The 57,671-nt window shown below is 42.2% G+C and carries 45 protein-coding genes and 2 pseudogenes (1 of these 47 only partly in view); all 47 read left to right on the top strand.

From position 1 onward, the window contains the following. The first annotated feature begins 82 nt into the window (after positions 1-82). Positions 83-430 carry a TnpV protein gene (locus WKT00_RS09355; RefSeq protein ID WP_015543451.1) on the top strand — a complete coding sequence of 116 codons (348 nt, stop codon included), beginning with the start codon at positions 83-85 and terminating at the stop codon, positions 428-430. Between the two features lie 14 nt (positions 431-444). Next, on the top strand, positions 445-726 hold the full coding sequence (locus WKT00_RS09350) for a hypothetical protein (RefSeq protein ID WP_003864601.1): 282 nt from the start codon (positions 445-447) through the stop codon (positions 724-726). 258 nt (positions 727-984) lie between these two features. After that, positions 985-1,767 carry an EAL domain-containing protein gene (locus tag WKT00_RS09345; protein WP_003864600.1) on the top strand — a complete coding sequence of 261 codons (783 nt, stop codon included), beginning with the start codon at positions 985-987 and terminating at the stop codon, positions 1,765-1,767. A gap of 172 nt (positions 1,768-1,939) precedes the next feature. Next, on the top strand, positions 1,940-3,658 hold the full coding sequence (locus tag WKT00_RS09340) for a Na/Pi cotransporter family protein (protein ID WP_020944839.1): 1,719 nt from the start codon (positions 1,940-1,942) through the stop codon (positions 3,656-3,658). A 1-nt stretch (position 3,659) separates the two neighbouring features. Further along, positions 3,660-4,514 (top strand): substrate-binding domain-containing protein, encoded by an 855-nt coding sequence (locus WKT00_RS09335; protein ID WP_015543454.1) that lies wholly within the window; start codon positions 3,660-3,662, stop codon positions 4,512-4,514. 696 nt (positions 4,515-5,210) lie between these two features. Further along, on the top strand, positions 5,211-5,510 hold the full coding sequence (locus WKT00_RS09330; protein ID WP_015543455.1) for a hypothetical protein: 300 nt from the start codon (positions 5,211-5,213) through the stop codon (positions 5,508-5,510). 23 nt (positions 5,511-5,533) lie between these two features. Then, positions 5,534-5,944, top strand: coding sequence for a single-stranded DNA-binding protein (locus tag WKT00_RS09325; protein ID WP_003864594.1), 411 nt, complete (start codon positions 5,534-5,536; stop codon positions 5,942-5,944). A 146-nt stretch (positions 5,945-6,090) separates the two neighbouring features. Continuing rightward, positions 6,091-6,297: a helix-turn-helix domain-containing protein gene (locus WKT00_RS09320; RefSeq protein ID WP_003864593.1), complete on the top strand. Its 207-nt coding sequence runs from the start codon at positions 6,091-6,093 to the stop codon at positions 6,295-6,297. A gap of 346 nt (positions 6,298-6,643) precedes the next feature. After that, on the top strand, positions 6,644-7,165 hold the full coding sequence (locus WKT00_RS09315; protein ID WP_003864592.1) for a GNAT family N-acetyltransferase: 522 nt from the start codon (positions 6,644-6,646) through the stop codon (positions 7,163-7,165). Positions 7,166-7,222: 57 nt separating this feature from the next. Next, complete coding sequence (locus WKT00_RS09310) at positions 7,223-7,648, top strand: N-acetyltransferase (protein WP_003864588.1); 426 nt, start codon at positions 7,223-7,225, stop codon at positions 7,646-7,648. Between the two features lie 94 nt (positions 7,649-7,742). Then, positions 7,743-7,910: a hypothetical protein gene (locus WKT00_RS09305; protein WP_173741029.1), complete on the top strand. Its 168-nt coding sequence runs from the start codon at positions 7,743-7,745 to the stop codon at positions 7,908-7,910. Between the two features lie 180 nt (positions 7,911-8,090). Continuing rightward, entirely contained in the window at positions 8,091-8,273 is a 183-nt protein-coding gene (locus tag WKT00_RS09300; RefSeq protein ID WP_003864586.1) for a DUF6440 family protein, read from the top strand. A gap of 112 nt (positions 8,274-8,385) precedes the next feature. After that, a complete protein-coding gene (locus tag WKT00_RS09295; RefSeq protein ID WP_003864585.1) occupies positions 8,386-9,897 on the top strand; it encodes a hypothetical protein in 1,512 nt (503 codons plus the stop codon). Between the two features lie 322 nt (positions 9,898-10,219). Further along, positions 10,220-10,444, top strand: coding sequence for a DUF3791 domain-containing protein (locus WKT00_RS09290; RefSeq protein ID WP_003864584.1), 225 nt, complete (start codon positions 10,220-10,222; stop codon positions 10,442-10,444). Beyond that, positions 10,437-11,003, top strand: a complete 567-nt coding sequence (locus WKT00_RS09285; protein ID WP_020944841.1) for a DUF3990 domain-containing protein — start codon at positions 10,437-10,439, stop codon at positions 11,001-11,003. Before WKT00_RS09290 ends, WKT00_RS09285 begins: the two co-directional genes overlap by 8 nt. Next, positions 10,991-11,221, top strand: coding sequence for a hypothetical protein (locus WKT00_RS09280; RefSeq protein WP_003864582.1), 231 nt, complete (start codon positions 10,991-10,993; stop codon positions 11,219-11,221). The genes WKT00_RS09285 and WKT00_RS09280 overlap by 13 nt, the downstream gene beginning before the upstream one ends. 200 nt (positions 11,222-11,421) lie before the next feature. Beyond that, the gene (locus tag WKT00_RS09275; protein WP_015543456.1) at positions 11,422-11,787 is read left to right on the top strand and encodes a DUF3847 domain-containing protein; all 366 of its coding nucleotides are present in this window, start codon (positions 11,422-11,424) and stop codon (positions 11,785-11,787) included. Further along, complete coding sequence (gene mobQ / locus WKT00_RS09270; RefSeq protein ID WP_003864580.1) at positions 11,787-13,514, top strand: MobQ family relaxase; 1,728 nt, start codon at positions 11,787-11,789, stop codon at positions 13,512-13,514. Before WKT00_RS09275 ends, mobQ begins: the two co-directional genes overlap by 1 nt. Positions 13,515-13,552: 38 nt before the next feature. Next, positions 13,553-15,460, top strand: coding sequence for an AAA family ATPase (locus WKT00_RS09265; RefSeq protein WP_023843669.1), 1,908 nt, complete (start codon positions 13,553-13,555; stop codon positions 15,458-15,460). Between the two features lie 264 nt (positions 15,461-15,724). Further along, positions 15,725-15,841 (top strand): putative holin-like toxin, encoded by a 117-nt coding sequence (locus WKT00_RS09260; RefSeq protein WP_015543458.1) that lies wholly within the window; start codon positions 15,725-15,727, stop codon positions 15,839-15,841. Between the two features lie 303 nt (positions 15,842-16,144). Further along, entirely contained in the window at positions 16,145-16,327 is a 183-nt protein-coding gene (locus WKT00_RS09255) for a hypothetical protein (RefSeq protein WP_015521925.1), read from the top strand. A gap of 26 nt (positions 16,328-16,353) precedes the next feature. Further along, positions 16,354-18,051 carry a recombinase family protein gene (locus WKT00_RS09250; RefSeq protein WP_015521926.1) on the top strand — a complete coding sequence of 566 codons (1,698 nt, stop codon included), beginning with the start codon at positions 16,354-16,356 and terminating at the stop codon, positions 18,049-18,051. A 24-nt stretch (positions 18,052-18,075) separates the two neighbouring features. Beyond that, positions 18,076-18,207 carry a Maff2 family mobile element protein gene (locus tag WKT00_RS09245; protein ID WP_082425621.1) on the top strand — a complete coding sequence of 44 codons (132 nt, stop codon included), beginning with the start codon at positions 18,076-18,078 and terminating at the stop codon, positions 18,205-18,207. 12 nt (positions 18,208-18,219) lie between these two features. Next, positions 18,220-19,089 carry a VirB6/TrbL-like conjugal transfer protein, CD1112 family gene (locus WKT00_RS09240; protein ID WP_015524554.1) on the top strand — a complete coding sequence of 290 codons (870 nt, stop codon included), beginning with the start codon at positions 18,220-18,222 and terminating at the stop codon, positions 19,087-19,089. A 23-nt stretch (positions 19,090-19,112) separates the two neighbouring features. After that, complete coding sequence (locus tag WKT00_RS09235) at positions 19,113-19,577, top strand: PrgI family protein (RefSeq protein WP_117457256.1); 465 nt, start codon at positions 19,113-19,115, stop codon at positions 19,575-19,577. Then, positions 19,459-21,630 (top strand): annotated as a pseudogene (locus tag WKT00_RS09230) (VirB4-like conjugal transfer ATPase, CD1110 family); the annotation flags it as partial. The gene WKT00_RS09235 and the pseudogene WKT00_RS09230, both read left to right, overlap by 119 nt. Before the next feature lie 337 nt (positions 21,631-21,967). Then, a pseudogene (locus WKT00_RS09225) lies at positions 21,968-22,252 on the top strand (hypothetical protein); the annotation flags it as partial. A gap of 16 nt (positions 22,253-22,268) precedes the next feature. Further along, complete coding sequence (locus WKT00_RS09220; protein WP_008688066.1) at positions 22,269-22,379, top strand: hypothetical protein; 111 nt, start codon at positions 22,269-22,271, stop codon at positions 22,377-22,379. 18 nt (positions 22,380-22,397) lie between these two features. After that, positions 22,398-25,199 carry a CD1108 family mobile element protein gene (locus WKT00_RS09215; protein ID WP_340263463.1) on the top strand — a complete coding sequence of 934 codons (2,802 nt, stop codon included), beginning with the start codon at positions 22,398-22,400 and terminating at the stop codon, positions 25,197-25,199. 42 nt (positions 25,200-25,241) lie between these two features. Continuing rightward, a complete protein-coding gene (locus tag WKT00_RS09210; protein WP_340263241.1) occupies positions 25,242-25,544 on the top strand; it encodes a DUF4315 family protein in 303 nt (100 codons plus the stop codon). Further along, positions 25,498-26,928 carry a CD1107 family mobile element protein gene (locus WKT00_RS09205; RefSeq protein WP_412286325.1) on the top strand — a complete coding sequence of 477 codons (1,431 nt, stop codon included), beginning with the start codon at positions 25,498-25,500 and terminating at the stop codon, positions 26,926-26,928. Before WKT00_RS09210 ends, WKT00_RS09205 begins: the two co-directional genes overlap by 47 nt. Beyond that, positions 26,929-29,001 carry a DNA topoisomerase 3 gene (locus WKT00_RS09200; protein WP_340263239.1) on the top strand — a complete coding sequence of 691 codons (2,073 nt, stop codon included), beginning with the start codon at positions 26,929-26,931 and terminating at the stop codon, positions 28,999-29,001. It begins immediately after the preceding gene. A gap of 68 nt (positions 29,002-29,069) precedes the next feature. Next, complete coding sequence (locus WKT00_RS09195; protein ID WP_340263236.1) at positions 29,070-35,363, top strand: SpaA isopeptide-forming pilin-related protein; 6,294 nt, start codon at positions 29,070-29,072, stop codon at positions 35,361-35,363. 82 nt (positions 35,364-35,445) lie between these two features. Continuing rightward, entirely contained in the window at positions 35,446-35,586 is a 141-nt protein-coding gene (locus tag WKT00_RS09190; RefSeq protein WP_005344203.1) for a hypothetical protein, read from the top strand. 6 nt (positions 35,587-35,592) lie between these two features. After that, the gene (locus WKT00_RS09185; protein ID WP_340263234.1) at positions 35,593-36,681 is read left to right on the top strand and encodes a DUF5688 family protein; all 1,089 of its coding nucleotides are present in this window, start codon (positions 35,593-35,595) and stop codon (positions 36,679-36,681) included. Between the two features lie 68 nt (positions 36,682-36,749). Beyond that, a complete protein-coding gene (locus WKT00_RS09180) occupies positions 36,750-44,432 on the top strand; it encodes a DEAD/DEAH box helicase family protein (protein WP_340263232.1) in 7,683 nt (2,560 codons plus the stop codon). 80 nt (positions 44,433-44,512) lie between these two features. After that, positions 44,513-47,272 (top strand): YodL domain-containing protein, encoded by a 2,760-nt coding sequence (locus WKT00_RS09175; RefSeq protein WP_340263230.1) that lies wholly within the window; start codon positions 44,513-44,515, stop codon positions 47,270-47,272. A gap of 27 nt (positions 47,273-47,299) precedes the next feature. After that, complete coding sequence (locus WKT00_RS09170; RefSeq protein ID WP_055059678.1) at positions 47,300-47,506, top strand: PIN domain-containing protein; 207 nt, start codon at positions 47,300-47,302, stop codon at positions 47,504-47,506. 284 nt (positions 47,507-47,790) lie between these two features. After that, a complete protein-coding gene (locus WKT00_RS09165) occupies positions 47,791-48,030 on the top strand; it encodes a helix-turn-helix domain-containing protein (protein WP_055059677.1) in 240 nt (79 codons plus the stop codon). A gap of 87 nt (positions 48,031-48,117) precedes the next feature. Beyond that, on the top strand, positions 48,118-48,855 hold the full coding sequence (locus WKT00_RS09160; RefSeq protein WP_340263226.1) for a LytR/AlgR family response regulator transcription factor: 738 nt from the start codon (positions 48,118-48,120) through the stop codon (positions 48,853-48,855). Beyond that, positions 48,852-50,147, top strand: a complete 1,296-nt coding sequence (locus WKT00_RS09155; RefSeq protein ID WP_055059675.1) for a sensor histidine kinase — start codon at positions 48,852-48,854, stop codon at positions 50,145-50,147. Before WKT00_RS09160 ends, WKT00_RS09155 begins: the two co-directional genes overlap by 4 nt. Positions 50,148-50,249: 102 nt before the next feature. After that, positions 50,250-50,408 (top strand): cyclic lactone autoinducer peptide, encoded by a 159-nt coding sequence (locus WKT00_RS09150; protein ID WP_015528432.1) that lies wholly within the window; start codon positions 50,250-50,252, stop codon positions 50,406-50,408. Continuing rightward, positions 50,408-51,007 carry an accessory gene regulator ArgB-like protein gene (locus WKT00_RS09145; protein ID WP_340263220.1) on the top strand — a complete coding sequence of 200 codons (600 nt, stop codon included), beginning with the start codon at positions 50,408-50,410 and terminating at the stop codon, positions 51,005-51,007. Before WKT00_RS09150 ends, WKT00_RS09145 begins: the two co-directional genes overlap by 1 nt. Before the next feature lie 95 nt (positions 51,008-51,102). Continuing rightward, entirely contained in the window at positions 51,103-51,816 is a 714-nt protein-coding gene (locus WKT00_RS09140) for a thioesterase II family protein (protein WP_243121224.1), read from the top strand. Between the two features lie 10 nt (positions 51,817-51,826). Further along, complete coding sequence (locus tag WKT00_RS09135) at positions 51,827-52,513, top strand: 4'-phosphopantetheinyl transferase superfamily protein (protein ID WP_055059673.1); 687 nt, start codon at positions 51,827-51,829, stop codon at positions 52,511-52,513. Between the two features lies 1 nt (position 52,514). Beyond that, positions 52,515-54,104 carry a (2,3-dihydroxybenzoyl)adenylate synthase gene (locus WKT00_RS09130; RefSeq protein WP_055059672.1) on the top strand — a complete coding sequence of 530 codons (1,590 nt, stop codon included), beginning with the start codon at positions 52,515-52,517 and terminating at the stop codon, positions 54,102-54,104. A gap of 14 nt (positions 54,105-54,118) precedes the next feature. Next, positions 54,119-57,671, top strand: partial view of a non-ribosomal peptide synthetase gene (locus tag WKT00_RS09125; RefSeq protein WP_055059671.1) — the start only. Its footprint extends 4,124 nt past the window's final position; 3,553 of the gene's 7,677 nt are visible here — the first part of the coding sequence; its start codon is at positions 54,119-54,121; the stop codon falls past the right edge of the window.

Below are 57,671 nucleotides of genomic sequence, written 5' to 3'. Positions count from 1 at the left end.
TCTATGTGAAAAGATTTTAAAGAGAAAATGCACATCCTACGCAGATAACATGACAATTTCATGCAAAGCGAAAGGAGACACCATGAAAATCGAATACACAAAAGTGGGAGACTATTATTTACCGAATCTTTACTACCCGGAGGAAACCAGACCGATTGGCTTATGGGGAATGCTTCGGAAGGAATATCTGAAAGAACATAAATCTGGAACTTATACATATCTTCTTCTGACCGCCAGGCTGGACAGTTATTTGGCAGATCTGAATGAACAGGCACAGGAACGCTTTGAATTGATCGAAACTCAGATGCGAAGTGCGGAGGGAGTTTCCGAGGAACTGAAGAGACAGAATCCTATGGAATGGCTATGCCACTGTAACAATATCCGCAACCGGGCTGCTGAGATCATCAAGCAGGAACTGATTTATGTATAAGGGGGATTCTAGATATGAGAAGAGAACTGATTGAAAGTTATTATGAAGAATACCAGCGGGAGCTGGAAAGATTTCTTGAATCTGACCCGGAGATGTTCACTCTGGAAGCAGAAATTCATCATTACATAGAAATACTGGAACCGGTCCTCAGAGATGGCGGACAGGAGATGTGGCAGACACTGGACAGGATTATTTCAGCGAAAAATGCAATGGAGGGAATTGTGGCAAAAGAAATGTATATCCGGGGATTTCTGGATTATGAAAGACTGGTGTGTGAAAAAGACAGTAAGATCTGAATAATCAGAACATAGACTATATATAACGAGGCTTTTATTGTATAGACAGTAAGAGCCTCATTTAATATAGTTTTCATAATAAAAAACAGGTGGTAGTACGTATTTGCTTTGTGTTATATAAGAATTGGTCTGGCTGAACAATGGTGAAAATTTACTATGATTTTACTTAAATCTGATTGAAGGATGAAAAAGTGATGATATCATATAGTGGGTTGATAGGGTTACAGAAAATGTATTCACAGAGGCAGAGAAGAAATAATGAAAGTAAAAAATGCAGATGAATTTTATAAAATATTAGAAAGAAAGGCTATATATCCGGTATTTCAGCCGATTGTAAATTTACAGACTGGAGATGTGGCAGGATATGAAGCTCTTAGTCGTATCGACAGGCATGATACGACTCTTATGATTTCAGATTTGTTTGTGATTGCTGAACAGGTAGGCTGTGTTTGGAAATTGGAAAAATTGTGCAGAAATAAAGCATTGAAGGCAGCGGCGAATAAACCAGAACATGCAAAATTATTTCTTAATGTAGATGGTAATATCATTCAGGATAAATCGTTCATACAGGGATTTACAAACCGTAAGGCTGCGAAAGCCGGAGTACCGTCCTGTGACATTGTATTTGAAATAACGGAACGGTCGGATATAGAAAACTATCAGATTCTGCAACAGATTATGAAGCATTATGCAGATCAGGGATATGAAATAGCTTTGGATGATGTTGGAGCTGGATATTCTGGTCTGAACCGTGTAGTAAATACATCGCCAAACTACTTAAAAGTTGATATAGAACTGGTCAGAGATATTCAAAAACATAAGAAAAAGGAAATTATGATGGAATTTCTGTTGCATTACTGTAATGAGACAGGAGCAATTCTGATTGCAGAAGGGATAGAAACAGAAGCAGAGTTGGAGTGTCTGTGTAGATTAGGTGTTCATTACGGACAAGGATATTTTCTTGGAAGACCGGACAGAACGTTCAAAAATGTAAGGAATGAGGCGATGTTGGTATTACGTAGACTGAATAATAAATCGTAATGAAAACTATATGTCAGCAGGTGAAAAATGAATAAGTCAATTATAACATTATAAAGATTTCCATTGATTTTTACACCTATTTTACACAAGCACTCACATAGATTTGATTTCTGTCTTCTATAATTGTATAGGAAAATGTAGATCTTATATAATAACAGGAGAGGAAAGAGAAATGAACGAGAATGTGAAAGTGGTTTTTGGTCTGATCGGTGGCCTTGCCTTGTTCCTTTATGGAATGAACAGCATGAGTGATGCACTTCAGAAAGCCGCAGGAGAACGAATGAAAAAAATCCTTGGATTTCTTACAAGAAATCCAATTATGGGAGCACTTGCCGGAGCACTTGTAACAGCTGTATTGCAGAGCAGTTCAGCGACGACAGTTATGGTTATCGGTTTTGTCAGTGCGGGACTTATGAGTCTTCCGCAGGCAATTTCTGTTATCTTTGGTGCCAACATAGGAACCACTATGACGGCACAGCTGATGGCATTTAAAATCAGCAATTATATTTATCCAATTATCTTTGTTGGATTTATTCTGAACTTTGTTAGCAAAAAAGAAAAGGTTAAAAATATCGGTATGGTAATTTTTTCATTCGGACTTTTATTTGAAGGAATTGAAATCATGGGTGAAGTCATGAAACCTTTGGCGGGAAGTCCGGTCTTTGTTGATCTGATGGGAAAAGTTTCATCCATTCCGGTTCTTGGTGTTGTACTGGGAGCGGTCATGACATTGGTTGTGCAGAGTAGTTCAGCTACGATTGCAGTTCTGCAGAATTTTGCATCACAGGCAGGACCGGACGGAGTAAGCAGTGTAATAGGGCTTACCGGTGCGATTCCGATTCTTCTTGGAGATAATATAGGTACAACGATCACAGCACTTCTTGCATCAATTGGACAATCTAAAAATGCAAAACGTACAGCAATTGCGCATAGTATTTTTAATATCAGTGGAAGCTGCGTTTTTATTTTCCTGGTTCCGTGGTTTGCAAAATTTGTCCAGTTTATTTCACCAAAGGGAAATGAGATTGATGTGATTTCAAGACAGATTGCAAATGCACATACAACGTTTAATATCGTCTGTACACTGGTCTGGCTGCCACTGATTCCGCTGATGGTAAAAATTGTTACAACAATCATCCGTGGAAATGACAAAACAGAGAAAGCAGCTTTTGAACCCAAATATCTGGATATGAAAGTGATTGAACAGCCGGCGGCTGCTATGGTTCTGGTATCTAAGGAACTGAACCGACTTGGAGAACTGGCAGAATCTCTGTTAAGTGATTTAAAAACGGCGATTGTAGCAGATGGAGACTCAAAAACTCATGGTTCGTTTATAGAAAATCTGGAGATTGTACATCAGTTACAGGACAGTGTGACAGAATATATTACCAGATTATTCGCAAGCGGAAACCTTACAGAACAACAGTCTGAGCAGACGGCAGGGTTACTGTATGTAAACAATAGTATTCAGAGGATTGCAGACAGATGTGAAGATATTGACCAGATATGTGAAAAAGTAAATAACAATGGAAAAAGACTGACCAGTGAAGCCTCCTCAGAAATGGAAGACTGCATTGATATTATCCAGCAGCTTTTAAAGAAAGCAATGGAGGCAATCCGTAAGGGTGATGCTGTAGTGGCTGAAACAGTTTTTAAAAATAAGAAAAAAATGCATAAAGCAGAGAAAAAATACAGTAAGGCACATTTAAACCGTGTAAAAAATGAGGTTTGTGATGCGTCTATGACAAGATATTTTTCTGGGATCATGTATAATTTTGACCGTATGGCAGATAATTGTGTCAGCATTGCAGAAGAAGCCTGTGATAATGTGGCTTTTATAAACCTTGATGAAGAGACGGGAAAATCAATGATGGAAAGAGGTGCAGTATAAAATGGTAAAGAAAAAAAACATCCGAAAATCTGCACTTCTGCTGATAATGATAATGCTGGCAACGGGAATAACAGCATGTGGAACCGAGGAAGAGCCATTGCCGGATCTGTCTGCTATGGGAGCTGTCACAGCTGTATCACGAGAAGAAGGGTCAGGAACCAGAGCAGAATTTGAGAATCTTTTGAAACTGCCTGAGAGTGATACAGGAATAGTTGTTGATTCTACAGAGAAAGTTCTGAAAAAGGTGGAAGAAGATAAAAACGCAGTTGGTTATGTCGCATATAGTTCCGCAACAGATACGAATGGAAAAATACTTCAAATCAACGGAGTTCTTCCTTCTGAGAAAACAATAGACAATAACAGTTATCCTCTTTGCAGGGATTATTATCTGGCTTATAATGGAGAACTGACAGATGTGGAACAGGATTTCCTGACTTATGTAAAGAGTAAAGGACAGGATATTGTGAAACAATATTGTATTCAGGCTGACAGTACAACAACATTCCTTTCTGACAAGTCAGAAGGAAAGATTCTGATTGAAGGATCCACTTCAATGGAACCAATGGTAAAAGCACTGGCAGATGACTATCAGAAACAAAATCCAAATGCTGAAATAGAAGTAAAAGCAACAGATTCTTCAAGAGGGATTACGGCGGTGATAAGTGGAGAGTGTGATTTCGCAATGTCATCCAGAGAATTAAAGGATTATGAAGCAGAGCTTCTGGAAACAAAAGTCATTGGAAAAGATGCTATAGCTATTGTGATAAATGAAGAAAATCCACTGGAAAATCTTACAATAAAACAACTTACAGGTCTGTACAATGGAACATATAAAAACTGGGATGATCTTTCCTGAGAAAAACGAATATAATATCTTACAAGCACTGACTATAACGGTCGGTGCTTCTTTTTTGGATTTTTTCAAAATTATCTGACATTCTTCAAATTCCCACGTGTGATTAGTGGAAAAATAATTTTTTCTGCAAAAGTACCGTCCAAATGCCCTCTGAAACTTGCTATTAGTGAGGGAATATTTCATTTATGCGAAAAAAACTTGCAAAAGGGGGTTGGTAAATACCGCTTCCCAGGCTTTATAGGTAGAGGAACAATTATTTTAAAAATTTTACCCCAAAGATGTCCGCTTTTGCCTGTCTCAGTACAGAGTATGTGAAGGGACTAACAAAAGTAAAAGAAAAAATGATAAAAATGCAAAAAAATATCACGAATCTTTTGCATCTTGCGAAGTCATTTGACTCTAGTAATCAGAGGACGTTTTGGAATGTTCCTTCGATGAACCTTGACAACCGATAAGTGCACCCTGGAAGCCTAACAGGAGTTATGCCATGACCTTTCTTTTTCTGAGAGCGAGCGAAATTATAATGACACTCCCGATGATGGGCGGCTGACCGAAGCCTTATGGTCAGTGACCTGCTGATGCAGGCAGAGGCAGTCTGAGACGGCTGCAGGTGACAGGGAAACGCACGCCAGACCGCCGGACGAATGAAACTGATGACAATGTTTACAGGGCAAAATGCCCGGAAAGGAGCAGTTTATGACAGAACTGAAAATGAAAGAAATGCAGTTGATTAACTGGTTTGGATGCCCGAATCTGATTTATACAAGGGAGAGAATCCATCTGGTTGCCATGCTTACAACAGATGAAGAAATGAAAAAGAATCTTTACAGGGTATGCAGATTCCTTGCAAGAGAAGAAATCGCATATCGGTATCCGATCATGTATGAAATGATCCGGAAAATATTTTCACCGGATGATACCAATCCACCGGAAGCATGTGCAATGTTTATGCCGGACGATGAAACAGATGATGAAGAATATGCAATGGCAGCGTAGCTGCGGAAAGGACAGTAACGATTATGAATAAAGTGGTTTTAATGGGAAGACTGACAAAGAATCCGGAGATCAAATATGCCGGAAAAGATAATGATATGGCAGTAGCAAGATATACACTGGCGGTAAACAGAAGATATAAACGTGACGGTGAACAGGAAGCGGATTTTATTTCCTGTGTCACATTCGGAAAGAGTGCAGAGTTTGCACAGAAATATCTTCACAAGGGAATGAGGATTGTGATTGGCGGTCGTATCAGCACTGGCAATTATAAGGACAAGGACGGGAAAACAATTTATACTACAGATGTGATCGTGGAAGAACATGAATTTGCCCAGAACAAGGATAATGGTGTTGGAGCTGATTCATCGGAAACACCGAAAACAGATAAGGACGGATTTATGGAAGCACCGGAAGGTGAGGTTCCATTCGACTAAACCGAAGTAAATGGTTGGAGAGGTTGCCCTTTGTCGGGGCATCCTCTTTTCCATTTTACAGAAGACATCAAAAATTACAGGTATTCAACCTAACGAAATCGTGATATAATCAAAATATGTTCAGATGAAAAATATGGAGGTTGCTTATGGGCGTAAGTTATAACAGATTATGGAAAATGCTCATAGATAAAAATATGAAGCGGATAGAGATGCAGTACCTCACCGGGATCAGTGGAAATATTCTTGCCAGGATGGGAAAAAACCAGTATGTATCAATGGAGACGATTGAGAAGATCTGCAAGAAGCTGGACTGCACCGTTGATGAGATGCTGGAATTTACAGATGATGAGTAACAAGAGCAGACATGTCAAATTATTAAAACTGGAAGAATGCTTCAGAAGTCGAAAAAAGAAATTGAAAAAAGATAACACGCCGGATACGGCATAAATCTCTTAGCAACGCTAAGAGCGCACTTCTATACAGGCAATTCCATCTGCCTGTATCGTGCGACCTGCGGTGCTGTTCCCGATTTCAAGAAATCTCAAACCGGGAAATACAGCGAAATCAGAGATTTCGTACAAGGGGAAGATCCCCTTGCGGCACAGATGCCTATCCCTGATAAAGTTTGTGACTGAATATTTCAGATATAGACATATAAGGGGAAAGAAAGTGTGAAATCAAAATTTGTGGAGAGATTTTATGATTAGAAAAGCAATACTAAAAGATGTTAATTCGATTGAAGATACTTACAATGAGCATTTCCAGTATGAACTGAATCATACAGCCTTTACTGTATTTAAGAAAGGGGTTTATCCAACGAAAGATGATGCAGAACGGGCTATTTATGCTGGTGCTTTGTTTGTATATGAAGAAAACGGAACAATTGTTGGAAGTATCATTATTGATAAAGTTCAACCAATAGAATATGCAACTATTCCTTGGAAAGAAAAATTATCTGAAGATGAGGTAATGGTAATTCACCTTTTAATGGTACGTCCGAGTATGTCTGGTAAAGGAATTGCATCATCACTAATAAAATTCGCTACAGAATTAGCACAAAAAAATAGTTGCAGGGCACTACGTTTGGATACAGGAAGTCAAAATATTCCTGCGCTATCTTTGTATCAAAAAAATGGATTTGAAATAATTGCTAGTGCTTCTAAAAAAGTTGGAGATGTAATTGCACACAAAAACCATCTTTTTCTCGAAAAGATATTGTAGTTCGTAAATTCCAGTTTGAAAAATTGAGAAAATCGGAGTTTGAGGAGCATCACCGTTATGATTAGAGAATTACGGAAAGTGGATATAAATAAAGTTGCAGAAATATGGTTAGATACAAATATAAAGACACATTATTTTATCTCTGCTCAATATTGGAAAAGTAATTTTGAGTTAGTAAAAGAACTTCTATTACAGGCAACTGTCTATGTTTACGAGGATAAACAGGAAATACAGGGTTTTATAGGGTTAAGTAACGAATACATTGAAGGTATTTTTGTTTCTGCCGAAATGCAATCTCAAGGTATAGGTAAAATTTTGCTAAACTATGTAAAGGGAAAAAGAAACAAATTAATCTTAAATGTATATCAAAAAAATACACGGGCAATATCCTTTTATCAAAGAGAAGGATTTGAGATTCAGTATAGCGGTTTGGATGAAGCTACTGGAGAAAAAGACTATGTAATGGCATGGCAGCAGAAATAGAAATTCAAGTTTTAGTGTTTGGAAAATTATGACTTAGTGTGCAAGTTGGGAGAAAATATGGTAACGGAAAAAGAGAAAAAAGCATGTCGATTTATTGCCGAATGGCTATAAGATTGTGAGACAGTCTCTGGTAGATGATCTGGAGGGCGAAAAAAAGGTATGTTGGGAGACAGAAATTTTGCAGGATGATGATAGTGGATTTACTTATGAAATCAGCAGGTGTCTGTATTTCGATACCTGTAAGGAACATGGCTATGCATAGTTCTGCAAAGTATTTTGCAACCATGACTGGTATGCTTATGGAGTATTAAAGCATCATTCGAGATTTATCAGAAAATCGACGATTGCCGAAGATGGAACTGTATGTCATGATACAATCGAGAAAGTAACAGAGAAACATTTTTTATAAAACCGAAAAATTGATTATGGGAGGAAATTGAAAATGGCGAAAGAAGAGAGATTTGAAAAAATATATTCTCAGGGAGCATTAACTACTACTGAGATATGGGTGGATAAGGAAACTGGTGTGAATTATTTATATCATGCATGTGGGTATTCAGGTGGACTGACTCCATTGTTGGACAGAGATGGGAAACCAGTTATTTCTCAGGCTATAAATAGATGACCTTAGAAACAGCAACTGTTATGGTAAGTAACAGCATCGTCACAATATGTATATGGTCGATTGGTGTGTGCGGTAATATACTATATTCAGAAAAACAATTCAGGAGATTTTTATGAGAAGATCAGGTTGGACAAAATGGTTGATCGTGATTCCGGCAATGCTAGGCATTGTGTTGGTGACCTATGTGCGGTATACAACGGATATCTGGGGATTTGGTGCATTTATCTGCCAGCTGATTGCAATTTTGGAATTGGCTTATGGTCTGCGAATTGCGATGCTGGCACAGAATAGAAAGAAGTCCTATCGGTTAACACCGGAAGAACGACATGAGTATGCACGGTATTTATATGAGAAGCAATATCACCGTTACCCTGCTGTAGCGAATCAGATGCTTTTGGTTATGGCACGGATGAGTGTACTCCTTAACAATTATGAACGGGCTGCACAGGAGCTGGCAGATATTCGTATAGATAAATTCAATCCAGCACAGTTGAAGTTGTATTATTACCTGAAAGTGGTTACAGCAATGGCAGCAGGAGATGCGACAGGGATTCAAGAGAGCCAGATGTGTTACGCAGGGATTCCGGATACTAAATGCACATATCCGTCAAAAGCAGAGCTTGCTATGTGGATAGAGCAGAGAGCGGCAGCGCAGATGGCAGAGGCACTGAAGAAGGCAGTGCCGGATAAAAAAGAGCATCCGATACGGATCAGTATCATTACTTTGGTTCTTGCGTATAGTACCTTCTTCTATGGATTGTGGTATGGTATAAAACGTGATATGGGATATGAAGTGAGATATCGTTTCGCAGAAATATCGATTACTGTTATTACAATCAGTCTGGCGGTTCTTTTGATCTGGGGGATCGTGAGTTTATACAGACACAATTGCCAGGCATTATCCATACAATTCGGTAAAAACAAAGTGGCATTGATAATTGTCTATGGAGCTGCTGCGATATTTGCACTTTTGATTATTGGAATGAGTGGTCTGAGTGTAGTGTTCGGAATGGATGGAACAGAAACGGTGACTGGTTGTGACAGCAAATATACGTATATAACTGTGCAGGAAGATTATGGTGGTGAACGGAGATACAGAACCAATAATCCATTTGTTATGCAGAGTATGGATGGTCTGTGGTGGTCTTCGGATACAATAGATGAAGAAGATAATCAAGAAGAGGATACTACAGAATTACCGGATTTGGATACAGAGAATTCAACAGATTCAGAGGATATTCAGAGTGGAAATACCATAGAAGATTACGAGACAGAAGGGCAGCATGATGGTCTGACAATTCAAAATGCAATGCTGGCAGTTTATAATTACCTTCAGGAGCAGAATACACTTCAAAATATGGCGTTCAGTTACACGGCGAATGCAAAGGGAGAAGTCTATGCTGTCGTCAGCGAAACGCAGGAAACAAAGAACGGTAATACGGTAAATGTGAGATACTGTCTGTACGATAATGGTTCCAAGACAGATGCAGATGGTAATTCCTGCGAAGAACTGGTGTTAGAAAAAGTATATCCGGATGGCAATTACGAGACCGAATTGGTAGATTTTTATCTGGTAAATGCAGATACGATGCAGGTGACAGACGAACAGAAGAATACGTGGTAAAATAAATTCTGGGGAAGTAGGTGCATTGTATGACAATGAGAGAAAAAATAAAACTATTATCGTAAATGTTTCAAGCGGACTGGGTTCTTTTGGAAGTATGCAAAAGGACTCCAAGACATAAGAGGTGAACTGCGCTGATCCAGGTGCCACGGCAACAGATTTGAATGTCGACGGAGGAAAGCAAACAGTACAGGCGCAATCGTAAAACTTGCAATGATTGATAAAACCGGACTAACAGTAACTTTTATTAGTCGATTTGGAAATATGCCTTGGTAATCAACAATTCCGGTTTTACTGACTAAGAAAATGAGGAGGATTCATAATGAGTGAGAAAACAGAGATTACTTTTATGCAAACAAGACTAATCCGGCTTGCTTCAGAAGAGTGGCATTTACCTGTTGAACAGATTATCCACTTGTTTAAAGAAGCCGATGTTCTTGGATATATAGAAAAATGCTATGGGATTTTTCATTGTGAAGGCGATGAAGCTGTGCTTGAAGATATTACTGAATTTTTGCAAAGAAAGGGGATAGAGATTAGTGCTTGAGTTAAAAGATGGATTTGTTCTCTATCATGGAAGTTATTGTGAAGTAAAAGAGCCAGATCTTGCCAAATGTGCAAAGAGAAAAGATTTTGGACAGGGATTTTATTTAACCACATCAAAGGAACAGGCAGAAAGTTTTCTGAGAACCTCAATAGCCAAAGCCATCGCAACCGGAACAATTGAAGAGGGGCAGAAGTTTGGATATATTTCAACTTTTGAATTCAAACTTTCAGAAAATCTTGAAACGCATATTTTTGAAAATGCAGATGTGGACTGGTTACATTGTATCGCCGCTCACCGAAAGAAAAAAATGTTTATTGAGGTTGAACGTGAAATGGCAAAATATGATATCATTGCAGGAAAGATTGCGGATGATGCAACAAACGCTACTCTTACCGCTTATCTTGCGGGTGCTTTTGGGACTGCAGGTGATAAAGTAGCAGACGATTTCTGTATCAGACAGTTGCTGCCGAATAAATTGAAAGATCAATACTGCTTTAAAACTGAGGCAGCTATTGAGTGTCTGAAATTTGTGAAAGGTGAGAAGATATGGCTGAAGTAACAATTCCAAAGGAAAAAATGAATTATACAATCGACCTTCTGATCACTATGGTGACAGATGAAATCGCAGAAGAGACAGGCAAGGACAGAAACGAGGTATTGACAGATTTTTTGTGTTCAAAGACAGGAAAAGCACTGTATGATGAGAAGACAAAGCTGTGGTGCACTGGTCCGGCATATATAGCTGAACTGTATATGGAAGAATTAAAGAAATCCTGATATGGGATGTGAGTTTAAATTTATACGACAATGGTGACAAAGACTTTCATTCCAAGGAGCAACAATTAAATATTTCAAAAACGCTGAGGTCAGCATTTCCTAATCACAGGACAACGACCTCAGTTTTTTATACCCAGGAATCGGCATTCATGAATAAGCCGGTTCTTTTTGTTTACAGAAAAAAGAAGGAGTACAAGAAAATGAGCAGAGCAAAAAATCCAAAGTATGAATCCATGTCATTGGAGGAACTGAAGGCCAACATGGAAAAGAGCAGACAGGAACTGGAGGCAGCAATTCACCACAAAAACATTCTGGAGCAGCGGAAGAAGCTGGTAGAACGCAGGGAACGTTCCCACCGGCTGATTGTCAAAGGGGCAGAGTTTGAGAAAGTATTTCCGCTGTCCAGAGATCTGGAACAGGAAGACGTCCAGGACATGATGAATCAACTGCAGAACAGCAGTTACAACAAGAGTATTGTGCGGCAGGCTCATATAGCCGCCTTACACAAAGATCAACAGCAGATTGCAGAAGCAGTAAAAAAGACAGAGAAGGGAGATGACAGTTAATGGCACTGTATCATTTTTCAGTAAGGAATGTATCCAGAGGGAAAGGGCAGATGGTGGTCGCTTCCGCAGCCTATATTTCCGGGCAGAGGATTTTTGACAGTTATTACAACAAGATACACGATTATACGAGCAAGTCAGGTGTGATATTTACAGAAATCCTGACACCGGAGTATGTGCCAGAGCGTCTGACTGACAGGGAAACACTCTGGAACGAGGTGGAGCATGTGGAACGGAACAACAAGGCACAGCTTGCCTATTCGTTTGACATTGCACTGCAGAATGAATTGACACTTGAGGAAAATATCAGACTGGCAAAAGAGTTCTGCCAGGAGCAGTTTGTGGCACGTGGCATGATCGTGGATCTGGCAGTCCATGAGGGAAAAGCGGAAAATGAAGAAGAACCGGATAATCCCCATTTCCATGTGCTTGTCCCAATCCGTCCTTTTACAGAGGAAGGAATCTGGGGCAATAAGCAGAGAAGGGAATATATTCTTGATGAGGATGGAAACCGGGTGAAGGATGCCAAAGGAAAAGATATGTTCAATGCTGTTTCTACTACCGGATGGAATGATCCGGAGCTTTTAAAAGAATGGCGGCGGGCATGGACAGAGAAAGTAAATGGGAAATTCAGGGAGTGCCACATGGCATCCAGAATCGACCACCGTTCCTACAAAGAACAGGGGATTGACCTGATCCCGACCATCCATGAGGGATATGAAGTCCGGGCAATGGAGAAAAAGGGAATCAAAACGGTGATCGGAGAATTGAACCGGGCAATCCGGCAGTTTAACCAGATGTTTATTTCTCTGAAAGAATCCATTCAGTGGATGAAGACAGCTTATGAGGAAATGAAAGCAGAGCTGGATCGCAGGCAGAACCCGACACTGCTGGAAAGCCTGCAGGATTATTATGATAAAAAGACACAGGGCAGACCACCACTTCCCAATTTTTATGCGGAGATGAAACAGAGAGGTAAGAATCTCTCCAATTTACAGGAGTTTGCAAAATCCATCAGTTATCTTCAGACACATCAGATAGAAACGATGGATGACTTGCAGGAACGGATTGAGGAACTGAACGGTGTTGTTTCTGTCAGTAAAAAAGAAATTTCTGAAAAGCGGAAACAGTTAAAGGAACTTGAGAATCTGGAAAAGATGGCAGAGGTAATAAAAACAAATCAGCCATTGATTGATGAGTATAACCATTTCTATTTTCAGAAAAGACGGGAGAGATATTATCAGCAGCATAAAAAAGAAATCAATTATTACCGCAAATGTGAACGGGAACTGAAACAACATCTGGATAAAAATGGAAAAGTGCCAACTGCCAGATGGAAACGGGAGAAAGAAGAACTTCAGGCGGGGATCGAAGAGCTGAAAGCAGATAATCAGCCGTACCAGGAGGAACTAACTTTTGTGAAAAAGGTACAGAGCTGTGCGGATATTGCCAGACGTGACCGGGAAATGGCAGAAGCAGATACTTCCGGGCGTTCAGAAGAAAAAAGGGAGAAGCAGGTGAAGTTCCCGACATTTTACACAGTTCAGGCGAAAGAGATTCTTGAAGAAAACGGGAAAGCAGAGCAACAGCCGTTGAACCAGTCGGAGCAGAATCCAGAAAAGAAGACCTCTCTTCTGAGAAAACTGGATGAAAAAAAGAAAGAGTGTGCAGAGCGTGATGCAAAACAACAGGCAGTGAAGAAAAAGCGAAACTATGACATGAGTTTATAACAGTCTGTCAGCAGGACAGACGGGAAAGGATGAGCAAAATGCAGTATACAGAAGAACAAATTATAAGAGCAAATCAGACAGATCTTGTTTCTTTTCTGAGCGCACAGGGAGAACAACTAGGGAAAAGCGGAAAGGAATACCGTTGGAAAAAGCATGACAGTGTAACGGTATCCGGAAACCGGTGGTACAGGCACAGTCAGGGGAGGGGTGGCTATCCGGTGGATTTTGTGATGGAATTTTACAATGCCACATTTCCGGAAGCTGTCAAGATGCTAACCGGGGAGGAAGGCGAAGGCAGGAACAGTACCTGCCCCGCCCCGTCCCCTGACTTCCGATTACCAGAGAAAGAGGAAAATAATGATAGAATCATCAGATATCTGACAGAAAACAGAGGGATTGAAAAGAATATGGTGGAGGAATGGATCGGCAGTGGGGATATTTATGAAGAAAAGAAGCACCATAATGTGGTGTTTGTTGGCAGAGATGCAGACGGTATTCCAAGATATGCCCATTGCAGGGGAACTGGTGAAACAAAATACCGGGGAGATGTGGCTGAATCTGATAAATCTTACGGATTCTGTCACAGAGGGACGGATAATCAGTTGTTTGTGTTTGAAGCAGCCATTGATCTGCTTTCTTTTATCCAATTATTTCCCAAAGACTGGAAAAAGCGGAGCTACCTGAGTCTGGGTGGCATTTCCAGTGCGGCACTGATGGCTTTTCTTTCTGAACGCCCTCAGATTACTTCGGTTTTCCTGTGCCTGGATAATGACCATGCAGGGAATGAAGCCAGTGAGAAATTGGCAATAGAAATCCCGGACGGATACAGTGTCATCCGTCTGAAACCGTCCCGAAAGGACTGGAATGAAATCCTCTGTGATAAAAATGCAGACAGGAAGAAATCAATCATTGAAACAGTTACAATGAAAGTACCGGAGAAGGAAGAACTGGTGCCGATGTTGTGTTATGAAGACATTGAACAGACCAGTGTAGAATGGCTGTGGTTTCCCTATCTGCCATTTGGAAAACTGACGATTATTCAGGGCAATCCAGGAGAGGGAAAAACTTATTTTGCCATGATGCTGACCGCAGCCTGCACGAACCGTAAGACTTTCCCGAACATGGAAGAGATTGAACCTTTTAATGTGATCTATCAGACTGCAGAAGACGGTATGGGAGATACGATTAAGCCGAGGCTGGTGGAAGCAGGAGCAGACCTGAGTCGGGTGATGGTCATTGATGATACAGAGGAAGCATTGACGTTATCCGATGACCGTATTGAAAAAGCAATCCGTCAGAATCAGGTCAGACTTTTAATCATTGATCCGGTACAGGCTTTTATCGGTGCCGATGTGGATATGAACCGGGCAAATGAAGTCCGTCCGGTATTCCGGAAACTGGGAATGATCGCTGAAAAGACCGGTTGTGCGATTGTGCTGATCGGACATCTGAATAAATCTTCAGGGACACAGAGTACTTACCGGGGACTTGGTTCTATTGATATCATGGCGGCGGTGAGAAGCCTGCTTTTTATCGGGAAAGTAAAGAAAGACCCGACAACAAGAGTACTGATCCATGAGAAAAGTTCTCTTGCACCTCCAGGTGAGACGATGGCATTTAAACTTGGAGATGAAGAAGGATTCCGCTGGGTGGGAGCTTATGAGATTTCCGCAGATGATCTTCTGGACGGAAAGGAAGGAAAGCCGACAGAAACAAAACTGCAACGGGGAACGAAACTGATCTATGAACTGCTTGCAGACGGAAATGCAGTCACAATCCGGGAACTGGATGAAAAGGCAAAAGCACAGGGAATCTCCCAGAGAACCATGCGAGAAGCCAGAAGCCGGATGAAAGAAGAACTGGATTATCGGATGAATGAAAAGCAGGAAAATACCATTCGATTAAAAAAACAAGGGAGAATGGGTGACGGCAGAATTTTGGAGTGAACGGCAGGCTTTATAGATACCCTATCTGCCGTCTGCCGTCTGCCGGTGCAAGGCAATCAAACGGAAATAGCAGGTATCCATACAGAATAAGGATTGCTGTGAATCTGGAACAAAAATGAATTGTAATATGGCGAATATAATGGTATGATTATCCGGTAACAGCAATGTTACGGGGAAGCACCTGTGACAGGGTGTGGCTGCCTCCTGATATTTACAGACCGGAGCCTTTCGGGGTTCTGAGATGAAAGAAAGGAGGTGCGTGATATGACAGCTTATGAGATTATCTCAATATTCTTAGGCGTACTCAGTTTACTGATCGCTTTTGGTAGCCTGTTAATTGCGATTATTGCCTTTCTTGATCGGAAGAACAAGAGGAAATAAAAATGCCTATCCTGTCTGCCAACAGGATAGGCGGTGGTCGTAAGACCATTTAGTCAACTCAGGCGGCATCCACTTTGGAGTGGGTGCTTTTCCTATAACAAATGTACCACACATTCCTCTTGTTTTCAATGGGAAAATTAAAATATGCAGTTCATCTGACAGGGATTTATCCCTGTCTTTATTATATCCCCAATTTCTGAAATGTTAATACAAAAATTTTAATATATGTAACCAACAGTCTGGGCAGTTAATCTGTAAAAATGGATTAGCTGCTCTTTTTTTGCAAAAAATGGAGGTTTTACAATGGCAGTGAAGAAGAAAATTATCAACATCAGAGTATATTTTGACGGTGATCAGGACGCAAAAGAAGTGTTTGCAGAGGTGATCGCACAGAAAATACGTGACACGAAAACAAAAGATAAACTTGCAATAATGAAAGATAAGCAGTATAATGATTATGAGTTCAGTAATCTGAAATCTGCGTAGGATGTGCAAAGTAACGGAGGTATCAGATGAACAACAGATATATGAGTAACAATATAGAAAGAAATGCAACCTGGAGAGTTGGTGTATACTGCCGACTTTCCAAAGATGACGAATTGACCGGAGAGAGTGCCAGCATCTCCAACCAGAGAGACATACTGGTGAATTACTGTCAGTCACAGGGCTGGCAGGTGGTGGATGTGTTTCAGGACGATGGTTATACAGGATTGAACACAGACCGACCTGATTTGCAGAGACTTCTCAAAGCCTGTGAAAAAGGACTGGTGAATCTTGTAATTACCAAAGACCAGAGCCGACTGGGACGAAACCATGTACAGACAGGATTTCTGATGGAGGAGTTTTTCCCAAAGCATGGAGTAAGGTATATCGCATTATATGATAATGTGGATACCTTTGCCGGAGACAATGAGATTGCCCCATTTAAGAACGTGCTGAACGAGATGTATTCCAGAGATATTTCCAAGAAAGTCCATGCGTCCTATCACCTGCAGGCAACCAAGGGAAAGTTTACAGGTGTTGTTCCACCACTGGGATATCAGAAAGACCCGGAGGAAAAGGGACATCTCCTGATTGACGACGAGACAGCACCGATTGTCCGGAAAATTTTCCAGTGGGCGGTGGACGGTCATGGGATTAACTTTATATCCAGAGAACTGGAACGCCAGCAGATTCCCTGCCCGTCATGGTGGCACCGGAAACGGGGACTCCGCACCTATTACACAAAATGGGAAAAGAAAGACCCGGAAAATGGGAAATATGTATGGGATGAATCCTATCTGAAATCCCTGCTGATGAATCCCGTTTACTGTGGTGACATGGCTTCCCAGAAAAGGTACTACCGTTTCAAGATTGGCAATCAGGGAGATAAAGCTCCGGAGGACTGGATCACAGTCAGGGATACCCACGAAGCAATCATTCCGCAGGATGTATTTGATCTGGTACAGGCAAAGATGAAAGGCAGGAAACGCCAGACAGAACAGGGAGAATACAGCATGTTTGCCGGATTACTCCGCTGTGCAGAGTGTGGCGGTGCGTTGACGTTGAAGAAGACGCACACCAAAGACCAGCATGAAGTTTATACCTGTTCCACTTATATCCATAAGGGGAAAGCACATTGTACCCAGCACCGGGTGGACGCTGATGACCTGTATGATGCAGTCCTTACCAGAATCCAGGAATGTGCAAAAGCAGTTACCGGAGACGGAACAGAACTGGAAAACCGGGTAAAGGAGTTATGCGAGGAAGATACACAGGGACACAGGGAAAGTCTGGAGAAGCTGGTATCAAAGCAGAAAGACCGCCTGGAAACGTTAGACCGGCTGATTGCAAAACTGTATGATGACCTTATCAATGACAAGATTACAGAATCTGTTTTTGATAAGATGCTGGAGAAGACACAGAAGGAGCAGACAGATATCAAAAAGGAACTTTTCCAGAATGAGAGTGTGCTGAATACGGAAGAAAAACTGGATGCACAGTCCCAGCAGTGGATTGACGATATTAGCGAGTATGCGGACATCAAAGAACTGGATGCCAATCTTCTGAACCGGCTGATCAGTAAAATCGTTATCTCAGAACCGCAGGAGAAAGACGGAACAGAAAATTACTGCCGTACTCCTGAAACGGTCACAATGGAAATTCATTTCAACTTAAAACCAATACCGGAGCTTGGAACCATCGAAAGAGGTTCCGGCTCCCATAAATAAGAAAAATCTATCAAAATTTAATCTATTTTAATCTTTTCAAGGCTCATTTCGAGCAAATATTTTCTCATAAAAGACATAAAACAGCTGATGGCTGGTGCCGGAATCATGCTGCTGGGAACTACCCTGATTCCACAGCTGGCAACATTGTTCTCTTAAGGGGAGTGGTAGATGAACACCATCATTGAGAGAATTACGGAAGCGATAAAGGATATCCTGATCGGGCTTATTAAGTCAAGTTTGGATAACATGTTCACGTCTGTCAATGAGCAGGTGGGAACCATAGCCGGGCAGGTGGGACAGACACCGCAGGGATGGAATGCAGGGATTTTTAATCTGATTCAGAATATATCCCAAACAGTGATTGTCCCCATTGCGGGACTGATCATCACCTTTGTCCTGTGCTATGAATTGATCACGATGGTAACACAAAAAAACAATTTCCATGAATTTGAGACTTATAACATTTTCCTCTGGATCTTCAAAGCGTATGTAGCCATTTATCTGGTGACAAATACGTTCAATATCACGATGGCGGTCTTTGATGTTGGCCAGCATGTGGTCAACAATGCCGCCGGGGTGATATCAGGAAACACTGCGGTGGATGCAACAGAAGCAATTTCACGGATTGTGGATGCCCTGGAGGATATGGAGTTAGGGGATTTGTTCCTGCTATCCATGGAAACGATGTTGATCAGTGTTACCATGCACATTCTGTCAATTATCATTACGGTGATTTTGTATGGCAGGATGATTGAGATTTACCTTTATACTTCCATAGCACCAATTCCATTTGCCACCATGACCAATAAGGAATGGGGCAATATCGGAAACAACTATTTAAAAGGCTTGTTCGCACTGGCATTTCAGGGATTCTTCATGATGGTCTGCGTGGGGATTTATGCAGTTTTAGTAAATGCAATGACCATATCAAGTGACCTTCATGCAGCAATGTTTTCAGTAGCGGCTTATACCGTGATTCTTGCATTTTCATTATTCAAGACAGGAAGCCTTAGCAAATCGATATTCAATGCCCACTAACGGGCAGGAAAGGAGCGCATACCATGGCGTATGTACCAGTACCAAAAGACCTTACCAAGGTCAAAACAAAAGTAGCGTTAAATCTGACAAAACGGCAGTTGATTTTCTTTTCACTTGCCGCAGTTGTGGGAATTCCGTTTTATCTGTTCATGAGAAAACCAATCGGTTCCAGTATCGCAGCCATCCTGATGGTAACGATCATGCTTCCGTTTTTCTTCATGGCAATGTATGAAAAAGACGGGCTTCCATTTGAAAAAGTGGTGGCAAATATCATTCGACAGAAGTTTATCTGTCCGGCGGTAAGACCATATAAGACAGAAAATTTTTATCAGGAGATTTCCACCCTTGTAAAAAAGGAGGGTGTGCCGGATGGCAAAAAAGACAAAGCAGGAGGCTCAGCAGGAGCGTCTGTCCCTAGCGGAAAAAAGAAACCGTCAGGAAAGAAGAAACAAAAAAAGCAGAAAAGAAAGAGAACAGGAAAAGCGTAGGAAGAAGCAGGAACGGGACCGCAGGAAACAGAAAAACATTCCTACAACTGCACAGCAGAGCATCCCGTATATTCGGATGCTGCAGGATGGTATCTGCCAGGTGACAAAGACCTTTTTCTCTAAGACTATTCAGTTTTATGACATCAATTATCAGCTGGCTTTAAACGAGGATAAGACCACGATATTTGAGAATTATTGTGATTTCTTAAATTACTTTGATTCTTCCATCAGTGTGCAGCTGTCCTTTATCAATCAGCAGGTGGATGTGGCAGAATTTGAGAAAAGTATTGATATTCCGGATCAGAACGATGACTTCAATGCCATTCGTGAAGAATACCGTACCATGTTGAAGAATCAGCTTTCCAAGGGAAATAATGGTCTGGTGAAGACAAAGTATATCACTTTTGGAATTGAAGCAGAGAGTCTGAAGGTAGCAAGACCGAGGCTTGAAAGAATTGAAACAGATATCTTAAATAACTTTAAGGTTTTGGGTGCACAGGCACATTCACTGAATGGTCTGGAAAGGCTGGAGATTATGTATCATGTGTTCAACCAGGATCGGATTGAACCATTTAAGTTCCAGTATAAGATGCTTCCGGAAACAGGATTAAAGACCAAAGATTTTATTGCACCGACTTCCTTTAACTTTTCCAAGAATCAGACATTTATGATGGGAAGAACGATGGGAAGTGTGAGTTATCTGCAGATTCTTGCACCGGAGCTGACAGACCGAATGCTTGCAGACTTCCTGGATATAGATGACAGCATCAATGTCAACATTCATATCCAGTCCATTGATCAGAGTTCAGCAATCAAAATGATCAAGAGCAAGATTTCAGATTTGGATAAGATGAAGATCGAAGAGCAGAAACGAGCGGTACGTTCCGGTTATGATATGGACGTGCTTCCGTCGGACCTTGTGACTTATGGAGAAGAGGCGAAGAATCTGCTGGAAGATCTGCAGTCCAGAAATGAGCGAATGTTCCTTGTGACAGTTCTGGTAATGAATACTGCAAAGAAGCGTCAGAAGCTGGATAACAATATTTTCCAGGTGCAGGGGATCGCACAGAAATATAACTGTTCTTTAAAACAGCTGGATTATCAGCAGGAAGCAGCACTCATGTCCTGTATTCCACTTGGAGTCAATCGGATTGAAATCCAGAGAGGGCTTACCACATCTTCAACAGCGATCTTCGTGCCATTTACGACACAGGAGTTGTTTCAGGAAGGGGAAGCTCTTTATTATGGATTGAATGCATTATCCAACAACATGATCATGGTTGATCGGAAACGTCTGAAGAACCCGAATGGACTGATTCTTGGTACACCAGGTTCCGGTAAGTCCTTCTCAGCAAAGAGAGAGATTACAAACTGCTTTTTGATTACGGAGGACGATATCATTGTCTGTGATCCAGAAGCCGAATATTCGGCACTGGTGCAGGCACTGCATGGGCAGGTGGTACGGGTTTCTCCGGTATCTGACCAGTATATCAATCCAATGGATTTGAACCTGAATTATTCCGAAGAAGACAACCCGCTGTCACTGAAAGCAGATTTCATTTTGTCTTTGTGTGAGCTGATTGTTGGAGGAAAGAATGGATTGGAGCCGGTAGAAAAGACCATCATTGACCGTTGTGTGCGGTTGGTATATCAGGAATATCTTGCCGATCCAGTGCCGGAGAAGATGCCAATCCTGGAGGACTTATACAACCTTCTGAGAAAGCAGGAAGAGCCAGAAGCACAGCGACTGGCCACTTCTCTGGAGATTTATGTTACAGGTTCTCTGAATGTATTTAATCATCGCACAAATGTAGATATCAACAACCGTATCGTATGTTTTGATATTAAAGAGCTTGGAAAACAGTTGAAGAAAATCGGGATGCTGATTGTGCAGGATCAGGTATGGAACCGAGTGACCATCAACCGTTCTGCTCATAAATCTACCCGTTACTATGTGGATGAATTCCATCTTTTATTAAAAGAAGAGCAGACAGCAGCCTACAGCGTGGAAATTTGGAAGCGATTCCGTAAATGGGGAGGTATTCCAACTGGTGAATTGGTTTGCTACTTGTTAGTCGCTTAAAGTGTAAACTGTCGCCGTTCTGACTGAAACCGGCAAGTAAGTCAGAATTATCAATGCGGAAAAAACGGGAAAGGGGTAGCGACCTAATCCGAGTGGAAGGCTATTCATAATAGAATAACCACACGCAACGCATAGAGCTTGAACCTGCATAAGCAGAATATAACAGCTCCAAGAGGCCGCATTGCCAGCCGGTACGATATAATCGTGGTAAAAAGATATGCTATGCTGAGCGTGAAATGACACGCTGATGAAAATGGGCGAAAGCCCCAGAGAGGTGGATAAAAAGCCGCCTGATAATAACAATCAGATAACACAGAATATCAAAGATTTATTGGCTTCCAGGGAAATCGAAAATATTTTTGAAAATTCCGATTTCATCTATATGCTGAACCAGGCATCCGGTGACCGGCAGATTCTTGCCAAACAGCTGAATATTTCACCAACCCAGCTGTCCTATGTAACAAACAGTAATGAGGGGGAAGGACTTCTGTTCTATGGAAATGTCATTATCCCATTTGTAGACAGATTCCCGAAGAATTCCCTCTATAAAATCATGACAACCCGCTTGGAGGAAACTTCTGAAGCAGGTTAAATCAAAGGAGAAAACAATGTTACGAGCAATTTCATATGTATTAACTTTTAGTGGCGGTGCTGTTTTCGGCATCGCTTTTCTCTGCTTATTACAGGCAGGGAAAGGGTATCCGAAGAAGGAGGAGTAATCAGTGGCAGAGCAGAGAATGAAAGTCAGGGACAAGAAAGTCCAAAAGATGACCAAGGATGGTCTGGTGGAAGAAAACCTGACAGATAAATCTTCTGTTCGTGTCAGTAACCGTGCCAGTGATGTGCAGATGGGAATAAAACAGGGGGAAAAAGAAGAAAACCTTGTGGATAAGTCTCCCCGCCAGTCTGAACGGAGTGGGAAAAATATTCGTCCCTCTGTGCAAAAATCCAGAGATGCACCGGAACTGATACGGACAGAGAAGCAAAGTGAGGATTTTGGACAGAGTAGTAAACAGCAAAATAGAAAAAGAATCCGTGCTGAAGTCGGAAAAGAATCCAGACTTGCAGAAAAATCCGAAGCCGGACAGTCAGGGAGACTGAAAGAAAAACGTGCTGATCTATCAGAAAACCGAGGAGACAGCCGGAAAAATCAGACCGGTGGCAGCAAAAAGCCAAAACAAAAACAGCGTTTGAAGTTTGCTTATGAGGAAACTGGTGCTTCTGTGAAAAATGATAAAGATATGGAGAAATTGAACCAGATGGATGCGGATGGAGTCAATTTTCGACATCAGAAACAAAAGGAAAAAGCCAAAAAGTTTTCTTATGAGGAAGCAAAAAAGAAGAAGGAAGCAAAGCAGCATTCCAAGAAGGCACAGGTCTACCAGGTAAATGATGGAGAAGCTCCTGGAAAGAAGAAATCCCGCTTGAAGTTTGGCGAAGGGGAATCTGTGAAAACAGAAAAAACTTCTGTTGTTAAGAAAGCAGGAAGTGCGACTTCCGCAGCATTGCATCGTGAGATCAGTAAAAATGAAGACGACAATGCGGCAGTAGAAGGTGCCCATAAGTTGGAAGAAGGCGGCGAAGGTATTTACCGGCTGGAACAGAGAAGTGCCAGACGCAGGAAACAGAGGGCTTCCAGAAAGAGAAGCAGACTGGAGAGACAGAAAGAGAAACAGACACAGGCTGCAGCCCGTCAGGAGCAAAAGAAACTAAAAAAACAGATTCAGAAGCAACAGATCAAACGGGATTATGCCAAAGCAAAACGAAGTGAACAGGCAGTAGGAACAGCTGCAAAAGGTACGATTGATTATATCAAGAAGATTGGCGGCAAAGTTACAAACTTCTTTAAAGAAAACCGGAAGGTGTATATCAGTGTAGCAGTTCTGATCGGATTGATGTTTCTGATCATAACGAATGTCACGTCATGCTCTGCGGTGTTTTTACAAAATGTGATCACTTACACGGGAACCAGTTATCTGTCATCGGATCAGGCAATCCGGGAAGCAGAATTGTATTATACACAGCTGGAAGCTAATCTGCAGGAGCGGATCAACAACATGGAATCTGAAGAACCGGGACATGAGGAATACCGATATAACATCGGACCTATTGAGCATGATCCGTTTATCCTGATCAGTTATCTGTCAGCAAAGTATGAAGAATTTACCTTTGAACAGGTAAAGCCAGAACTGGATGCTCTTTTTGCTTTGCAGTATCGGTTAGAAACAGAAGCAGTCAATGAGACTGTGACAGAGACAGCAACTGTAAGAGTTGGAGAATCTTTGGGACAGGTTGTGACCAGTGGGTATTGTAACTGCCCAATTTGTTGTGGTATTTGGAGCGGAGGACCGACTGCCAGTGGAGCATATCCAACTGCCAATCATACCTTAGCGGTAGATGCTTCCAATCCGTTTGTACCAATGGGAACAAAGGTAGTTATGAATGGTGTCGAATATACTGTAGAAGATACCGGAGCTTTTGCAAGATACGGTGTACAGTTTGATGTCTATTATGACAGTCATGCGGCAGCATCTGCACATGGACATCAAACATGGGAATGTTATCTGGCAGATAATAATGGAAGCAATGAAGTGGAAGTGACCAGGACAAGAGATGTAGATGTGCTGAATGTCACCTTAAATAGTGGAAACCTGATGTCAATCTGTCAGGACAGGCTGGGATTTTTCCAGAAAGAACTGTTCAGTGCCTACAACGATACAAAAGGCAACTTGCAGATGTTTGCAACACCGGTTGATTTTAACTGGTATTCCAGTGTGACCAGCTATTATGGATACAGGATTCATCCAATATCAGGAGCAAATCAGCTTCATAATGGTATGGATATCGGAGCACCGGAAGGGACAAAAGTAATGGCAGGGCTGACCGGAACAGTTACAACTTCTGCTTATAACGACAGCTATGGCAATTATGTTGTGATCAAGGACAGTAAAGGCTATGAACTGCGGTATGCACATTTAAGCAGCCGGAGTGTATCTGCAGGAGCATCCGTCACGAAAGGTGATGAGATAGGTCTTGTAGGAAATACTGGTAATTCCACAGGAAGCCATCTTCATATTGAACTTCTGAAAAATGGAGAGCGGTTAAACCCGATCTTTTATCTGGAAACTGGAGAAGGAGCAGGCTTTGGCAGCAATGAATATACCAGTGAAGCAGCACAGCGTTTGTTAAATGAAGCAGCGAGATATCTTGGAACACCATATGTATGGGGTGGATATTCCCCAAGTGGATTCGATTGTTCTGGATTTGTAAGCTACTGTCTAACAAACTCTGGTGTAAGGAATACAGGAAGATTAACAGCACAGGGACTGTACAACATTTGTACACCAGTATCCCAGTCGGAGGCGCAGCCGGGAGATTTGATTTTCTTTACTGGAACTTACGACGCCGGGGAGCCGGTAACGCATATCGGAATCTATGTAGGCAATGGTCAGATGATCCATTGTGGACATCCGGTGCAGTATACGTCCATCAATTCCCCATACTGGCAGAGCCATTTCTATGGATTTGGACGATGGTAAGAAAAAAGGGCGGCTGCATCAGCCGTCCGGAAAGGAGAACCGATGAAAAGTCTTGAAAAAGCAACGGCAGATTATGAGAAAGCCAAAGAGAAAATGGAAGCATCCAAAGCCAGATATGAAGCAGATTTAAAGCGGTTCAAGGCTGCGGAGATTGCAAAAACAGAAGCGGAAAATCTGGAAATTGTAAGAATTATCCGTGCAATGGATATGAGTATTCCGGAATTGGAAGCTTTCAAAAAGAGAATGAAAAATGAACTGCCCGGCAGGGTAGAAATACAGAAGGAGGAAACAAAAGCCGATGATGAATCTGGAAAAAATGAAACAGAAGAAGAGAACAATCACTAAAAGCAGGGTAAAAAAGAGCTTGCTTGCAGCAACGACATTTCTTTGCCTGACAACACCTTTGCTCCAGACACAGACTGCTTATGCAGCTGAGAATACCACGCCTGCAATCACGATTGAGAAACCGGATGGCTGGAAACAGGGAGAAACAACCATTGCTGTTACGGTAGATGCCAGTCATATGCCGGAAGGTTTTTCAATAGCAAAGATTGAAGCAAAAGCAGGAAAAGATGGAAGCTGGCAGGATGTAACCGGAAGTGGAAGTATCACGATCACTGGAAATCAGACAGTGTATGTGCGTGTTACAGATGGTGAGGGGAAGGTCTATGAGCAGAATCGCTCTATTAAGTGTTATGACACGGAAAAGCCTACACTCTCTGCTTCCCTGACAGATGGTGTGCTGACGATTCAGGGGAATGATACAGTATCGGGGATTACTGCAGTAACAGTCAATGGCACCACTTATACAGACTTGAAGGATGGAATGCTGAGAGTGCAATTGACACAGAAAGATTTTACTACAAAACAGATTGAGATTACGGTAACAGACGGTGCCGGAAATACGTCTGAAAAGTATGTGTTACAGAATCCTTATTATGAATGGGCAAAGAAGCAGGCAGAGAAACAGAAAACTTCCAGCGACAGTAATGGTGCAATGGCAACCACGACCAGTGCAGATGCAACTGGGACTGAGAAAACAACGACTTCACCGCTTCCGCAGGATGCACAGGCTTCTGAGCCGACAGATGCAAAAGGAACCGTGGATGATCGGACAGTGACAGGTATTGAGGAACAGCTTAATAAAGAAGGCGAGACAGCAGATTCTGTTACTAAAACAGCTACGGAAGGCACAAAAGAGTTTTATACCATTTCAACTAAGAGTGGTAAGATTTTCTATCTGATTATTGACAATTCAAAATCTCAGGATAATGTGTATTTTCTTACAGAAGTCAGTGAAAAAGATCTGATGAACTTCACACTTTCTGATTCGGTGACACTTCCGGAAGTGGATACGGTTTATGCAGAACCAGAGAAAAAAGCAGAGGAAGAAAAACCGGAAACGACAGAGTCAGCCGAGAAAGATAAGGTAGAGGATGATATTCAGATGCCTGAAGATAAAAGTCCATTTGGAACGTATCTTTTGATTGCACTGGTTGCAGTCGGAGCTGCGGCAGGAGGATATTACTTCAAAGTCTATAAACCAAAACATGAATATGATGACGAGGATGAGATGGAAGAGGATGAAGATGAATCCGAAGATTCAGAGTCAGAAAAACGGGAAGTAGATGATGCAGATGAGCAGGAAGAAAGTACAGAACCGGAAATCCTGAGAGATGAAGATTTTGACGATAATGTGCTGGAAGATGAAGAAGAGGAGCAGGAGTAAATGAAATTAGTGATTGCAGAAAAGCCATCGGTTGCGATGGCACTGGCTTCCGTGATTGGAGCCAGAACAAGAAAAGATGGTTACGTGGAGGGAAACGGTTATATCGTTTCCTGGTGTGTGGGACATCTGGTGGGATTATGTGATGCATCGGAATACGATGAAAAATATAAAAAATGGAGATATGAAGATCTGCCGATTGTGCCGGAATGTTGGAAACACAAGATTTTAGAAGGTACGAAAAAGCAATTTGGAATCTTAAAGAAACTGATGAGAGATTCCAAAGTAGATGAAGTGATCTGTGCTACTGATGCAGGACGTGAAGGAGAGTTAATCTTTCGTTTGGTGTATGAGCAGGCAGGATGCAAAAAGCCGATGAAGCGGCTATGGATCTCTTCCATGGAGGAGCAGGCAATTAAAGATGGATTTGCGTCATTAAAAGACGGTTCGTGTTATGACAGTCTCTATCAGTCAGCACTTTGCAGGGCAAAGGCAGACTGGCTGGTGGGAATCAATGCGAGCCGTCTTTTTTCCGTTCTGTATAACCAGAATCTGAAAGTTGGAAGAGTGCAGACACCGACACTTGCTATGATCGTGGATCGAAATCAGAAGATCAAGGAATTTACCAAAGAAAAATATTATATGGCTCATATCAAGTTTGATGATATGGATGCGGTCACAGAGCATTTTCAGAAAAAAGAAGATGCAGATAAAGTGGCTGCAGAGTGTCAGGAGCGTATGTGCGAAGTGGAGAAGGATGATGTGAAAGAGAAAACGGTCCGCCCTCCAAAACTCTATGATCTGACCACCCTGCAGAGGGAAGCTAACAGAATGTTTGGCTATACCGCACAGCAGACATTGGATGCTGTGCAGGGGATGTATGAGCAGAAGCTTGTCACTTATCCGAGAACAGACAGCCAGTATCTGACAGATGAGATGGGAGAAAGCACAGAAACTCTGATTCAGATGTTATTTGGGAAAATGCCTTATGCTGAAGGTCTGGAATATCAACCGGACGTGAGTAAGTTATTAAATTCAAAGAAAGTATCCGATCACCATGCGATTATCCCAACCATGGAAGTAGCCAAAGCGGATATTGGTGAACTGAAAGAACGAAGCCGCAAGATTTTGTATTTGATCAGTGCCAGGGTTCTGACAGCAACTGCAGAGCCTTATATTTATGAGAGTCATAAATGTCAGATTACCTGCAATTATCATACGTTTTATCTCAATGCAAAGAAAACAAAACAGGAAGGGTTCAAGACAATTGAGAAAAAACTGAAACAGTTCTTTGGAATCATTGCAGAAAAAGAAGAGCCGGAGTTGGATATCTGGGCAGGCAAGCATTATGGTCCCTGTGATTCTTTTGTATCGGAGCATTTTACACAGCCACCGAAACAGTACACAGAAGATACCCTGCTTTCTGCGATGGAACGTGCAGGGAATGAAGAGCTGACCGAAGATACAGAAAAGAAAGGACTTGGTACTCCGGCAACAAGGGCAGCAATCATTGAAAAACTGATTCAGTCTGGCTTTGTGAAAAGGGAAAAGAAAAATCTGGTGCCGACAGATGATGGAAATGTGCTGATTACGGTTCTACCAGATGAGATTAAATCTCCGAAGATGACCGCAGAGTGGGAAATGGCATTGAATCATATTGCCCAGAATACAGAGACAGCAGATGAATTCCTAAATGGGATTACAGAGCTGATGCAGGAACTGGTTGCCAGATATCAGGGGATTTCAGAAGAGAAGAAAAATCAGTTTCAGGGAAAGGCAAAAGGAGAAGTCATTGGCAAATGTCCCCGCTGTGGAGCAGATGTCAGGGAAGGGAAAGTAAACTTTTACTGTTCTGACCGGAACTGTGCTTTTACCTTATGGAAGAATGATAAATTTCTTGCAAGCCAAGGGAAAAAGATGGATAAGGCGACAGCAAAGAAGTTCCTGTCTAAAGGAAAAATCCATTATAAGGATCTGGTATCAAGAAAAACAGGGAGACAGTATGAAGCAACTGTGGAGATGGTCGATCCCGGTGAGGGAAATGTACAGTTCAATCTGATTTTTCCACAACGATAAGTAGTGTATTGCAGGCAGTCTAAGGACTGTCTGTTTTAATACAAATATATGAAAGAGAGGACCTTAGCATGAAGAAAAAAGGTAATTTTAGAAAAGTAGTATCTGGCTTGCTGGCAGGCATGACAATGCTTAGTACAGTGTTATCTCCGATGACAGCATATGCAGCGGAGATCCAGCCAGAGGAAAAACCTCCACTTTATGAGGAAGTGAAAGACCTTCTGGATGAAGATGAGGTAGTGACTGCCAAAGATTATGAAATGGAAGCTGGCAGTGTATTTGATGTGAAATCGGATTATACCGGGCTGGAAATCAAGGATTATAACAAGGTAAAAGTCACATTTGAGGAAGCAAAGAATGACAAGGATGAGGATTTTACGACAGATTATGCGGACACTTACAAAGCGGTCTATTATGTGGAACCGGTAAATCAGGAGCATCCGAAGTACCAGATCAGCCGAAAACTGATTGTGCGTGAGAAAGCAACTGAAGCTCAGACAGAGGTGGCAGGGAGTGAAGCAGTGACCGAATCCGAAACAGCTGTAAGTGAGCAGCAGACAGAGGAAGCGGAGGATTCCGAAGCAGACTCGGAGGTTACCGATATTGACGCTGATGAATTTGATGATTTGGTAGAGCAGGCACAGAATCAGGATACCTATGATGAAGAATCAGGGTTAGAGCTTCATGATGTTTTGGAACAGGCAGGAGACGAAGGTGTGGATCTTGAGGCTATGGAAGAGGGAGAGATTGCAACATTTGAAGCAGTTTCGGCTTATTCAGCAAGAAGTACACAGCAGGTAACAATTGAAAAAGGACCACTGTATAGATATGCAGATTATAATCTTGGAACCTATCTGACAGAGCCGTACTATATCAGCTACGGAAGCGTCAGAGCAACTGCGTATTGTGTACAGCCAGCAAAGCCAGGACCTGGATCTGGAAATTATACAATTACAAAGATTGGAGACAATCAGGCGTTAGCAAAAGTGTGTTATTACGGTACAGATGCCGCAGGAAGTGAAAGCTTTTTTGCGAATAAACACACGGATTTTTCAGAAGGAAAAAGATTCATCATTATTCACATGGCTGCATCATATGCCAACGGAAGTAGTGATGCATTTTACGGAACAAATGCTACAGGAGAGGCTTTGGCAAAAGAACTCTATAATTATTGTGTGAATAAGCCGGAAATACCAGATGTAGCGATGTCATTTTCAAAGCCGGATGTAAAAGCTTATGTAGATGGAAATGTTCAGAGAACGGAGAACATTCAGTTCAACGCATCTTCCCAGCAGAAAATCACAATGGACTTACCAAAAGGAGTAAAGCTCCATAATGTATCTACTGGAAATGTAAGTGCGGCAGGTGCAAGCGTAACAATTGGAGGAGGAACCACGTTTTATCTTTCTGCGCCTCTGACACAGACAAAAGATGTAAATGCTACTTTTTCTGCAAAAATGAAGGGAAGTATTACAAAAGATTACTCAGCATATAAACTGACTACGAATGCAAGTGTTCAGGATTTGGCATTTGTATTTGGAGAAGGTGTTGCTGATGAAAAATATGTAAGCTTAAAGGTGTCCTGGATTGAACAGGCTAAGATCGAAATCGTAAAGAAAGACGATACAGCGGATGTCAATCTTGCAGGTGCAGTATTCGGTGTATACAGCGATGAGGCTTGTACAAAGCTGATCACTCAGATGCCGGCAACGGATAAGAATGGAAAATCTTCTGTTACGATCATCAAGACACAGGATACCGTTTATCTGAAAGAAATCACAGCACCACAGGGATATGTAGTAAATGCAACGGCAACAAATGTAAAACTGGTAGCAAGTAAGACCTCAGCTGTAACCGTGGAAAATAAGGAACAGCTGGCAGAGCTTACCATTTACAAAGAAGGACAGGTTCTGACCGGAGCAGATGTCAGTGAAAATGGAACGGTATTTCAGTATGAAAACCGCAGACAGAAAAATGCAGTGTATAACGTGTATGCCGGGGCAGATATCGTAACAGCTTATGGCACAAAAGTGTACAGCAAAGGTGACCTTGTAAAAGAAAACCTGACAACAGGTGAGAATGGTTCTGTCACACTGAAAAACCTGCATCTTGGAACCTACGTGGTAAAAGAAACAAAAGCACCGGACTCCTTCTATAACGGCAGCGAAGAAAAGTCAGTGACTCTAACTTATGCTGGTCAGAACAAAGAAGTTGTATTTGCAGATGTGACTTTTAACAACGAGAGACAGAAAGCAGATGTTTCCGTAGTAAAAAAGGATAAAGACACCAAGAAACCACTGAAAGGCGGCATTTTTGCTATGTATGTATCCGATGATATCAGAAATGCAGACGGAACCGTTGTTGTGAAAAAAGGAACACTGATTGAGAAAGCAACTACTGGAGCAGATGGAACTGCAAAATTTACAGCAGATCTTCCGATTGGATATTCCTATTCTGTAAAAGAAGATCAGGCGCCGGAAGGCTATGTAAGAAATACAGAAGATGTGTATACGTTCAAGTTTTCTTACACCAATGATAAAGAAGCAACCGTATCATTTGCCCATACCTTCAGCAATGACCGTGTGACAGCAAAGATCAATTTATTCAAAGTTGATAAAGAAACAGGAAAAGCAGTACCACAGGGAGATGCCACACTGAAAGGTGCAGTTTATGGTCTGTATGCCCGTGAAGATATCGTGCATCCGGATGGAGCAACTGGAACTATTTATAAAGCAGGAGAACAGGTAGCTTCTCTTACAACAGATGACAAAGGACAGTCTTCTGTAAATGGCTTATATCTTGGCAAATATTATATCAAAGAGATCACACCGCCGACCGGATACCTGGCAGATACAGAAGAGCATGATCTTGTGTGCAGTTATGAAGGAGATATGACAGCAGAAGTGAAAAGAGAGTGCACTTCCAGTGAGCAGGTCATCAAGCAGCCATTCCAGATCATCAAAGCAGCCAACAATGGAAAGACCGATGCAGATCTGTTATCCGGAGCTGGATTTACAGTTTATCTGAAATCTTCCCTTACAAAGAAAGCAGATGGAAGCTATGATTTTGATTCTGCCAAACCAGTAGTGAGTGGCGAAAATGGAGCTACTGAGATTTTCACAGATGAAAAAGGGTATGCCTGCAGTATTCCATTACCATTTGGAAGCTATATCGTGCGTGAGACAACAACACCGCACAACTACAAGCCGGTCGATGATTTTGAAGTGAATATCACAGAGCATCATCCAAATGAGCCACAGATCTGGCGAGTGCTTCTGGATGAAGAGTTTAAGGCAAAACTGAAAATCGTGAAAAAAGACGATGAAACAAAGAAATCCGTATTGATTGCAGGAACAGAATTTAAGGTATATGACCTGGACAACAAAAAGTATGTGGAACAGGTAACAACTTACCCAGTGACAACCACTCACAAGTCCTATTTTACGGACAGCCAGGGATATCTGATCATGCCGAAGAATCTGAAGATCGGACATTACCGGATTGAGGAAGTCAACGCACCGGAAGGGTACACAATTAACAAGAAGTATGTAGAGATTGCGGTGGATGCAAACACAGCATATCAGATGGATTCTGAGAGCGGAGATGCCATTATTACGGTAGATTACGAGAACCATCCGGTAAAAGGAAAGCTGACGATTTATAAAAAAGGTGAGATGCTGACCGGATTAAAAAAGGATTTTGTTTATGAAGAAAGATACCTGAAAGGTGCATCATTTAATGTCTATGCAGCCGAAAATATCTTTACGCCGGATTATCAGAAAGATGAAAACGGAAACAGACAGCTGATCTATGCAAAAGATGCACTGGTAACAACGGTAACGACCGGAGAAGACGGAAAAGCAGTTGCAGAGAATCTGCCGCTTGGTTCTTACTATGTGGTAGAAAAGACTGCACCGGAAGGATTCGTTCTGAACCATGACAGATCTGATGTCACATTTGTCTATGCCAATCAGGATACACCTGTGATTGAACAGGAAGTGACTGTTGGTGATGACCGACAGAAAGTTGCAATCCAGATAGAAAAACAGGATGCAGAAAATGGTGCAACCGTAGCAGGAGCTGTCTTTGGTATCTATAACAAAGAAGATATCAAGGCAGATGGAAAAGTAATCGTGAAAGCAGACACACTCTTACAGGAAATGACTTCTGATAACGGTGGTCTTGCAGCATGTACGCTGGATCTGCCACTTGGACAGTATTATGTAAAAGAGTTAAAAGCACCGGCGGGATTTGTATCCTCTGATGAAGTTCTGAATCTGGATGCTTCTTACCAGGGACAGGATGTGAAGACAGTAAAACTGAAAACAGTGAAAAAGAACCAGCCGACAACAGTAGAAATCACGAAATCTGATGTAACAACAGGTGTGGAGCTGGATGGGGCAAAACTCACCGTTCTTGATAAAGAAGGAAATGTTGTGGATCAGTGGACTTCTGTAAAAGATCAGCCACATGTGATCAAACGACTGACAGTTGGTGAGGAATACACCCTTCGTGAGGAAATGGCACCTTATGGTTATCTGAAAGCAACGGATGTGAAGTTCACGCTGGAAGATACCGCAGAGATTCAGAAAGTAGAGATGAAAGATGAAGTACCGACAGGACTTCTGATCATCAACAAAAATGGAGAGTTTTTGGATAAAGTGACACTTCTGGACAATGTAAAAGGTACTGTGGAGCATCTCTTTGAATATGTAACTGGAAGTCTTACAGATGTAACTTTCGATGTATTTGCTGCGGAAGATATCAAAGCGGCAGATGGTGTCAGTGAAGATTATTTCAAAGCAGATGAAAAAGTAGGAACCATTACTACGGATTCTAATGGTATTGCACAGATGGAAGATCTACCGGCTGGCAAGTACTATGTGAAGGAAGTAAAAACTGCCCATGGTTATGTGCTGGACGGAGAGCCGAGATATGTTGATCTTTCCTACCGTGATCAGGACACACCAGTCATTACTTATGATGAGAAATGGCAGAATGCCCGTCAGAAAGTAAAGGTTACGGTTGTGAAGAAAGAAAAAGATACAGACCGTGTCCTTGCAGGTGGTGTCTTCGGTCTTTATACCAGTGAAGATATCAAAAATGCAAAGGGCGAGGTACTCCTTGAGAAAGAAAGTCTGATCGAGCAGCGAGTAACGGATGAAAAAGGACAGATTACTTTTACGGCAGATCTTCCGGTAGATGGAAAATACTATGTGAAAGAAATCTTTGCGCCGGACGGATTTGTTACAACAGAAGAAGTACAGGAATTTACCTTTGAATATGCCGGAGAAGACCAGGCAGAAGTAAGCTACGACTTTACTTTTGAAAATCAGCCAACCACAGTGGAGCTGTCCAAAACAGACCTGACAACAGGTAAAGAACTTCCAGGTGCACACCTGAAAGTGATGGATTCAGATGGCAATACAGTAGATGAATGGACTTCTACGGAAGAATCCCATGTGATCAAAGAACTGGTTGTTGGTAAGAAATACACCATGACAGAGACAAAACCGGCAGATGGATATGTCACTGCAGAAAGTATTACTTTCACAGTAGAGAATACAGCAGAGGTTCAGAAGTATGAGATGAAAGATGATGTGACAAAAGTAGAGATCAGTAAGACTGATATCACAGGAGAAACTGAGATTCCAGGTGCGAAACTGACGATTCTCGATAAGGATGATCAGGTAGTAGAGAGCTGGACTTCCACAGAGGAAGCACACTATATCGAAAAACTTCCAATCGGTAAATATACCTTACGTGAAGAGCAGGCACCGAAAGGATATCTTCTGACATCTGATGTGACATTTGAGGTGAAGGATATCGGAGAAATTCAGAAAGTGGCTATGAAAGATGATACTGCCAAGGGAAAAGTGATTCTCAATAAGGCAGATAAATCGTCAGGAGAACCGCTGAAAGGGGTAGAATTTGAAATCCGTGACAGCAAAGGAAAGGTTCTGGAAACCTTAAAGACAGACGCTGCCGGTCATGCAGAAAGTAAGCTGTATGAGATTGCCACATTTAAGAACGGCAAATATGATACAGCAATCAAGTATTATCTGGTGGAAACAAAAACACTGGATGGATACACACTGGATCAGACCAAGCATGAAGTGACATTTGCTTATGCGAATGACAGTACACCAGTCGTGGAAGTTACTTTCAATCTGACAAATGAGAAACCGGAAGTTCCAGAAACACCGAATACACCGGATACACCACAGTCCCATGAAGAGACAAAGGTATCAAATGCACCAAAAACAGGTGACAGCACGAATATTTGGCTGCCGATTCTGCTTCTGGTAATCTCCACAGGAGGTATGGCAGGACTTTATATCTGCAGAAAAAGGAAAAGCAAATAAGGAAACCAACGGTTATGATTGGGAGCTTCTATGTGAGGCTCCCTTTTTCATACAAAAAAATCACAGAAAGGAACAGAAAACTATGATGAAAGCAATGGAAAAAAGACAGGAAGCACGAAAAAACCAGGAGAAAACTTTAAAGAGAATGATGGCTTATCAGAAGAAAGCCGAGCAGATGGTCAGCAGAAAAAGAATGAACCATCACATGATCAGAAAGGGGTAAAAGCGTATGATGAACAGAAAAGAATTTTATGAATATGTCAAAGACAATGTAAAGGAGTATCTGCCAGAGTCTTACAAGGACGCAGAAATTAAACTTCAAGAAGTAGAAAAAAACAATGGGCTGAAGCTTACTGGCATTACAATTCCAAATGGAGATCAGAGAATCGTACCGACAGTCTATCTGGATTCTCTCTATCAGGAATATATCAATGGGAAAGATGTAGATTCTTGTGTTGGTGATGTAGCTGATATGCGTATTGAAGCACAGGGTAAAGCAGAATTTTTTGATATGGGAGTTCCGGACGTTTTTGATTATGAAAAAATGAAGGAAAAACTGCAGGTGAGAATCTGTGACAAGGAATGGAATACCGATCGTCTTGCTGATAAAGTAGTCACAGAACACGGAGATTTTGCAGCTTATTATGCAGTAAATCTGGAGGAAAATGGAGAAGGGATCAGCAGTATTCCGGTAACTGTTTCTCTGATGAACGAGTGGGGAGTATCTGCCGAACAGATTCAAGCGGATGCAATGACGGCAGACCGAAAACGTGGTGTCACACTTATGGATATGAATGAGATTATCAAATCTATGATTTTTGGTGAAGAACCAGAAAACCTGCTGAATGAAAAAATGGATATGGAAGCCATGGAAAAACCAATGTTCTGTCTGACAAACAAAGCTAAGATGAATGGTGCATCACTGTTACTGCAGGAAGACATCCGAAAACAGATTGGGGAATGTCTGGGTAGTGATTATTTTGTCATCCCATCTTCCATTCATGAAGTGCTGATTCTCCCTGATAACGGAATTTTTCAGGTCCCGGAATTAAATGCGATGGTAAAAGAAGTCAATGAGACACAGGTGGAAAGACAGGAGCAGCTTTCCGATAAGGTTCAGTTCTGTGATAAAAAGACCGCAGTATTGGAAAATGCTGAGCGCAGGGAGGCTCGTTTGGAGAAAGAAAAAGCAGCTGAAAAAGCGGAAGTAAAAGGTGGAATCCATGGAAAACTGGAGAAAGCCAAGGCAGAGATCAAGGCAAAAGAGGCAGACAAAACGCCAAAGAACAAGTCAAAAGATCTTGCCGCAGCATTATAAAGAGAAACAACGATGATTTTAAGGGGACTGTGCTAAGCAGTCCCTGATTTTATGAAAAGGAGTAGCACATGGCAAATAAATTATATGCAATGGAACAGCTGACGGAAGAGGTGGCAAAAGATGTAGCTGCCAGTCCGCAGGAATGGATGCGGTTCCTTAACACGGCATCCAGACTGTACAAATACTCTTTTCCAGAACAGCTTTTAATTTATGCACAGCGACCGGAAGCAACTGCCGTAGCATCCATGGAAATCTGGAATCAGAAGATGTACCGATGGATCAAAAAGGGATCTAAGGGGATTGCCTTGATTGACAATACTTCCGGACCGAAAACAAAACTTCGGTATGTATTTGATGTGCAGGACACTTATAAAGTGCGGAATCTTGGAAAGGATCCTCAGTTATGGAATCTTCCAGTAGAAGGAGAACATCTGGTGGCAGATTATCTGCAGGAGCAGTTATCACTGGAAGATACAGAAGGAGGACTTGCTGAAAGTCTGCATCAGGCAGCGAAGGAGAGTATGCAGGAATGGCTTCCAGATGCATTGGAAGAACTGAGACTGGACGTAACAGGGACATTTTTGGAAGAACTGGACGAACAGAATCAGGAAGTAGAATTTCGGGAACTGATGACAAATAGTGTCTGGTGTGTATTATTAAACCGGTGTGGACTGGATGTACAGGAATATCTGGATGCAGAGGATTTTCGGCATATAACGGACTTCAATCAGCTGAAAGTATTAGGACATCTGGGAAGTGCAGTCAACGAGATCAGCAGACCAGTCCTGATGCAGATTGGACGATATGTTCTGAATGATCTGGAAAATGATCTGAAAACGGTTGCAAAAGAAAAAGAAGTAGCTTATAATGAATTTAACACGTTAATTCGTGAAAGTAATACGGATAACGCAGAAGATAGAGAAGAAAAAAAGGAGGAAACAGACTATGAGAGAAATCAGTTACAGCCAGAACGGAGAGTATCAGATTCCAGATATCAGCCTGGAAGAGACGAGAGGAACCATCGGGAAGTACGGAATGATGAGGAAAGAGTATCTGAGAAACCACAAGGTAGCCAGGTTCAACATTCTGACACTGCAGAACCGTCTGGACAGTCACCTGATGGAGATCGACAGTCAGGCAAGGCAGAGAGTAGACAACCTGATGAACGAACTTCTGGAGAAAGATCCGGCACCGGACAAAATGGCAGACGGGATGGCATGGACCAGACACATGAACCAGATCAAGGCACAGGCAGAGGAGCTGGTGATTCAGGAGATTATTTACAGTTAAGCCTGTTCCCAACAGAAGAGGAACAGTTAGGAGAAATAAGGAAAGCGGCAGCTGCATTGGAACAGCCAGCCGCTTTTCTTATTTCCGATGAAGTGGTAAATGATATTCTCCGCACGGGAAGCGGACAGAAAAATACACTGTTTCATATTACAGCAAGACTGATTGAAGGTCTGGATAATGAAGAAATGCGGAGTTTTCTGAAAGATGAATATGGAACTGGTGGCAAAGGATTTACCATAGATGGTCAGAAAATCAGTATCTGGTATGACAATGATGGTATCCGTATCCGGCGAGGGGACTCTGCCAGAAGAAACTTTGACCGCATGGTTACGTGGGAAGAAGCAGCGAACAGAATTCGGGATATGTATGAGGATGGAAATTACGTGGATAATTTGATTTCCAATAATGCCATTGAACAGGAGCAGGAAGAAATGACCAATCTTCTTGCACTTCATTTTCGGGATACTTGCAGAAACTGGGAAAAGAAACAATCATATTCAGACTGGCAGGATGTAGTGAGTGGAGCATGGACAGATCAAGAGGAAGCAGATGCGATTGTCTATCGTTTTGAATGGCTGCAGAAATATATGGATGAGAATCCGGGAGATTATCACCGCTGGGAGATTCAGCATAATCCGGAATATCTCCAACGCTTTCAGGATCTTCAGAGGGAGCGTTCCTGGGTAGACCAGAAATTTACGGTCGAACGTCCGGCACTTTCCTTTATTACACAAGATGAAATAGATGCTGTCCTTAGAAGAGGCGGCATTACAGCCGGAGGGCGCAACCGGATCTATGAGTATTTCATGGAGCATCATGATATGAAAGATGCAGCAGAGTTCCTGAAAAATGAGTATGGAACAGGTGGTGCATCACCTGGGATACCGGGAGCGTATGAATCTGATGCCTCACATGATGCAAAAGGATTAAAACTTGCGAAAGGAAAGATTGGCAGTCCAGAAGTAGAAATTCTATTAAAATGGAATAAGGTTGCAGAACGTGTCCGTCAGCTGATCCGCACCGATGATTTCTTATCACCGGAAGAATTGGAAAAGTATGAAGAGCGGCAGGAAGCACAGAGACTGGCAGATTTGGAAGAAGCACAGCAGATGTTAGGAGAACAGCTGGAGCAGGATACTTTGACAGCGGAAGATATAACTGATTTGAGATTAGTTGATTCAGAATATATGTCCGGTACCAGAACAAGAATCCATGATTTTGATTGCAAAGTTAAGGGAGAAGTGAATCGACTTCAATACACATTAGAATATCATGATGATGGAGAAGGTTTCACGATTCATACGGAAAAAGATGATATTTGGAATCGAATGTCAACACAAGAATTGGAACGTCTGGATGTAAAACTCGGACAAGAAGTACTTTATTATCATTATCACAACAAAACTGTAAATGCGGATACCTTAGATGAATTACGGGAAATCAGGGAAGAAATTATGGAGGAAGAGTCCTCGTATTTTACTGCTATTTCTCAACGTGTGTGGACAGATTATGATAAAAAAGAAAAAGAATTATCGGGAGAAGCTGAGGTATCGGAAGAAAAAGAATCTTTGGAAGAGATTAACGGAATAGCAGAACCGATTCAAGCAACGAACTTCCGTATCACAGATGATGAACTTGGACAGGGAACACCGAAGGAGAAATTCCGAGCCAATATCATGGCTATCCAGTTGTTAAAGAAATGTGAGGATGAGAACCGCAATGCGACATCAGAGGAACAGAAAATCTTATCCAGGTACGTCGGCTGGGGAGGTCTTGCAGATGCATTTGATGAGACAAAAGCTGCATGGGAGACAGAATATCTGGAATTAAAGACGGTTCTTACACCAGAGGAATATGCTGCAGCCAGAGCTTCCACGTTAAATGCTCATTATACACAGCCGATTGTGATTGAAAGTATGTATCAGGTGTTGGAGAATCTGGGATTTACAAAAGGAAATATCCTGGAGCCGTCTATGGGAGTCGGGAACTTCTTTGGAATGCTTCCAGAGAATCTAAATCAGTCCAAACTCTATGGTGTGGAACTGGACAGTATCAGCGGTAGAATTGCAAAGCTACTCTATCCAGATGCCAATATTCAGATCAAAGGTTTTGAGAAGACAGATTATCCTAATGATTTTTTTGATGTGGCGATTGGAAATGTGCCATTTGGTGCATACAAGGTCAATGACCGTCAGTATGATCGCTACAATTTCATGATCCATGATTACTTTCTCGCCAAGACGATAGATCAGTTACGTCCAGGTGGTGTGGCGGCACTGATCACAACAAAGGGAACTATGGATAAGGCGTCACCGGAAGTCCGGAAATATCTGGCAGAGCGGGCAGATCTTTTGGGAGCAATCCGACTGCCGAACACAGCTTTTAAGGCAAATGCGGGAACAGAAGTCAGTGCTGATATCTTGTTTTTCCAAAAGAGGGAAAGCCTTACGAAAGAAATGCCGGAATGGATAAATCTGGATAGTGATGTCAATGGAATTACGGTCAATCAGTATTTTGTTCAGCATCCGGAAATGATTCTGGGTGAGATGAAAGAAGTGTCCGGTCCGTATGGTATGGAAACAACATGTGCTCCAATGGAAGGAGCTGATTTGGAATTACAGTTACAAGAAGCTGTGAAACAAATTAAGGGAAGCATGGTACCGGCAGTAGATGTGGAAACAGAACTGGATGAGATGCCAGAGAGTATTCCGGCTGATCCGAATGTTAGAAATTACAGCTATACGGTGGTAGATGATCAGGTATATTATCGTGTCAACTCTTTGATGAATCAGGTGAAAATGCCTGCAGCCACTGCAGAACGTGTAAAAGGCATGGTTGCAATCCGTGATACCGTTCGTGAGCTGATCGCCATGCAGATGGAAGAATTTGTCACAGACGAAGAAATCCAAAAACAGCAGGAAAAACTGAATCAGGTGTATGATACCTACACAGCAAAGTATGGAGTTATTGGAAGTAATGCTAATAAACGGGCATTTTCTGATGACTCTTCTTATTGTCTGCTGTGTTCCCTGGAAGACTTGAATGAAGATGGAACATTGAAGCGGAAAGCGGACATGTTCACCAAACGAACCATCAAAAAGGCGGTTGCTGTGACAAGTGTGGAGACAGCCACAGAAGCACTTGCTCTGTCTTTAAATGAAAGGGCTAAAGTAGATCTCCCATATATGGCACAGCTGACCGGAAAGACCGAAGAGAAAATTACAGAAGAGCTGGTTGGAGTTATCTTCAAAAATCCACTGACAGACCAGTGGGAAAGCGGAGATGAATATCTCTCCGGAAATGTTAGGGATAAATTAAATACTGCGAGAACTTTTGCAGAGAATCATCCGGAATTCACATCGAATGTGCGTGCACTAGAGGCAGTTCAGCCGAGAGATCTGGAAGCATCGGAGATTGAAGTGCGTATTGGAGCTACCTGGATTGAACCTTCGGATTATCAGGATTTTATGCAAGAAACATTGCATACACCATGGTATCTGCTTCAGAAAGAAATACAGGTGAAATTCTCTGAGGTAAATGGTGAGTGGAGGATTACAGGAAAGAATGCCGACAGTCCCCAAAATGCGTTTGCCTATGCAACGTATGGAACTGAGAGAGCAAATGCCTATAAGATTCTGGAAGATACCCTGAACCTGAAAGATGTACGCATCTATGATAAGAGTGTCAATGAGAATGGTGATGAAATCCGTGTCCTCAATAAGAAAGAAACCATGCTGGCATCACAGAAGCAGGATGCCATGAAAGCAGCATTTAAAGACTGGATTTTTAAAGATCAGCAGAGGCGTGAACGACTGGTAAAGGTGTACAATGAACGATTTAACAGCATCCGTCCCCGTGAATACGATGGCAGTCATTTAACTTTCCCAGGAATGAATCCGGAAATTGAACTTCGCCCACATCAGAAAAACGCTGTCGCACACCAGCTTTATGGAGAGAATGTGCTTCTTGCTCATGTAGTAGGAGCTGGCAAGACCTACGAAATGGTAGCGGCGGCAATGGAGAGTAAACGAGTGGGATTATCACAGAAAAATCTTTTTGTTGTGCCAAACCATCTGACAGAACAGTGGGGAGCTGAGTTCCTGCAGTTATATCCGGGTGCCAATATTCTTGTGGCAACGAAGAAAGATTTTGAACCGGCAAACCGAAAGAAGTTTTGTGCCAGAATCGCTATGGGGAATTATGATGCCATTATCATTGGGCATTCCCAGTTTGAGCGTATTCCAATCTCTGATGAGAGACAGGAATCTATGCTTAGAAAGCAGATTGATGATCTGGAAATGGCAATCCAGAGTGCAAGGTATGAACAGGACGGCGGGCGTTATACCGTCAAACAGATTGAAAAGACCAGAAAAACCCTGCAGACAAGACTGGAAAAACTGAATCAGAAAGAGAGAAAAGATCAGGTAGTTACGTTTGAAGAACTGGGAGTGGATCATTTGTATGTAGATGAAGCACACAGCTATAAAAATGCGTTTCTCTATACAAAAATGAGAAACGTAGCCGGGATTGCACAGAACGAAGCACAGAAGTCGGCAGATATGTTCAATAAATGCCAGTATCTGGATGAGATTACCGGAGGAAAAGGCATTACCTTTGCTACAGGCACACCAATCAGTAACAGCATGACGGAATTATATGTTATGCAACGGTATCTGCAGAACAGTAAATTACAAAATATGGGACTTGGACTGTTTGATTCCTGGGCTTCCACCTTTGGAGAAGTTGTCACGAGCATCGAACTTGCACCGGAAGGAACTGGATATCGAGCAAAATCAAGATTCGCCAGATTCTATAATATCCCAGAACTGATGAATATGTTCAAGGAGATTGCAGATATCAAGACTTTCGATCAGTTAAAACTACCTGTGCCGGAAGCAGAATATGAAACAGTGGTGCTGAAACCAACGGAACAGCAGAAAGAAATCGTAGAAAGCCTTGGAGAACGTGCGGAAGTGGTAAGAAACGGTGGTGTAGATGCCAGTGTAGACAATATGCTGAAAATTACCAATGATGGAAGAAAGTTAGCATTGGATCAGCGTTTGGTGAATGAATTATTGCCAGATAATCCGGAAAGCAAAATAGCAGTCTGTGCAGAGAAAAGCTATGAAATCTGGAAAGATACAGCAGCACAGAAATCAGCACAGTTGATTTTCTGTGATTTGAGCACACCGAAAGGCGATGGCAGTTTCAATGTTTATGATGATTTGAAGCAGAAACTGATAGAGAAAGGTGTACCGGAAAAAGAGATTGCGTTTATTCATGATGCAAATACAGAAGCAAAAAAGACGGAGCTGTTTGGAAAAGTGAAATCCGGGCAGGTTCGTTTTTTGATTGGTTCGACAGCAAAAATGGGTGCTGGAACCAATGTGCAGGACCGTCTGATTGCCCTGCATCATCTGGATATTGGTTGGAAACCATCTGACTTGGAACAGAGGGAAGGACGTATCATCCGTCAGGGAAACCATAATAAAAAGGTTCATATCTTTCGATATGTAACAGAATCCACATTCGACAGCTACATGTGGCAGTTGATCGAGAACAAGCAGAAATTCATTTCCCAGATTATGACCAGCAAAGCACCTGTCAGAAGTTGTGAAGATGTAGACGAAGCGGCACTTTCCTATGCGGAGGTCAAGGCACTTGCAACCGGAAATCCGGCAGTAAAAGAGAAGATGGCATTGGATGTGGATGTGGCAAAGTTGAAACTTTTAAAAGCCAACCACATGAATAACCAGTACCGCCTGGAAGATGATATTGCAAGGAATTTTCCACAACAGATTGCAAAACTGACGGAAATCATAGACAGCTACAAGGCAGACATCGCCCATTATTCTGAGCATAAAATCACAGATCCAGAGCAGTTTACTATGGAAATCGGAGGAAAGGTATTTACAGAGAAGAAAGAAGCAGGAGCCGCTCTTCTAGCAGTATGTAAAGATATTAAAGCAGTAGATGCTGTGATGGATATCGGAAACTATCAGGGATTCAATATGAGGATACAGTTTGATAGCTGGAGTAAAGAATTTATTCTGTCTGTCAAGCATGAAGCTGTATCGAAAGTTCATCTTGGAGCAGATGCACTTGGAAATATTACCCGTATCAATAATCTCTTGGACAGTTATCCGGAGAAGATGGCAGAAGCAGAGCAAAGACTGGAAACAGTGTATGAACAGCTTGCAAATGCAAAAGAAGAGGTTGGAAAGCCATTTCCAAAAGAAGAGGAGTTGAACCAGAAACTGGAGCGACTGTCAGAGTTAAATGCATTGCTCAATATGGATGAACGGGAAGATGCAGAAGCAGAGGTATCTGAATCAGATGAGAAAGAAGAAAGACCAGCACGAGGTTCTATCCATGAAAAACTGCAGATTTATAAAGAAAAGAGTCAACGGGAAAGTGAAACTGGCAAGGAAACCAGAAAACGGGACTTCGGTTTGGAATAATTAAACAGGAAAGATGGCATAATTTGGTAGAAGAAGGTTCTGCCGGTTATGCCATTTTTTAGAACACAGGAGGAATTTGAATGGCTAGAAATATGATAACAAGAAAAGAAACGCAGAAAATGCAGGAATATACGCAGGAACAGATAGACCGTGCAGAACACATGGAAATAGAGATTCCAGCGGATGTAAAAGAACAGATTTTTGAATATGCGAATCTGATCGGCGAGGAAGAGAAAATTAGGGCTTTGGTAAGAAATCTGTCAGATGCAGTGAGCCGGGCAGATCAAGAAGGTGTAGAGGATTTGTTGGATGACGTAAGAATGGATATTCAGGAACTGCCGGATCCAACCATAGGCAAGTTGGAATTGCGTGACTATGGATATATGGAAGAAGATATGGTGCCACTTAGAAAAGAAGCAGCCTTGGATTATCACAGAATGGGTTCTAAGATTTATTGCCTTGGAAGTGATGGCAGTAAAGGTGAATATGCGAGTAAAGAAATGATACAGGCACACGACGGTTTGTTTGGAATGGAATTGCAAATGTGGGAACGGATAAAGGATAACAACCTAGATTATGCAGAAGAAAATTTAGGAGCATTTCAAGAGCCTATGAGTGTCATTGAGCAGGAAGAAGCACTGAAATTATACGATGCAGGAGCAGATATCTATCTGATCACTAATTTTTCATCACCTATGTATGTCACAGAACGCATGGAAATTGAACGAGGACCGGAGCATTATCAGATGTCTATGACAGAACTGGAGCGTTTCCGTAACCTGGAATGGGAAATGCAGAAATATCCACAGATTCAATCTTTGAAAGAAGCAAACCTGTTGTTAGGAACAAGAAGGACATTTGGAATTTATCAGATCCGGGTTGATTCACCGGGAGAAAACTATGCATTTATGAATATGAGTTTTATTGAAAGTCATGGTATGCAGATAAAAAAAGAAGATTATAAGCTGGTCTATGTTGGTGAATTATCAGGAAATATGTCACTGGATGATATTTTTGAAAAGTTCAACATTGACAGACCGGAAGACTTCCGTGGGCATTCCCTGTCTGTCAGTGATATCATAGTTCTGAATGACGGGGAAAAGGTAACTGCTCATTTTGTAGACAGTATCAGTTTTGAACAGCTGGATTCTTTCCTGAATCTGGAAGAACAGGTTCTTAGTGAACTGGCATATGAGGTAGGAGAACGTTACTTTGCTATTCAGAGAACAGAAGAAGGATATGATTATTCCTTTTACGATGAAGATTTCCGCTTGATGGATGGTGGCGTTTATGAGAATGATGAAATTTCTATTGAAGAAGCGGCGGAGGAACTTTTGGAAGACGGAGGCTGGACTGGAGAACGCATCCGTGGGGATTATGATCAGTTGATGGAAAAAGTAGAAGAAATGGATGAGATTGTAATGGCAGAGATTCAGAAAAGCCAGGGCGAATATAAGCCACTGGCAAAGGTGGAGGAACTGGAAGAGGCCAATTATAACATGATTGATAATGTACTCAATAATATGCCGCCTAAGAAAGAAGCTTATCTGGAATATTATGCTGCAGAATGTGATGAAATTCATGATATGGGAGCTTATGAGAAAAGCACAGATGTGAAAGAAATCGCAGCAATCTATGAGAAGTACAGAGAAGATCCGGAAAACGCTTATAAAGGCAGTGGAATGGGGATTATTTATCGTGATCCGGAGGATAGCTTGTTTGATGAAACAGAACTGTTGATTGTAATGGGAACAACGATACACGGCAACTTCTTGGATAATGTGCGGTTTTTAAAAGATCAGCCGGTGGTGCGTGAAGGTTTAGAGAAGATTCATAAAGCATTGCCTGATTATAAATATATCCCGATTCAGGATGTGCGTGAGGCAATGTATCCGAAAAAAATGACAACAGAAGAACTGGCAGCAGCATTGGATGAGATTGCGGAAGACTTCGATCCGTATGACTATCGGGACCATGTAGAGCCAGGGCAGGATACCATACAGGAAGTCATGCTGGATCTGCAAAGTGGAAATGTTGGTTCTTATATTTCCTTTCTGAAGGATGTGATTGAAGAAGACTGTGAGCAGTCCGTGTGGGCAGGTGTTTTGCTGGAACGGCTGAAATCCTACGAACCAGATATATCCAAAGAAACAGAGCCAATGGTGTATGTGAATTACTGTGAAAAGCGAGAGCTGATGGAACCACGCTGTCAGAAGCTCTCAGATCTGGATTCCTGTACTGCACAGAAGGATAAGGAATGGTACGCAGACCGTAATCCGAGGACGGATGAGCCGATGGTAACAGCCCAGATGTTTTTTACTATATATTATGCGGAAAAAGGCGATAAAATGCTGCAACATTTCAAAGGGAAAATAGATATTGGAACAGGAAATGGCGGTATTTTAAGTCAGCTGAAACTCCAAAATGAACTGAAACTTACGGATGAAAGCTGGATTGGTTATCTGAAAAACAAGGGAAATGAAGAGTTTCAGAAGTGTATGGAAGATCTGACCGATATGCAGAACCATGTGCTGCCATATTTGCAGAGCTTTTGCAGTCTGGAAGAAAAAAATGTGCAGGAAAAGCAGGAACGGCAGGTTGCAGAAAAGCAGGACAGCAGAGTAGAAGCGTCAAGAGCAGCGAATGTGACAAAAGGGGATAATGACAAAGCTGTGAAAAAGGTAGTTTCGAGTATGCAAACAGAAAAGAATAAAGCAACTACGAAGGCAAAGAAGCCATCTATTCATGAACGACTGGAAATCAATAAGAGAAAAATCCAAGAAAAGCAGGGAAAAGATGAGCTGGAGAGAGGAGCTGATCGGGATGTAAGAACGGTATAAATTTATAGAAAGGCACTTGGCTCCGTTTTGGACATAGCAAAAGTGCTGACAGTGACGAACGAAGATGTGCTGCCTGCTTATTTGCAGAGAGTATCTGATTTTGAAGACTGCCTACTTGCAACTTGTACGAAGGCGAATCAGTGTGATGCGATTGTGACAAGGAATAAAAAGGATTTTCTTTCCTTTTGGATTACACTGCTTTCTCCGGAAGAACTGCTGAATATTTATTCGTAAAAATATGTTTTTACAATCGGCAGCAGAAGGAAAGTTGAATGATAACTCCGATCCAGCATACTGCAAAATATAAAAATTTTATAACAAAGTGGAAAACCCTGCGTAGGATCAGAAATGTTCTCACAGGGTTTCATGTATCTAATAAAATATAGAAATTTAGCGGATTTCTGCTAGAATAAGAAAAACTGTTAAAAAAATATCGTACATAGATCAAAAAGACTATATATGGGCGACCTTTTAAAGCCGATTTATATAAAATAGAAGAAAAAAAGGTGGTCGATACCGTGGATATAAAAACAGCGGTCATATATCGTTTAAACGATCTGATTAATCAGAAAGATATCACAGTGAATGAGGCGGCGGTATGTTCTGGCGTTCCTCCTTCAACATTAAAGAATATTTTGTATGGTCAGAGTAAGAATGCTGGCGTAGTTACAATAAAAAAGCTATGCGATGGATTGGATGTCACAATACAGGAATTTTTTGCTGATCCCATCTTTGCAGATTTGGAACCCGAACTATAGGAAGAGTAAATGCTCATAGGATTCAGATTCTGCAGGATGGATTTTTTATGAAAAATGGTTAGGGGAAACTAACTTAGGAGGACATAGATGTATAAAATAGCAATTTGCGATGATGATAAAAATTACAGGGAGAAAATAGAGAAGGTTATAGAAACGGAAGGGATTCTTCCTAAGAGCGAGATACGGTTTTATGAATACGAGTCAGGAAAGGAACTACTGAAAAATGCTGATATTTTGCATGATTTGGTCTTTATGGATATGCGTATGCCCGGATTGGATGGGAATAAATCGGTACTGAAGCTGAGGGAATACAATAGGGCAGCGATATTGGTGTTCTGCTCCGGATACTTTGAACCGACTTCAGACAGCATCAATATTGGGCAGCCGTTCCGGTATATTATGAAAGACTTGCATGACAGAAGTCTAAAAAGGGAAATCCCTGCAATTTTATCAAAAGTAAAATCGCACTGTGGAGATTCTTCCGTGACGGTTACATCAGCGGGAAGAGTAATTCGTATCTATACGGAAGACATTTTATATATCTGTCTGGCGAAAAGGGGTTGCTCTATATACGTTGCTAGGCAGGGGGAGATAGATGAGATGCATTGTAAGGAATCTTTAGGCGATTTATATGAACGTCTGGCCGGAAGGGGATTTGAGTATGCACATAACAGTTATATTGTAAATCTGGCGAAAGTGGAAGGATTGGAAAAGAATGTGGCGCTGCTACAGATGGGAATCCAATTGAATGTTTCAAGGTCGAGAAAAGGTCAGTTTGCTGACGCTCTGATCATGTTTCTTGGGGAAAGGAACGGCATGGTATGATAGTAAGAGATTTTTTGATCTGCCTTCTTCAAATGTATCTGTTGGAAGATCTGGAAAAGAACATGCTTCCATACAGAAGAGAAAACTTTTGGGGAAAATTTCTCATATATTTTGTCGTAGCGCTGATAATGCTCGGAATCAACCACTTGGAATCCTCAATATTTAATATGGTAATGATTCCGGTAACGTATATGATTGTGTCAATGGTTGTGTTCCGGGGAAATATATGGAAGAAGCTGGTTATAGTATGCTGCTATTATGTGCTGGCAATTATTCCTGAATTTCTCTTTGCAACGCTTACGAATGCGTATGGCGTGACTGGTGCATCTGAGGGTTTTGGGACGGAAATAGAAAAGACATTAGCGCTACTACTGATGAGTACCATGACATTTCTGTTTATTAAATGCATTAATCAGGTAACGAGAAAAAGGGATTATCTGACGATTGAGAATAAAACTTTTACTGTGCTACTCATGCTGCCAACCGCTACGATCATTATATTAGGATGTGTGTTTTATTCAAATATTTCTTTTGAAGGAATGAACAGGGTTATGGTTCCGGTAGGAGCTTCACTGCTGCTATTGACGAATATCTTCATTTTCTCAGTGTTTGACCGGTTTGTAGAGAAATCAGAAGAAGTGAAGAAGATGGCCCGGCTTTACCAGAAAAGCAGGGCGGAGATTGCTAATTTACAGTATATGAATAAGGTCAATGAGGATAACAGGGCATTCTTACACGATATAAATAAATTTATTTGTACAGTAGCCGGTTTGATGGAAGAAGGAGAAAATCAAGAGGTCAAGGAGATTATGGAACATTTAGGTGTCCGGATTCAGAGCCTTCAAAAAGGTGTGTATTGCGAACACCCGATCTTGAACAGCATCCTGTGCGAAAGGAAATTCCTTGCGGAATCTAAGAATATTTCCTATAAGATTACCCTGGGTAATGATCTCAGGCTGGACTTTTTGGAAGAACTGGATATGATCTCAATCGTAGGTAATCTTTTGGATAACGCACTGGAAGCGGCAGAAAAGACAAAAGATGGCCGATATGTGGAATGCAGGATGTATATGGGAAATGAGGAACATTTCCTTGTTATGGAATTTTGCAACGGGTATGTTGTTCCACTGTTAAAGGACAAGGACCGGTACATAAGCACCAAAAGAGATGCAGACAGTCACGGGATCGGACTGCATACGGTTGGAAAACTGGTTAAAAAGTATGCTGGAATTATGAGAGTGGAGGTCGGAGAACAGGAGTTCTCTGTTAAGCTGATCTTTACAATAAAATAAAGATGTGCAAAAATCGCCCAAAAAGTTACCGTTTTTGCCACGGTAATTGAAAAGAGGGCGATTTTTGTGTAAACTTTCGAAAAAAAAGGGAGGCATGTAACTATGAAAAAAACAATCAGAAAAAGCTTGGGTATCAAAGTACTTGGAGTTGTAAACTGTCTTGCACTCTGCCTGACGGCATATACGGCAAATCTGGCGTGCAACTGGCTGTACTATCAGGAAGAAGAGCCGGAAGAAGTTAAGAAAATGAGGAAATTCTAGTGTGGAAAAAAACTACCGGCTGGCTTTTTGAAGTGCAAAAAAGGAACGGGATTCTTGAAGAAAAAGACCGCAGGTTGTATGAATATGCTTACGGTGTACTGCTGGGCAGGGTCGCGATATACCTTATCACTGTCATACTTGGCATCGCAACGGGGAATTGGCTGGAGATGCTAGTCTTTTTATTGCCCTTTACTGTTCTAAGGCAGTATGCCGGAGGAATTCATTTAGAAAAAGCAGGGAGCTGCATGATTGTTTCCAGTATTCTTGTCCTTCTATGCAGTCAGTATCTGGCATCTGACCTAATTGTGACGTGGCAAATGCGGATTATATGGCTTGTCGCAGTTGGATTCATATTTGCTATGGCACCGGTGGATGCCAGCAGCAAGAAACTGGATGTGAAAGAGAAGAAAGTTTATGGGATGCGCGCGAGGGTAATTTTAGTGATTGAATGTGCGATAGCAGGTGTTTTTTCTGTGATCGGATATTCCCTGATCGTAAAGGGGCTTATGGTAGCGCATATTGTTTTGGCGTCCGGTTTGATATTGGGATGGATCAAAATTTTTTTTGACAAAGAGTTAGAGGTAACTAATTACAGGTAGAAATAAGAAATGATTGAGAAAAACATATTACAAAATGATGGTAAACAGAGAGAAAAAGAACATTATGCAAGAGGAATATAAAAGTGAATATAAAAATGATAAAAAATACGGAAAACATTAGTAAAGAGAAAATAACCTTGTTTTGTCTGCCATTTGCGGGAGGCGGTGCTTCTGCTTATAACCAGTGGGCGAAAAAGATGCAGGGGAAAGTAACGGTATGTCCAGTTCAGCTTCCGGGAAGGGAAGAACAGATCATGGAGAAACCGTATATAGATATGTCGGTTATGTTAGATGACCTGGAAGAGGCTGTAAGAAAGGTTGTGTACGGACCGTATGCCTTATGGGGACACAGTATGGGTGGGAAGATCGCCTATGAGCTGGAAAAACGGTTGGAGGCAGCGGGATATACTGCAAAATGTCTGTTTATTTCCGGCAGCCGGGTTCCTAGCATTCCGGAGCCAAATCCAATCTATCATCTTCCGGATGAAGAGTTTAAGAGGGAACTGGGGAGATTTGAAGGGACGCCAAAGGAGATACTGGAGAACCAGGAATTGCTGGATTTCTTTCTGCCTATGCTGCGGGCAGATTTTACCATGGATGAAACGTATTATGACAAGGCGGGAATAGTGCTGCATACGCCTATCGCTGCATTTGGCGGAGAAAAGGACGGCGAAGCGGATGAGAGTGCGATCTTGGAATGGGGAAAGTATACGGACAATGATTTTAACTACCGGATATTTCCGGGAGGACATTTTTATCTGCGGGATTGTGAAGATGAAGTAATAAGTGAGGTCATGAGACTGCTTTAGAGAATGAAAAATGGAGATTAAACGATACGGAGAAAAGGAATTTCTGTCAGCAGACAAACTTTATATCCGTGAAAATAAGATACATATATGGTGTATCCGCTGGCCTGAAATGACAGATTTCTGGAAGAACCATGAATATATCCTGAGTGGGCAGGAATTGGAGCAAGCCGGAAGATTCCGTTTTCCTGAAGACAGGATGCGTTATATAGCCGGGAAGGTTGTCGTGCGGATCCTCTTAAAAAGATACTTAGATATGGAAACGATTGATTTTTCTGTCAATGAACTGGGTAAGCCTTATCATAAAAAGATTGCAGGAAAGCGGACAGTGGATTTTAACATTTCGCACTCGGGTGAATTCATACTGGCGGTATTCGCTGTCGGAATGGATATCGGAGTGGATGTGCAGGAGATGGCAGAGTGCCCGGACTATAGGGAGATAGCGGAAAATTTTTATACTGCAGAAGAAGCGGAAGATGTAAAAAATGAAGGACCGGATCTGTTTTTCCAGTACTGGGCGGCGAAAGAGGCATATGTAAAGGCGCTTGGGATTGGATTAGGAAGAGGAATGGATTTCTTCTCTGTCAGAAACGGAAAAATTGTAGAAAAAGATAAGAAAGATCAGGACTGGTTTCTGTATCCGGTCAGGATCAAAGGATATGCTGCGTATGTGGCGGCGCATAAGAAAGGAGACAGATAAAATGGGTTATAAGAAAGATATGAGCAAATATGAGAATCTGGAAGGCTGGGAGAGATGTGGCTTTGGAGAACAGCTTGATAGGTGGGCGGAAAAATATGGAGAAAGAACTGCGGTCACGGACAGTGAAGACGAGATCAGTTATATGGAATTAAAGCAAAAAGCAGATTGTCTTGCGGCAGCTTTTCTGCGTAAAGGGATTTTAAAGGGAGATAAAGTGCTTGTGCAGCTTCCGAACAGGATTTCTTTTGTGATTGTGTTTTTTGCGCTTTCCAAGATTGGGGCGGTGCCAATCATGATGCTGCCGGCCCACAGGGAGGCGGAACTGGAAGGAATTATTGAACTGGCAAAGCCGGCCGCTTATATTGTGGTGGAGAAATATCTGGGATTTTCATATGTGCCGATGGCAAATGCGATGAAAGAGAAATATTCATGTATCCGGCATATATTTGTAGATAGCGAATCCGGGGATATCAGTGGAATGATTGCGGAAACGTGTGGAGAAAATGGAGCATTTCCGGCTGTGGATGGGTATGAAACGGCGGTGCTTTTGCTGTCAGGCGGGACGACAGGGGTTCCGAAACTGATTCCGCGCACCCATACGGATTATATGTATAATGCCCGCATGTCCGCGAAGAGATGCCGCCTGGATAGCAGTGACGTTTATCTGGCGTCTCTTCCGGTAGCTCATAATTTCCCGTTATGCTGCCCGGGGCTTTTAGGCACGCTGGACGTGGGAGGAAAAGTTGTGCTTGCGTCTGCGACCAGCCCGGATGATATCCTTGACGCAATTACAGAGGAAGGCGTTACGATTACCGCATTGGTTCCTGCTATGGTTACTGTGTGCATGGAAATGTTGGAATGGGATGAAGATTATGACATATCCAGCCTGCGAATTTTGCAGGTGGGCGGCGCAATGCTGGAAGATTCCCTTGCAGATAAGATCATTAAAGAATGGCCTTGCAAACTGATGCAGGTATTTGGTACGGCGGAGGGGCTGCTGTCCTTTACCAGTCCGGAAGATGAAGATTCCCTGATTGCAAGATGCCAGGGAACTCCGGTGTCTCCTGCGGATGAAGTGAAGATTGTGGATGAAGAGGATAAGACCGTACCGGAAGGAGTTTTTGGGGAATTATTATCCAGAGGCCCGTATACGATTGATGGTTATTATATGGCGGAGGAAGCGAATAAAAAGAGCTTTACGCCGGACGGATTTTATCGGACGGGCGATAAGGCTATGTGGACGAAAGACGGAAGACTGCGTTTGGGTGGGAGGATCAAAGAGCAGATTAACCGCGCCGGAGAAAAGATCATGCCTTCAGAGATTGAAGCTTACCTTTGCAGGCATCTGGAGATCAAAGAGGCAGCCGTTGTCGGCGTTCCGGATGAAACCCTTGGAAATCGGATATGCGCATTCCTTGTAACCGATGATGAAGCCGGGATCGATTTACAGGAAATCCACAGGTTTCTGCGGGAAATAGGCGTTGCGGCGTATAAAATGCCAGATCAGATAGAACGGGTTGAAACATGGCCGCTGACCAGCGTAGGGAAAATAGATAAGAAAGCATTAGAACGGATGGCGCAGGAAAAGTAGAAGGAGACAGTAGCATGGAATATATAGAGATAAAGGAACAGATCAAACAAAAACTGCCGGTAGCTAGAGATTTTGGAGATTCCGAAAATCTGTTGGAGCTTGGGCTTTCATCCCTGACGATCATGCGTCTGGTAAACCAGTGGAGAAAACAGGGGGTTAAGGTTTCTTTCGGTTCATTGATGGAAAATCCCACCTTTGAAGGCTGGTGGGCGTTAATCCAGCGCAGCATGAAGAAAAAAGCGGGCAAAAAACGGGCGCAAGAATCTAAAATAACGCCGGAAAAGGATATGAAACAGCCGTTTCCTTTAACAGACGTACAGTATGCATATTGGGTTGGCAGGGATGAAGAACAGTATCTTGGAGGGATAGACTGTCACGCATATTTGGAGTTTGATGGGGAAAACATAGAACCGGAGCGTCTGGAAAAAGCATGGAATGTACTGCAGTATCATCATCCTATGCTGCGCGCCTGCTTTTTGGATGATGGAACACAGAAAATCCTGGATAAGCCGTATTGTGAAAAAATAAAGGTTCATGATTTTTCCCGGATGTCATCTGAGGAAGCAGAGGCAATGGCAGTATCTGTCAGAGAACGTTTATCCCATCGGAAGTTAAAGATTGAGGAAGGCGAAGTAGCAGGAATAGAGCTTACGCTTTTTCCTGAAAATAAGGCACGCCTTCATGTGGACATGGCGCTTCTGGTTGCTGATGTACAGAGTCTGCAGATATTATTGAGGGATTTGGCATCTGCTTACCGAGGGGAAAACCTGCCGAAAGAATCAAAAGGGTGGAATTTTGCTTCCTATCTGGAACGGCAGAAACAGGAAGAAGGGGAGGAACGGAAAAACGCAGAAAAATACTGGAAGAATCGTTTAGAGCATTTGCCAAAAGGCCCTGACCTTCCATTGGCAAAACGTCCGCAAGAAGTGGAAAAAACGGTGTTCAACCGCAGGATTGTGAGAATCGAAAAGGAAGAATGGGATCATTTGCAAATGCGGGCAAAAAAATACCAGACAACTCCGGCAATGGTTCTTCTTACTGCATATGCGGTGGTTCTGGAACGATGGAGCAGGAATCATTGTTTCCTTATTAACATTCCGTTTTTTAACCGGAAAACAGAGCAGCAGGGGTTAGAGGAAGTAATAGCAGATTTTACTACTCTGTTATTGCTGGAGATTAACTGCGAAGAAAATCCGACTTTTGCGGAATTGTTGGACAGGATTCAGAAGCAGCTTCATGAGGATATGAAGTATACGGCATATTCCGGCGTGCAAGTACAGAGAGACATTGCGCAGATGTGTGGGGACGCATCGGCAGTGGCTCCGGTTGTTTTTGCCTGCAATCTGGGAACGCCGTTGGTAAATGATACGTTCCGGAAAGAACTGGGGCAGTTTTCCTATATGATTTCCCAGACGCCGCAGGTGTGGAATGATTTTCAGAGTTATGAAGATGAAAATGGCGTACAGCTTACATGGGACAGCGTGGATGAGTTATTCCCGGAGAATATGATCCCGGATATGTTGGAGAGTTTTGAGATTCTTCTGCATGAATTGGGAAAGAAGGACTGGAATCAGAGATTTGATGTGTTTCCGGAAAAAAGAAAAAGAGAAGTTGAAGATACAGCGCATACAGGAGTGCCGGAGCGTTCGGAATGCCTGCATTGGGCTGTTATGAACCATGCGGAAGTTTGCCCGGAAGATATTGCGCTTATTGATGCGGGAAGCGGAAGGTCGGTATCCTATGGGGAATTAAAAACACGGGCAACAGCAGTGGCGGCAGGAATTTCAGAAAAGGATATTAAGGGCGTCCCGATTGCACTTACCCTGCCGCGAGGGATAGAACAGATCGAGGCGGCATTAGGAATTTTGCTTTCCGGAAATTCATACCTTCCGGTCAGCTTGAGCCAGCCTAAAGACCGGAGAGCGTTAATTCATGAGAAAACGGAAGTCCGCTATGTGGTCACGAATCGGGAATTATCCGAAAAACTGGATTGGCCGGAAGATACGGAAATCCTTGTGATGGAAGGTATGGAAGAGGGACAGGAAAATGTGAAACTGCCGGAGGTGTCGCCGAAGGACAGTGCCTATATCATCATGACGTCAGGCTCTACAGGTGTTCCAAAGGGCGTAGAGATTGCACATGAAAGCGCATGGAATACGGTTCAGGATATTAATGAAAAATACCATGTGACAAGTGCGGATCGGGCGTTGGCTGTTTCGGCTATGGATTTTGACTTGTCGGTATATGATGTTTTTGGAATTTTAGGCGCAGGAGGAACATTGGTATTGCTTCCGGAGCAGGAAAGAAGGAATGCAGATTACTGGCTGGAACAGGTGTTGAAATACCAGATTACCGTTTGGAATTCAGTGCCGGTGCTTCTGGAAATGCTTTTGATACGGGCGGAATCCATGAAACAGAAACTGCCGATTAGGGCGGTTATGCTTTCCGGAGACTGGATTGGGATGGACCTCCCGGAGAGGGTTGTGGCATGGACAGAGGATTGCCAGTTTGTCGCTATGGGAGGAGCCACCGAAGCAAGCATCTGGTCTAATTATCAGAATGTTACCCTGCCAATGCCGGAAAACTGGAAATCTATTCCTTATGGAAGGCCACTTAGGTATCAGGCATATCGTGTTGTGGATGAGTATGGAAGGGATTGCCCTTACTGGGCAGAAGGCGAACTCTGGATCGGCGGTTTTGGCGTGGCAAAAGGATATAGGGGAGATTCTGCGCTTACGGAGCAGAAATTTGTCAAAGATCAGTATGGAAGATGGTATCGGACCGGCGATCTCGGAAGAATCTGGAACGATGGGACAATTGAATTTTTGGGAAGAAAAGACCATCAGGTAAAGATTCGCGGACACAGGATTGAATTGGGAGAAATTGAACATACGATTCAGGAGTTTCCGGGTGTGGCTCATGCAGTTGTTGATACAGTCAGTGACGGTCATGACAATAAAACACTGGCTGCTTATATCGGAGCGCCGCTGCAGGAAGATTCTAAAGTTACAACATATTTGTACGGCACAGATATCTTTGGCGCAGGCTGGAAAGAACTGAAGGATGATGTCAGCAATTGGCAGATGCAGCAGGAACGGAAGACGGAATACAAAAATTTCCTTGCCTATGCAGACCAGAGATGTGTACAGCTTATGTTGGAGACACTCATAGAGTTAGGCGTTTTTGTATCAGAGAAGGAAGTTCTTTCGCAGAAGGAAATTTTTGAAAAAGGGAATATTACGGAAATACAGAAAAATACTGTGGCAAGATGGTTGGAAATTTTAAAGAAGGAAGGAATCTTGAAAGAAGAGGACGGCAGACTATCGCGTACCGGGAAGGAAGTGGCTGTACCGGAAAAAGCTGGAGATGCGGAAACGTATTTTAAGAAACTGAAGCCGTATCTGAAGCATATGGTTACCGGGAATGAAGTTCCGCTGGACGTATTCTACCAGAAAGAGCCGGCTTTGGCTCCGAATATGCTGCTTCGGAGAATTCCGGGCTGCGAGGAAACAGTGGAAAGACTGGTGCAGGGATTAAGGCTTCTGGCAGAAGAACGCAGAAAAGAGC

This window comes from Dorea sp. ICN-14282, from assembly GCF_037890115.1.
GTDB lineage: Bacteria > Bacillota > Clostridia > Lachnospirales > Lachnospiraceae > Dorea_B > Dorea_B phocaeensis.
This window is presented reverse-complemented; position numbering and strand designations above follow the sequence as displayed.

Excerpts from the sequence above, each read along its gene's own strand:
- WKT00_RS09355 (WP_015543451.1), top strand. The coding sequence starts at position 83 with ATGAAAATCGAATACACAAAAGTGGGAGACTATTATTTACCGAATCTT.
- WKT00_RS09350 (WP_003864601.1), top strand. The coding sequence starts at position 445 with ATGAGAAGAGAACTGATTGAAAGTTATTATGAAGAATACCAGCGGGAG.
- WKT00_RS09345 (WP_003864600.1), top strand. The coding sequence starts at position 985 with ATGAAAGTAAAAAATGCAGATGAATTTTATAAAATATTAGAAAGAAAG.
- WKT00_RS09340 (WP_020944839.1), top strand. The coding sequence starts at position 1,940 with ATGAACGAGAATGTGAAAGTGGTTTTTGGTCTGATCGGTGGCCTTGCC.
- WKT00_RS09335 (WP_015543454.1), top strand. The coding sequence starts at position 3,660 with ATGGTAAAGAAAAAAAACATCCGAAAATCTGCACTTCTGCTGATAATG.
- WKT00_RS09330 (WP_015543455.1), top strand. The coding sequence starts at position 5,211 with ATGACAGAACTGAAAATGAAAGAAATGCAGTTGATTAACTGGTTTGGA.
- WKT00_RS09325 (WP_003864594.1), top strand. The coding sequence starts at position 5,534 with ATGAATAAAGTGGTTTTAATGGGAAGACTGACAAAGAATCCGGAGATC.
- WKT00_RS09320 (WP_003864593.1), top strand. The coding sequence starts at position 6,091 with ATGGGCGTAAGTTATAACAGATTATGGAAAATGCTCATAGATAAAAAT.
- WKT00_RS09315 (WP_003864592.1), top strand. The coding sequence starts at position 6,644 with ATGATTAGAAAAGCAATACTAAAAGATGTTAATTCGATTGAAGATACT.
- WKT00_RS09310 (WP_003864588.1), top strand. The coding sequence starts at position 7,223 with ATGATTAGAGAATTACGGAAAGTGGATATAAATAAAGTTGCAGAAATA.
- WKT00_RS09300 (WP_003864586.1), top strand. The coding sequence starts at position 8,091 with ATGGCGAAAGAAGAGAGATTTGAAAAAATATATTCTCAGGGAGCATTA.
- WKT00_RS09295 (WP_003864585.1), top strand. The coding sequence starts at position 8,386 with ATGAGAAGATCAGGTTGGACAAAATGGTTGATCGTGATTCCGGCAATG.
- WKT00_RS09290 (WP_003864584.1), top strand. The coding sequence starts at position 10,220 with ATGAGTGAGAAAACAGAGATTACTTTTATGCAAACAAGACTAATCCGG.
- WKT00_RS09280 (WP_003864582.1), top strand. The coding sequence starts at position 10,991 with ATGGCTGAAGTAACAATTCCAAAGGAAAAAATGAATTATACAATCGAC.
- WKT00_RS09275 (WP_015543456.1), top strand. The coding sequence starts at position 11,422 with ATGAGCAGAGCAAAAAATCCAAAGTATGAATCCATGTCATTGGAGGAA.
- mobQ (WP_003864580.1), top strand. The coding sequence starts at position 11,787 with ATGGCACTGTATCATTTTTCAGTAAGGAATGTATCCAGAGGGAAAGGG.
- WKT00_RS09265 (WP_023843669.1), top strand. The coding sequence starts at position 13,553 with ATGCAGTATACAGAAGAACAAATTATAAGAGCAAATCAGACAGATCTT.
- WKT00_RS09260 (WP_015543458.1), top strand. The coding sequence starts at position 15,725 with ATGACAGCTTATGAGATTATCTCAATATTCTTAGGCGTACTCAGTTTA.
- WKT00_RS09255 (WP_015521925.1), top strand. The coding sequence starts at position 16,145 with ATGGCAGTGAAGAAGAAAATTATCAACATCAGAGTATATTTTGACGGT.
- WKT00_RS09250 (WP_015521926.1), top strand. The coding sequence starts at position 16,354 with ATGAACAACAGATATATGAGTAACAATATAGAAAGAAATGCAACCTGG.
- WKT00_RS09240 (WP_015524554.1), top strand. The coding sequence starts at position 18,220 with ATGAACACCATCATTGAGAGAATTACGGAAGCGATAAAGGATATCCTG.
- WKT00_RS09235 (WP_117457256.1), top strand. The coding sequence starts at position 19,113 with ATGGCGTATGTACCAGTACCAAAAGACCTTACCAAGGTCAAAACAAAA.
- WKT00_RS09220 (WP_008688066.1), top strand. The coding sequence starts at position 22,269 with ATGTTACGAGCAATTTCATATGTATTAACTTTTAGTGGCGGTGCTGTT.
- WKT00_RS09215 (WP_340263463.1), top strand. The coding sequence starts at position 22,398 with ATGAAAGTCAGGGACAAGAAAGTCCAAAAGATGACCAAGGATGGTCTG.
- WKT00_RS09210 (WP_340263241.1), top strand. The coding sequence starts at position 25,242 with ATGAAAAGTCTTGAAAAAGCAACGGCAGATTATGAGAAAGCCAAAGAG.
- WKT00_RS09205 (WP_412286325.1), top strand. The coding sequence starts at position 25,498 with ATGATGAATCTGGAAAAAATGAAACAGAAGAAGAGAACAATCACTAAA.
- WKT00_RS09200 (WP_340263239.1), top strand. The coding sequence starts at position 26,929 with ATGAAATTAGTGATTGCAGAAAAGCCATCGGTTGCGATGGCACTGGCT.
- WKT00_RS09195 (WP_340263236.1), top strand. The coding sequence starts at position 29,070 with ATGAAGAAAAAAGGTAATTTTAGAAAAGTAGTATCTGGCTTGCTGGCA.
- WKT00_RS09190 (WP_005344203.1), top strand. The coding sequence starts at position 35,446 with ATGATGAAAGCAATGGAAAAAAGACAGGAAGCACGAAAAAACCAGGAG.
- WKT00_RS09185 (WP_340263234.1), top strand. The coding sequence starts at position 35,593 with ATGATGAACAGAAAAGAATTTTATGAATATGTCAAAGACAATGTAAAG.
- WKT00_RS09180 (WP_340263232.1), top strand. The coding sequence starts at position 36,750 with ATGGCAAATAAATTATATGCAATGGAACAGCTGACGGAAGAGGTGGCA.
- WKT00_RS09175 (WP_340263230.1), top strand. The coding sequence starts at position 44,513 with ATGGCTAGAAATATGATAACAAGAAAAGAAACGCAGAAAATGCAGGAA.
- WKT00_RS09160 (WP_340263226.1), top strand. The coding sequence starts at position 48,118 with ATGTATAAAATAGCAATTTGCGATGATGATAAAAATTACAGGGAGAAA.
- WKT00_RS09155 (WP_055059675.1), top strand. The coding sequence starts at position 48,852 with ATGATAGTAAGAGATTTTTTGATCTGCCTTCTTCAAATGTATCTGTTG.
- WKT00_RS09150 (WP_015528432.1), top strand. The coding sequence starts at position 50,250 with ATGAAAAAAACAATCAGAAAAAGCTTGGGTATCAAAGTACTTGGAGTT.
- WKT00_RS09140 (WP_243121224.1), top strand. The coding sequence starts at position 51,103 with ATGATAAAAAATACGGAAAACATTAGTAAAGAGAAAATAACCTTGTTT.
- WKT00_RS09135 (WP_055059673.1), top strand. The coding sequence starts at position 51,827 with ATGGAGATTAAACGATACGGAGAAAAGGAATTTCTGTCAGCAGACAAA.
- WKT00_RS09130 (WP_055059672.1), top strand. The coding sequence starts at position 52,515 with ATGGGTTATAAGAAAGATATGAGCAAATATGAGAATCTGGAAGGCTGG.